General features: G+C 44.4%; 49 protein-coding genes and 1 tRNA gene (1 of these 50 cut by a window edge). 23 read left to right on the plus strand and 27 right to left on the minus strand.

What is annotated here, in order from left to right:
• The first annotated feature begins 4 nt into the window (after positions 1 to 4).
• Positions 5 to 688, plus strand: coding sequence for an SDR family oxidoreductase (locus tag ACMAZD_RS12465; RefSeq protein ID WP_435247463.1), 684 nt, complete (start codon positions 5 to 7; stop codon positions 686 to 688).
• 217 nt (positions 689 to 905) lie between these two features.
• Here the strand turns inward: ACMAZD_RS12465 and adhE are convergent, their stop codons facing one another.
• The gene (gene adhE, locus ACMAZD_RS12470) at positions 906 to 3,611 is read right to left on the minus strand and encodes a bifunctional acetaldehyde-CoA/alcohol dehydrogenase (protein ID WP_435247464.1); all 2,706 of its coding nucleotides are present in this window, start codon (positions 3,609 to 3,611) and stop codon (positions 906 to 908) included.
• A 641-nt stretch (positions 3,612 to 4,252) separates the two neighbouring features.
• Here adhE and ACMAZD_RS12475 point away from each other — a divergent pair.
• Both ACMAZD_RS12475 and ACMAZD_RS12480 read left to right on the plus strand, forming a co-directional pair.
• Positions 4,253 to 4,891 carry a YchE family NAAT transporter gene (locus ACMAZD_RS12475; protein ID WP_017105553.1) on the plus strand — a complete coding sequence of 213 codons (639 nt, stop codon included), beginning with the start codon at positions 4,253 to 4,255 and terminating at the stop codon, positions 4,889 to 4,891.
• A 146-nt stretch (positions 4,892 to 5,037) separates the two neighbouring features.
• Entirely contained in the window at positions 5,038 to 5,880 is an 843-nt protein-coding gene (locus tag ACMAZD_RS12480; RefSeq protein ID WP_435247465.1) for an ion transporter, read from the plus strand.
• A gap of 153 nt (positions 5,881 to 6,033) precedes the next feature.
• Here the strand turns inward: ACMAZD_RS12480 and asd are convergent, their stop codons facing one another.
• Complete coding sequence (gene asd / locus ACMAZD_RS12485; protein ID WP_435247466.1) at positions 6,034 to 7,152, minus strand: aspartate-semialdehyde dehydrogenase; 1,119 nt, start codon at positions 7,150 to 7,152, stop codon at positions 6,034 to 6,036.
• A gap of 508 nt (positions 7,153 to 7,660) precedes the next feature.
• Between asd and nhaC the strand changes: the two genes are divergently transcribed.
• Positions 7,661 to 9,106 (plus strand): Na+/H+ antiporter NhaC, encoded by a 1,446-nt coding sequence (nhaC, locus tag ACMAZD_RS12490; RefSeq protein ID WP_435247467.1) that lies wholly within the window; start codon positions 7,661 to 7,663, stop codon positions 9,104 to 9,106.
• Between the two features lie 74 nt (positions 9,107 to 9,180).
• On the opposite strand, the gene ACMAZD_RS12495 is transcribed toward nhaC, so the two are convergent.
• The 3 genes from ACMAZD_RS12495 to yejK form a co-directional block, all read right to left on the minus strand.
• Complete coding sequence (locus ACMAZD_RS12495; protein ID WP_435247468.1) at positions 9,181 to 10,359, minus strand: chemotaxis protein; 1,179 nt, start codon at positions 10,357 to 10,359, stop codon at positions 9,181 to 9,183.
• 75 nt (positions 10,360 to 10,434) lie between these two features.
• On the minus strand, positions 10,435 to 11,835 hold the full coding sequence (locus ACMAZD_RS12500; RefSeq protein ID WP_435247469.1) for an Hpt domain-containing protein: 1,401 nt from the start codon (positions 11,833 to 11,835) through the stop codon (positions 10,435 to 10,437).
• A gap of 105 nt (positions 11,836 to 11,940) precedes the next feature.
• Positions 11,941 to 12,945, minus strand: coding sequence for a nucleoid-associated protein YejK (yejK, locus tag ACMAZD_RS12505; RefSeq protein ID WP_435247470.1), 1,005 nt, complete (start codon positions 12,943 to 12,945; stop codon positions 11,941 to 11,943).
• A gap of 84 nt (positions 12,946 to 13,029) precedes the next feature.
• Here yejK and ACMAZD_RS12510 point away from each other — a divergent pair, with 84 nt between their 5' ends.
• From ACMAZD_RS12510 to ACMAZD_RS12520, 3 genes are all read left to right on the plus strand, one after another.
• Positions 13,030 to 13,248, plus strand: coding sequence for a YejL family protein (locus ACMAZD_RS12510; protein WP_435247471.1), 219 nt, complete (start codon positions 13,030 to 13,032; stop codon positions 13,246 to 13,248).
• A 37-nt stretch (positions 13,249 to 13,285) separates the two neighbouring features.
• The gene (locus ACMAZD_RS12515) at positions 13,286 to 15,094 is read left to right on the plus strand and encodes a DUF3413 domain-containing protein (RefSeq protein ID WP_435247472.1); all 1,809 of its coding nucleotides are present in this window, start codon (positions 13,286 to 13,288) and stop codon (positions 15,092 to 15,094) included.
• Between the two features lie 137 nt (positions 15,095 to 15,231).
• Positions 15,232 to 15,322, plus strand: a tRNA-Ser gene (locus ACMAZD_RS12520).
• A gap of 65 nt (positions 15,323 to 15,387) precedes the next feature.
• Here ACMAZD_RS12520 and ACMAZD_RS12525 read toward each other — a convergent pair.
• Positions 15,388 to 16,308: a histone deacetylase family protein gene (locus ACMAZD_RS12525; RefSeq protein WP_435247473.1), complete on the minus strand. Its 921-nt coding sequence runs from the start codon at positions 16,306 to 16,308 to the stop codon at positions 15,388 to 15,390.
• 110 nt (positions 16,309 to 16,418) lie between these two features.
• Here ACMAZD_RS12525 and ACMAZD_RS12530 point away from each other — a divergent pair, with 110 nt between their 5' ends.
• Genes ACMAZD_RS12530 through ACMAZD_RS12540 form a run of 3 tightly spaced genes read left to right on the plus strand, consistent with a single transcriptional unit; the run spans position 16,419 to position 18,265 of the window.
• Positions 16,419 to 16,544 (plus strand): hypothetical protein, encoded by a 126-nt coding sequence (locus ACMAZD_RS12530; protein ID WP_435247474.1) that lies wholly within the window; start codon positions 16,419 to 16,421, stop codon positions 16,542 to 16,544.
• 25 nt (positions 16,545 to 16,569) lie between these two features.
• Positions 16,570 to 17,256 (plus strand): SDR family oxidoreductase, encoded by a 687-nt coding sequence (locus ACMAZD_RS12535; protein ID WP_435247475.1) that lies wholly within the window; start codon positions 16,570 to 16,572, stop codon positions 17,254 to 17,256.
• Positions 17,257 to 17,263: 7 nt separating this feature from the next.
• Complete coding sequence (locus tag ACMAZD_RS12540) at positions 17,264 to 18,265, plus strand: DUF3080 domain-containing protein (protein WP_435247476.1); 1,002 nt, start codon at positions 17,264 to 17,266, stop codon at positions 18,263 to 18,265.
• 39 nt (positions 18,266 to 18,304) lie between these two features.
• On the opposite strand, the gene ACMAZD_RS12545 is transcribed toward ACMAZD_RS12540, so the two are convergent.
• The 3 genes from ACMAZD_RS12545 to ACMAZD_RS12555 form a co-directional block, all read right to left on the minus strand.
• Entirely contained in the window at positions 18,305 to 20,278 is a 1,974-nt protein-coding gene (locus tag ACMAZD_RS12545; protein ID WP_435247477.1) for a DNA topoisomerase III, read from the minus strand.
• Positions 20,279 to 20,405: 127 nt separating this feature from the next.
• Positions 20,406 to 20,954, minus strand: coding sequence for an NAD(P)H nitroreductase (locus tag ACMAZD_RS12550; protein ID WP_435247478.1), 549 nt, complete (start codon positions 20,952 to 20,954; stop codon positions 20,406 to 20,408).
• A 220-nt stretch (positions 20,955 to 21,174) separates the two neighbouring features.
• The gene (locus ACMAZD_RS12555; RefSeq protein ID WP_435247479.1) at positions 21,175 to 23,184 is read right to left on the minus strand and encodes an FAD-dependent oxidoreductase; all 2,010 of its coding nucleotides are present in this window, start codon (positions 23,182 to 23,184) and stop codon (positions 21,175 to 21,177) included.
• Positions 23,185 to 23,463: 279 nt separating this feature from the next.
• On the opposite strand from ACMAZD_RS12555, the gene sppA reads away from it, so the two are divergent.
• A complete protein-coding gene (sppA, locus tag ACMAZD_RS12560; protein ID WP_435247480.1) occupies positions 23,464 to 25,314 on the plus strand; it encodes a signal peptide peptidase SppA in 1,851 nt (616 codons plus the stop codon).
• 118 nt (positions 25,315 to 25,432) lie between these two features.
• Positions 25,433 to 26,449: an asparaginase gene (ansA, locus tag ACMAZD_RS12565; RefSeq protein ID WP_435247481.1), complete on the plus strand. Its 1,017-nt coding sequence runs from the start codon at positions 25,433 to 25,435 to the stop codon at positions 26,447 to 26,449.
• 106 nt (positions 26,450 to 26,555) lie between these two features.
• Here the strand turns inward: ansA and ACMAZD_RS12570 are convergent, their stop codons facing one another.
• Complete coding sequence (locus tag ACMAZD_RS12570; RefSeq protein ID WP_435247482.1) at positions 26,556 to 26,837, minus strand: YeaC family protein; 282 nt, start codon at positions 26,835 to 26,837, stop codon at positions 26,556 to 26,558.
• A gap of 113 nt (positions 26,838 to 26,950) precedes the next feature.
• Here ACMAZD_RS12570 and ACMAZD_RS12575 point away from each other — a divergent pair, with 113 nt between their 5' ends.
• Positions 26,951 to 27,757 carry a DUF2989 domain-containing protein gene (locus tag ACMAZD_RS12575; RefSeq protein WP_435249371.1) on the plus strand — a complete coding sequence of 269 codons (807 nt, stop codon included), beginning with the start codon at positions 26,951 to 26,953 and terminating at the stop codon, positions 27,755 to 27,757.
• A gap of 142 nt (positions 27,758 to 27,899) precedes the next feature.
• Here the strand turns inward: ACMAZD_RS12575 and msrB are convergent, their stop codons facing one another.
• On the minus strand, positions 27,900 to 28,298 hold the full coding sequence (gene msrB / locus ACMAZD_RS12580) for a peptide-methionine (R)-S-oxide reductase MsrB (protein ID WP_435247483.1): 399 nt from the start codon (positions 28,296 to 28,298) through the stop codon (positions 27,900 to 27,902).
• A gap of 358 nt (positions 28,299 to 28,656) precedes the next feature.
• Here msrB and gap point away from each other — a divergent pair, with 358 nt between their 5' ends.
• Both gap and ACMAZD_RS12590 read left to right on the plus strand, forming a co-directional pair.
• Positions 28,657 to 29,652, plus strand: a complete 996-nt coding sequence (gap, locus tag ACMAZD_RS12585) for a type I glyceraldehyde-3-phosphate dehydrogenase (RefSeq protein ID WP_435247484.1) — start codon at positions 28,657 to 28,659, stop codon at positions 29,650 to 29,652.
• Positions 29,653 to 29,887: 235 nt separating this feature from the next.
• The gene (locus ACMAZD_RS12590; RefSeq protein WP_435247485.1) at positions 29,888 to 30,772 is read left to right on the plus strand and encodes a D-hexose-6-phosphate mutarotase; all 885 of its coding nucleotides are present in this window, start codon (positions 29,888 to 29,890) and stop codon (positions 30,770 to 30,772) included.
• 93 nt (positions 30,773 to 30,865) lie between these two features.
• Here the strand turns inward: ACMAZD_RS12590 and ACMAZD_RS12595 are convergent, their stop codons facing one another.
• On the minus strand, positions 30,866 to 31,840 hold the full coding sequence (locus ACMAZD_RS12595) for a nucleoside hydrolase (protein WP_435247486.1): 975 nt from the start codon (positions 31,838 to 31,840) through the stop codon (positions 30,866 to 30,868).
• Between the two features lie 204 nt (positions 31,841 to 32,044).
• On the opposite strand from ACMAZD_RS12595, the gene rlmA reads away from it, so the two are divergent.
• From rlmA to ACMAZD_RS12620, 5 genes are all read left to right on the plus strand, one after another.
• A complete protein-coding gene (gene rlmA, locus ACMAZD_RS12600; protein ID WP_435247487.1) occupies positions 32,045 to 32,860 on the plus strand; it encodes a 23S rRNA (guanine(745)-N(1))-methyltransferase in 816 nt (271 codons plus the stop codon).
• A gap of 75 nt (positions 32,861 to 32,935) precedes the next feature.
• Entirely contained in the window at positions 32,936 to 33,895 is a 960-nt protein-coding gene (locus ACMAZD_RS12605) for a ChaN family lipoprotein (RefSeq protein ID WP_435247488.1), read from the plus strand.
• Positions 33,896 to 34,137: 242 nt separating this feature from the next.
• Positions 34,138 to 34,491, plus strand: coding sequence for a hypothetical protein (locus ACMAZD_RS12610; protein ID WP_435247489.1), 354 nt, complete (start codon positions 34,138 to 34,140; stop codon positions 34,489 to 34,491).
• A 169-nt stretch (positions 34,492 to 34,660) separates the two neighbouring features.
• Positions 34,661 to 36,547, plus strand: coding sequence for a BCCT family transporter (locus ACMAZD_RS12615; RefSeq protein WP_435247490.1), 1,887 nt, complete (start codon positions 34,661 to 34,663; stop codon positions 36,545 to 36,547).
• A 193-nt stretch (positions 36,548 to 36,740) separates the two neighbouring features.
• Positions 36,741 to 38,318, plus strand: a complete 1,578-nt coding sequence (locus tag ACMAZD_RS12620; RefSeq protein WP_435247491.1) for an alkaline phosphatase — start codon at positions 36,741 to 36,743, stop codon at positions 38,316 to 38,318.
• Positions 38,319 to 38,487: 169 nt separating this feature from the next.
• Here the strand turns inward: ACMAZD_RS12620 and ACMAZD_RS12625 are convergent, their stop codons facing one another.
• Positions 38,488 to 38,925, minus strand: a complete 438-nt coding sequence (locus ACMAZD_RS12625) for a YcgN family cysteine cluster protein (RefSeq protein WP_435247492.1) — start codon at positions 38,923 to 38,925, stop codon at positions 38,488 to 38,490.
• A gap of 159 nt (positions 38,926 to 39,084) precedes the next feature.
• Between ACMAZD_RS12625 and ACMAZD_RS12630 the strand changes: the two genes are divergently transcribed.
• Both ACMAZD_RS12630 and aqpZ read left to right on the plus strand, forming a co-directional pair.
• Complete coding sequence (locus tag ACMAZD_RS12630) at positions 39,085 to 39,333, plus strand: YkgJ family cysteine cluster protein (RefSeq protein WP_435247493.1); 249 nt, start codon at positions 39,085 to 39,087, stop codon at positions 39,331 to 39,333.
• 87 nt (positions 39,334 to 39,420) lie between these two features.
• A complete protein-coding gene (gene aqpZ, locus ACMAZD_RS12635; protein ID WP_435247494.1) occupies positions 39,421 to 40,116 on the plus strand; it encodes an aquaporin Z in 696 nt (231 codons plus the stop codon).
• Between the two features lie 95 nt (positions 40,117 to 40,211).
• On the opposite strand, the gene recR is transcribed toward aqpZ, so the two are convergent.
• The 7 genes from recR to ACMAZD_RS12670 form a co-directional block, all read right to left on the minus strand.
• Positions 40,212 to 40,811: a recombination mediator RecR gene (gene recR, locus ACMAZD_RS12640; RefSeq protein ID WP_017111149.1), complete on the minus strand. Its 600-nt coding sequence runs from the start codon at positions 40,809 to 40,811 to the stop codon at positions 40,212 to 40,214.
• Between the two features lie 81 nt (positions 40,812 to 40,892).
• Entirely contained in the window at positions 40,893 to 41,222 is a 330-nt protein-coding gene (locus ACMAZD_RS12645) for a YbaB/EbfC family nucleoid-associated protein (RefSeq protein WP_009848672.1), read from the minus strand.
• A 184-nt stretch (positions 41,223 to 41,406) separates the two neighbouring features.
• Complete coding sequence (gene dnaX / locus ACMAZD_RS12650) at positions 41,407 to 43,689, minus strand: DNA polymerase III subunit gamma/tau (protein WP_435247495.1); 2,283 nt, start codon at positions 43,687 to 43,689, stop codon at positions 41,407 to 41,409.
• A gap of 17 nt (positions 43,690 to 43,706) precedes the next feature.
• Positions 43,707 to 44,252 carry an adenine phosphoribosyltransferase gene (apt, locus tag ACMAZD_RS12655; protein ID WP_102438837.1) on the minus strand — a complete coding sequence of 182 codons (546 nt, stop codon included), beginning with the start codon at positions 44,250 to 44,252 and terminating at the stop codon, positions 43,707 to 43,709.
• A gap of 163 nt (positions 44,253 to 44,415) precedes the next feature.
• Positions 44,416 to 44,787 (minus strand): YbaN family protein, encoded by a 372-nt coding sequence (locus ACMAZD_RS12660; protein ID WP_435249372.1) that lies wholly within the window; start codon positions 44,785 to 44,787, stop codon positions 44,416 to 44,418.
• Positions 44,788 to 44,861: 74 nt separating this feature from the next.
• Complete coding sequence (locus ACMAZD_RS12665; RefSeq protein WP_017106167.1) at positions 44,862 to 44,999, minus strand: hypothetical protein; 138 nt, start codon at positions 44,997 to 44,999, stop codon at positions 44,862 to 44,864.
• Between the two features lie 148 nt (positions 45,000 to 45,147).
• On the minus strand, positions 45,148 to 46,251 hold the full coding sequence (locus ACMAZD_RS12670) for a response regulator (protein WP_435247496.1): 1,104 nt from the start codon (positions 46,249 to 46,251) through the stop codon (positions 45,148 to 45,150).
• Positions 46,252 to 46,479: 228 nt separating this feature from the next.
• Here ACMAZD_RS12670 and ACMAZD_RS12675 point away from each other — a divergent pair, with 228 nt between their 5' ends.
• On the plus strand, positions 46,480 to 47,355 hold the full coding sequence (locus ACMAZD_RS12675; RefSeq protein WP_435247497.1) for a LysR family transcriptional regulator: 876 nt from the start codon (positions 46,480 to 46,482) through the stop codon (positions 47,353 to 47,355).
• A 78-nt stretch (positions 47,356 to 47,433) separates the two neighbouring features.
• Here ACMAZD_RS12675 and purF read toward each other — a convergent pair whose 3' ends face one another.
• The 7 genes from purF to ACMAZD_RS12710 all read right to left on the minus strand — a co-directional run.
• The gene (gene purF / locus ACMAZD_RS12680; RefSeq protein ID WP_435247498.1) at positions 47,434 to 48,948 is read right to left on the minus strand and encodes an amidophosphoribosyltransferase; all 1,515 of its coding nucleotides are present in this window, start codon (positions 48,946 to 48,948) and stop codon (positions 47,434 to 47,436) included.
• A 33-nt stretch (positions 48,949 to 48,981) separates the two neighbouring features.
• Positions 48,982 to 49,473 carry a CvpA family protein gene (locus ACMAZD_RS12685; protein WP_004734165.1) on the minus strand — a complete coding sequence of 164 codons (492 nt, stop codon included), beginning with the start codon at positions 49,471 to 49,473 and terminating at the stop codon, positions 48,982 to 48,984.
• A gap of 61 nt (positions 49,474 to 49,534) precedes the next feature.
• Positions 49,535 to 50,101, minus strand: a complete 567-nt coding sequence (locus tag ACMAZD_RS12690; protein ID WP_435247499.1) for an SPOR domain-containing protein — start codon at positions 50,099 to 50,101, stop codon at positions 49,535 to 49,537.
• Positions 50,102 to 51,364, minus strand: coding sequence for a bifunctional tetrahydrofolate synthase/dihydrofolate synthase (gene folC / locus ACMAZD_RS12695; RefSeq protein ID WP_435247500.1), 1,263 nt, complete (start codon positions 51,362 to 51,364; stop codon positions 50,102 to 50,104). It lies immediately after the preceding gene.
• 42 nt (positions 51,365 to 51,406) lie between these two features.
• Positions 51,407 to 52,333 (minus strand): acetyl-CoA carboxylase, carboxyltransferase subunit beta, encoded by a 927-nt coding sequence (accD, locus tag ACMAZD_RS12700; protein ID WP_435247501.1) that lies wholly within the window; start codon positions 52,331 to 52,333, stop codon positions 51,407 to 51,409.
• A 176-nt stretch (positions 52,334 to 52,509) separates the two neighbouring features.
• On the minus strand, positions 52,510 to 53,304 hold the full coding sequence (gene truA, locus ACMAZD_RS12705; protein WP_004734161.1) for a tRNA pseudouridine(38-40) synthase TruA: 795 nt from the start codon (positions 53,302 to 53,304) through the stop codon (positions 52,510 to 52,512).
• A gap of 146 nt (positions 53,305 to 53,450) precedes the next feature.
• Positions 53,451 to 57,671, minus strand: the 3' portion of a protein-coding gene (locus ACMAZD_RS12710; RefSeq protein ID WP_435247502.1) for a FimV/HubP family polar landmark protein. Its footprint extends 636 nt past the window's final position; the window shows 4,221 of its 4,857 coding nt (coding positions 637–4,857); the start codon falls outside the window, past its right edge — the gene reads right to left on this strand; the stop codon is at positions 53,451 to 53,453.

The raw sequence follows: 57,671 nt of genomic DNA on the forward strand, positions 1-57,671 counted from the left end.
TGGGATGGAAATAAAAAGCTCAATCATATTGGTGACATCTGCCGGCTCGCGACTGGGAGGGACGATTGCGAATCACTTTGTTAACCTTGGAGCGACCGTTATTCTTTGTGATAACGACCCAGATGCCCTTCAGGCAAACTATGAACAATGTGCTCGTTTTTCCGAATCTGTATACAGCTACACACTCAAAGGTAACGACAATCAAGATATCTTGAGCATGTTTGATTTCATTCAAACCACCTTCAACACCACACCCGATGTATTGGTCAATAACTGGATCAGTTCACCAATGCCGAGTTTAATTGGTGCTCAACCTGTCAGCAGTTTTATCAACGACTTATCATCGATGGCATCAACCCTTTTTGCATTTGGGCAAATCAGTGCTGAAAGGTTACGAGAAGAAGATAAAGAAGGCGTCATCGTAAATGTGATATCCCATGATGATTTTAATGATGTATCCGGTCTAGAGAGCGCAAACTCGATGATCACCGGCTTTACCCACAGTTGGGCTAAGGAACTGACTCCATTTGGTATTCGAGTTGGTGGTGTTGTCCCTGCGATTCACAATTCAGATGGCAAACTTAACCGATGCCACTGGGCGCAGCTACAAGACGAGTTGACCAGAACAACCGAATACATCGTTTCTAATGATTACTTTAGTGGGCGTGTAGTTGCCGCAGAAGTTTAGAGAATCCCTTTGACAACAATTGACCATGGCGAGTTTTGGCACTCTGGTTCCTCCTCATCAAGAAAACGTTGAACAGTAACATTTACCTTCGACACCTCGCGATATCCGTCCAACTGCAAACATAAAAAAAGCCCCGGTCTCGACTGGGGCTTTGTACTTTTGTCGATTAGATAAGGTTCGTGCTAGCGAAAACTTATCTCAAACTGATACTTACTTATTATGCGTTAGCTTTTTCTTTTTTAGCTTTCGGTGCTTTCGCATCAGCTGGCTTTTGGTCAGCTTTCTTAAGGATAACTGTAGTACCTTCGAAAGTTTCACCTTCAACGTAAGGAGTACCGAAGTACGACGTTGTTAGAACTTCTTTTAGCTCAGTGATTAGAGGGTAACGTGGGTTAGCACCTGTGCACTGGTCATCGAACGCTTCAACCGCTAGCTCGTCTAGTTTCGCAACGAAATCAGACTCGTTAACACCCGCAGCTTGGATAGATAGTGGGATGTCTAGGTCAACTTTAAGCTCTTCTAACCAAGTAAGTAGACGTTCAATCTTCTGAGCAGTACGGTCACCAACTTGGCTTAGGCCTAGGTGGTCAGCAACTTCAGCGTAACGACGACGTGCTTGTGGACGGTCGTACTGAGAGAATGCAGTTTGCTTAGTTGGGTTATCGTTCGCGTTGTAACGTACAACGTTTGAGATAAGCAGTGCGTTAGCAAGGCCGTGTGGTAGGTGGAACTCTGCACCAATTTTGTGAGCCATTGAGTGACACACACCTAGGAATGCGTTCGCAAATGCTACACCAGCGATAGTTGCTGCGTTGTGTACTTTCTCACGAGCGATTGGGTCTGCTGCACCGTTTTTGTAGCTTGATGGTAGGTACTCTTTGAGCATCTTAAGAGCTTGTAGAGCTTGGCCATCTGAGTATTCGTTCGCTAGAACAGATACGTAAGCTTCAAGAGCGTGAGTTACGGCATCGTAACCACCGAACGCTGTTAGAGACTTAGGCATGTTCATTACTAGGTTCGCATCAACGATAGCCATGTTTGGCGTGATTTCGTAGTCAGCTAGTGGGTACTTAGCACCAGTCTTGTCGTCTGTAACAACAGCGAATGGAGTAACCTCTGAACCTGTACCTGACGTTGTAGTAATACATACAAGCTCAGCTTTTTGACCCATTTTAGGGAACTTGTAGATACGTTTACGGATATCCATAAAGCGCATTGCTAGTTCTTCGAAATGAGTATCTGGGTGCTCGTACATAACCCACATGATCTTAGCAGCATCCATTGGAGAACCGCCACCTAGAGCAAGGATTACATCAGGTTGGAAGCTCTTCATTGCTTCAGCGCCTTTCTCAACAACAGATAGTGTTGGATCCGCTTCTACATCGAAGAATGTTTGAACTTCAATACCTTGTGCTTTAAGCAGGCTAACTACGTCATCAGCGTAACCGTTGTTGAATAGGAAACGGTCAGTTACTAGGAATGCGCGTTTCTTACCTTCTAGGTCGCCAAGAGCGATTGGAAGGCTACCACGACGGAAGTAGATAGACTTAGGTAGTTTGTGCCACAACATATTTTCAGCTCGCTTCGCTACAGTTTTCTTGTTGATAAGGTGCTTAGGACCTACGTTCTCAGAGATAGAGTTACCACCCCAAGAGCCACAACCAAGAGTTAGAGACGGTGCAACGTTGAAGTTGTACAGGTCACCAATACCACCGTGAGTAGTAGGGATGTTGATTAGGATACGAGCCGTTTTCATCTTGTCACCGAAGTAAAGGATGCGGTCTGCGTTGATATCTTGGTTAGTGTAAAGACCAGACGTGTGACCGATACCACCAATTTCAACCATTGTTACTGCTTGAGCTACTGCGTTCTCGAAAGAAGAAGCACGGAACATACCGAGAGTTGGAGACAGTTTCTCATGAGCGAATTCGTCGTCGTAAGATACTCCGCCAAGGCCTTCACCAACAAGAATCTTAGTATCAGCTGGAACTTGAACACCCGCCATTTCAGCGATTGCAGTTGCAGGTTGACCAACGATTTTTGCGTTTAGGTTGCCGTCGATAAGTAGAACTTTACGAACTTTATCAGCATCAGCTTTGCTTAGTACGTGACCTTTGTGAGATGCGAAACGCTCTTTCACTTCGTCGTATACTTCGTCCATTACGATTACAGCTTGCTCAGAAGCACATACTACGCCGTTATCGAATGTTTTAGACATAAGAATAGATGCTACAGCACGTTTAACGTCTGCTGTGTCATCGATAACTACAGGAACGTTACCAGCACCAACACCGATAGCAGGCTTACCTGAAGAGTATGCTGCTTTAACCATACCTGGACCACCAGTCGCTAGGATAAGCGCGATACCGTCATGCTTCATAAGCGCGTTAGAAAGCTCTACAGATGGTTGGTCGATCCAACCGATGATGTCTTTTGGTGCGCCCGCTTTAACAGCCGCGTCTAAAACAAGTTTAGCAGCGTCGTTAGTTGAGTTCTTTGCACGTGGGTGTGGCGAGAAGATGATGCCGTTACGTGTCTTAAGAGATATTAGAGATTTAAAGATTGCTGTAGAAGTTGGGTTCGTTGTTGGAACGATACCACAAATGATACCGACAGGCTCAGCGATAGTCATCGTGCCTAGGTTGTCATCTTCTTCTAAGATGCCACATGTTTTTTCGTCTTTGTATTTGTTGTAGATAAATTCAGATGCAAAGTGGTTTTTGATAACCTTATCTTCAACAATACCCATTCCAGATTCAGCAACTGCTTGTTGTGCTAGTGGGATACGAGCATGGTTAGCCGCAAGAGATGCTGCACGGAAGATTGCATCAACTTTCTCTTGAGAGAATGTTGAGAACTCTTCTTGTGCTGCTTTAACGCGTGCTACCAGAGCATCTAGTTCAGCTAAGTTAGTTACAGGCATGGTGGATCTCCTAAAATAATAAATATTAAAAACTTTTTATTAAATTCGCTGCTTGCCTTTAACCTTAAACATCAGCGTTCTTAGTAAATTGCTTTCAGAACTGAGTATATTATTTCACAGTGTGAAAGAAATTGACCCAGATCAGTTACCCAAAAAGAATTAACCAGAAAGTAGTAAGGCAATCGCAAAAATAAATTTAAGGTCATGATTTATATAGATTAAAATCGCAAATTTCGCTCATGCAAAGAAATAGAAAAACAGACAGCTTTTTTACACATAGCGCTACAAAATGTAAAAAATTTTCATTTTCAGTCCGTTAAATTACATGTATACAGCTATATTCGTGCTACTGAGAGTATATCCATACCGTTGCGGCGGGCTAGATTTAGAAATCATTTTTATTGAAAGCGTGCGTAGGTTAACATTTGGTCAAAAGATAATTACAACATGAAACACGAACCGTCGGCTCGTAACATGACGAAAATCAGCATTTGGATTCGATTATTTTTTCTATAAAAAAGACCTTATTTCAGGTTAGTTTTTTTCATTCGTGAAATTTAAATTTGTCACTTACATTACGCGCTCTGATTATAGACAGATCACCCCCTCTTCCTTAAGTACGCTATTTGGAGATCACCCACATGCAAGGTTTAGAAATCGCAATTTTTATGCAATTCTTCCTTGGGCTTGTTGCTGCCGTAAACCCTATCGGCATCATGCCTGTTTTTGTTTCTCTTACGGCTCATATGCCGCCAGAAGAGAGGAACAGGACCGCATTACAAGCCAACATTGCTGTGGCCGTTATATTGATTGTATCTTTAGTTGCAGGACAATTGCTTCTCGACATGTTTAGCATTTCGCTAGATTCATTTCGTGTAGCCGGTGGATTGCTATTACTGAGCATCGCGTTTTCGATGATGAGCGGTAAACTCGGTGAAGATAAGCAGAACAAGCAAGAGAAATCTGAGTACGTCAGTAAAGAACAAATCGGTGTGGTTCCTTTGGCGATGCCATTAATGGCAGGCCCGGGTGCCATTAGTTCAACGATTGTCTACGGCTCTCGTTATCCAGCCGCAATCGATACGGTAGGCATCGGCATTAGTATCATCGCTTTCGCTACCTGTTCTTGGCTTTTGTTCCGTTCGGCGCCGGTTATCGTGCGCTTTCTAGGTCAAACCGGTATCAACGTTATCACGCGTATAATGGGTTTGATTCTTGGCGCGCTGGGCATCGAGTTCATCGCCAACGGCTTACGTAACCTATTCCCAGGATTAGCATAGCGCTAAACAGGGTTCTAGCGATTCAAAGCCAGCCTGCATGACATTATCGACGAGGCTAGTAAAGCAATTAGGCTTTCACTCGCCTCGTTATTATGAAGCTTGTATAATGACTGTTAATACATTTAACAGAAGATGAATCTCTCCTTATGTCAGGCAAGCCACTTAAGCATCACTTGTACGTCATTATCTTTGGTACCCATACTCCAGCTGGTCGTGCATTTGATATATCACTGATCGTTGCAATCTTGGCTTCGCTGTTGGTACTGATTCTAGAGTCCATCCCAAATGTCATGACCGAATGGTCACAACAGCTGCGTTATATCGAATACACTTTTACAGCCCTCTTTACTCTTGAGTATTTGTTGAGACTCTATTGCTCTCCAAAACCAAAATCCTACGCCACCAGCTTTTACGGTGTTGTTGATCTATTAGCGATTCTTCCGACCTACCTTGCGATCATCTTCCCTGGCGCTTCATTTATGGGCGTGGTGAGACTGCTGCGTGTCATGCGTATCTTCCGCATCCTAAAATTGGTTCGCTACTTACAAGATTCCAATATTTTGCTGCGTTCGCTATTAATGGCAAGACGTAAGATCCTCATCTTCTTCAGCACTGTCGGTATCTTGGTTGTTATCTTCGGCGCTCTGATCTTTGTTATTGAAGGGCCAGAAAACGGCTTCACTAGTATTCCCCACAGTATTTATTGGGCAATAGTAACTATCACGACAGTTGGCTACGGTGACATGATCCCTCAGACCTCGTTAGGTAAAGCGATCGCTTCGCTTACCATGTTGTTGGGTTACTCCATCTTAGCGGTGCCGACAGGGATTATTACCGCAGAGTTGAGCAATGAGATGAACTCTCACAAAGAGTTGGTTAAGTGCCCTAACTGCAACCGCGCAGGCCATGATTCGGACGCAATGTATTGCAAACATTGTGCAAGTGAATTGGCCGATCCAGATAAACGAGTCGTGACTGAAGAGAAATAAAAGCAGATGCGGGATTCGAGTAGCGAGATGCGAAGAGGTTTAAAGGCAGTTTCGAGAGCCGAATCACCAGATATCAATAAACTAAAAAGGGTTGACGTTTATCGTCAACCCTTTTCGGTTTATCAGCTAATAGAATTTAAGCAATCTTGCCGCCTACGCTTTCTCAGCTAAGATAATGCGTAATGTACGACGTAGTGGCTCTGCAGCACCCCAAAGTAATTGGTCACCAACAGTAAACGCGTTTAGGAAGTCGTTACCCATAGACATCTTACGTAGACGACCTACTGGTACAGACATCGTGCCTGTTACCTTCGCTGGTGTCAGCTCTTGAGCAGTCATGTCACGGTCATTAGGAACCACTTTAACCCAATCATTGTGAGTCGCGATGATCTCTTCGATTTCGTCCATTGGAACGTCTTGCTTAAGCTTAATCGTTAATGCTTGAGCGTGACAACGCATTGCACCGATTCGAACACAAGTACCATCGATAGGAATTGGCTGACCATCTAGGCCGAGAATCTTATTCGCTTCAACGCCCGCTTTCCACTCTTCTTTGCTTTGACCGTTTTCACGCTTCACATCAATCCAAGGAATCAATGAGCCAGCAAGAGGAGCTCCGAATTGGTCTGTTGGGAATGAAGAAGAACGGATCGTGTCAGCAACTTTCTTATCAATATCAAGAATAGAGCTTGCTGGGTTCGCTAGCTCTGAGCTAACGCTGTCGTTGATAACACCCATTTGAGAGATCAGTTCACGCATGTTCTTAGCACCAGCACCAGAGGCTGCTTGATAAGTCATGGCACTCATCCACTCAATCATGCCTTTTTTATATAGGCCACCCAATGCCATTAACATCAAGCTCACCGTACAGTTACCACCAACGAAAGTATTGGTGCCACCGTGGACCCCTTGCTGGATTTGAGCCAAGTTAACCGGATCTAATGTGATGATGGAGTCTGCATCCATTCTTAGCGTAGAAGCTGCATCAATCCAGTAACCTTTCCAACCTGCTTGACGCAGTGCTGGATAAACTTTTGAAGTGTAATCGCCACCTTGACAGGTAATAACGGCATCAAGTTGTTTTAGGCTATCAATATCAAAGGCATCTTGAAGCAGACCCGCCTCTTTGCCACCTAAAACAGGGGCAGGGATACCAATTTGAGATGTGCTGTAATAAACAGGCTCAATCAGGTCGAAGTCTTTTTCTTCAACCATACGTTGCAATAGTACAGAACCCACCATACCGCGCCAACCAACTAGACCTACTCTCATCTCTCACTCTCCATGTATAAATTAAAAATTGCTCTCCCCCATCTATAAGTTTTTCAGAAACAGAACTCAAGTGCTTTTTAGCAAAAAGTGTAACTTTTTCGTTTCTTTTAAGTGAACGCGATGAATAGTGCAGTTATCTATAAATCGCATTCGTCGCTTTTTTCACTGACAAAGTACGCAATACGGTTAGAATCAAACGTTTGGCCAATAAAAACGCTCTATTTTACATCCTGATAGAACCAAGCCTTAACAGCAATTACCACTATTTAACAATGGTTAATCAGAATAATATTTTACACAACGAAAACAACGTGTGACAAAAATCAACATGTAATAATCATGAATTTAACAAAAATTCAGACAATGCAACCGTAATACATTGGCTTAATAGTCAAATATCACAACTTAGGTGTATTTTTCGATATAATAACCTAATTGCTGTAGTGTCCACGTCGTATCCCAAACTATAACAAAGCACTATAAATGCTCGAAATAACAAGAGGCTTATATGAAGCAGAGTAAAACTCGCCTACCGAACCTATTGCAGGTAATGATCGCGTTAGGACTATTTCTATCCCTTGCTTTTTCCTTTACAGCAAAGCTTGATCTTCCAATCCAACTTGCCTTGTACATTGGCTGGTTCATTATCATGGTGCTAGGTATTCGCCTTGGCCACGAATACAAAGACTTAGAAAAAGCGGCACTCAAAGGAATATCTAATGGCTTAGGTGCAGTTTTAATACTTTTAGCGGTTGGCGCTCTTGTTGGTACGTGGATCTCAGGCGGTATTGTACCCACTATCATTTACTACGGTCTGAAAGCTATCCACCCTTCTATCTTCCTTTTAGCTACCATGATCATCTGTTCTCTAACCGCTCTGGCAACAGGCACCTCTTGGGGAGCAGCTGGTACTGCCGGTATTGCGATGATGGGAATTGGTCAAGGACTAGGTGTTCCAGCACCAATCACCGCTGGTGCCGTACTTTCGGGCTGTTACTTTGGCGACAAGATGTCTCCACTTTCTGATTCAGTAATTCTGGCTTCTTCAATGTCTGGTGTTGAAGTGGTTGAACACATCAAGGGCATGCTTCCAGTTGCGTTAATCAGCTACGTGATTACTGGCATAATGTTTACTGCGTTTGGTTTCCACTACGCGGGCAACGTTGACATGAGCCAAGTAGATTCTGTGATTAAAGCAATGGAAGTTCAGTTCTACATCACGCCTTACTCATTCGTTCCGGTATTGATCGTGCTTGGCCTATTGGCTTTCCGCATGCCATCATTCCCAGTGATCAGCTTTGGTTCTCTGCTTGGTATTATCTGGGCAGTAATGATCCAAGAGATCGACTTCCTTACTGCATTTAACACAGCATGGGCACCATTCTCTATATCATCTGGCGTGGAGTTCATTGATTCGATTCTTAACCGTGGCGGCATGTCTTCAATGCTTGGTTCGGTTGCAGTTATCGTGTTTGGTTTAGGTTTCGGTGGCTTGCTGGATAAAGTAGGCGTGCTAGAGACGATTGCTAAAGTGTTTGAGCGCCGCGTAAACAGCGCAGGCTCACTAGCAACCAGCACCATTGGTACAGCTTTCATGGGTAATGTGTTTGGTTCAGCAATGTATGTATCGCTCATCCTTACGCCAAAAATCTGTGCAAAGAACTACGACCGCTTAGGCTACAAACGTAAAAACCTTTCTCGTAACGCTGAGTTCGGTGGCACGTTAACGTCAGGTATGGTTCCTTGGAGTGATAACGGTATCTACATGGCGAGTATTTTGGGCGTTGCTACACTGTCTTACGCACCGTTCATGTGGCTAAGCTTCATCTGTATTATCGTGACTATCGTGACTATCGTGACGTCTTACATGGGTTGGTTTGTTGATAAGTGTGAACCGACAGCGCCGACGTTTGAAGCTGAAGAAGCAACAGAGTTAAGCAAGCAAGAAGCGTAAGTCATTCAAACGTTAATCATTTAAATGCAAAAAGAGCGCCCTAGAGCGCTCATTTTTTTAATCTACTTAGTTACTTATTTGTTGGCGGTTCGTTTACCCAACCAGTAACCGATGCCCAACGGTGCAAAGAACACCACCAAGATAAACAGGATAAAGTAGATAATCACACCTTTGATTAACTCCATGAGCTTATCAATCGCAAGCACGACCACTTCTTGAGAAACACGATCTAGATCTTGAGTGAACAACTCTCTTTCTGAAGTCACAATACCTGCAATCTCGATGCGCTCTTTCTCAATCATCTGTACTAGCGCTTCTCTCTCACGTGTCACCATTTTTTCCAATGCCACACGTTCATCGCCGAGCATCGCTAATTTTTGGTCTGTCTTATCGCTCAGGTCGTTTAGCAATGGCTGCATTTCTGTCGACATAATAGAAGCCAGCGTTTGCATGTACTTAGGATTGTTTTCGATGAAGTCCTGCATGCTTGCTGATGTTTGACGAAGGCTTTCCAACGTCATCGACAAGTCTTCCCCCGTTAATGAGCTGTTCAGAGCAACCAACTCGGCCTTCCACGTCATCAGTTTCGGTGTTTGATCAGCCATTACGCTTAAACGGTCTGATGCATCACTCATAGCCTCCGGCATGGTTCCTAAGTTTTGTACGATTTGTGATTCATCTTTACCTAAATAAGTTAACCAATCGCGGTAAGCTGGCGTACTTCTGAATGTGAGATTTTTAAATGGGTGGCTGGCAGCAAACTGCGCGACAAACTCTTGGCTCTTTTTAAAGTCACCAGAATTCAATACGCCTTTTGCCAACTTTTCGACTTCTTGAGTAAGGTCATGAGCGGTTTCTACTACATGATCAGTTTCGAATAGGTCAGCACCGTCGCCTTGTGTATAAAACTGGTCCATTTGAGCGGTAAACACCCACGAATCAATTAACGCTGACATTGGAGAAGTTTGATAAGCCGCTTGTTGAAGTCCCTGCTCTGCGTGGATCTTCCAAAGCAGTACATAAGATTGATGCAGAGTATCGTCGGCAGGATAAGATTGCGCGATGAAATCAGCCGAATCTTCTACACGAGTAAAGAAAATTTTAGCGTATTCACGCGTCATAATCCGAGCATTGAGCTCTTGTTGAGTCAGTGGTGTTGTTTGGCTATCTAACTTAACTTCTAAGAGAGAACAACCACTTAGAACAATGCTAAGTACCCACACCATCAAACACTTACTAGAAACACGCAACATATACACCTCTGGCAAAGACTAATGGCGCGGATTGTATGAGAACTTCGTCAAAGTATTGTCAAAACTCTCGCAAAATTAATGTGATTGATCTAAATACGCCATGGCAGAGTCGACTGAAGCCTGAATCGCCTGCTCTAACTCTTCAAGATCGTACTCACTGACCGCTCGAGATTGCTTCATGGTCATCTCAATACTCGCAGCAATAATCGCCAATCTCGATGCTTTGATACTTCCGGCAACGCCTTTTAAACTATGTACGATTCGAGCTGCAGACGTATCATCTTTTGTCAGCAAGGATTTTAATTTTGTACAGTCATCGGCATGGTCTTGCACAAATACGCCCAACAACAAGCTCACAGATTCAGCGTCATCGTCCAGAGTCTCTAACATCTCTTCGATATCAATAGCAGGCTTTGAATCCGTCACACTTGCGACGTGTTTCTCTGCTAAATGAACCCCTGACTCTTGATGACTTCTTGGTACCGCAGTCGATTCATTCACTGAGTGCTGAATCGACTGCGCCCTTTCTGGTGCTGCGGCAACATGATTAGCCTGTTTTACATCAGAGAACGTGTCCTTTGAATCAGTCGTTTCTACTTGGTTCGCCGTGGCGTTCGAACTGCTCGCTGGTTTTCCTAAATTGGTCTCAAGTTCACGGCCCGAATCACTTTCAGCTTGTGATACGCTCTTTTTGAAACCAACTCCCCATAAAACCAGCGCGATCATCGCGAGTAAACTTAAACCCAAGGCTGCGAGCAGTAGGTTGAACTGACTCTTATGGAATTGAGCTTCGAGCTTGATAATCTGCTCATTGACTGAGTTTTTCTTAATCTTATCAACCAAATAATTAAGCTGAGCGTAATCACCCAATAACGCAGAAGCATCAGCAAGTAACTGCTGCATGGCTTCTTGCTCTTTGGTTTTTAACGAATAAGAACGCTTAAGAATCGAGTCGAAAGAGCGATACGTCGCCGATGAGCTTTCGTTATCGGAGTACATGGCTTCAAATACCACAACGCCAAATTCGTTTAACAGGGGCTTTAACTTAGAAGAAGTCTTACTGTCTGTGCGCAATGCCTTGATGTTATCGACAATCGCTTGTACTTGGCTTTCTATCGGGATGAACTCATCAAACTTTTCTAAAAATTGGTCTGCGACATACAGCAATTGATTAACGTCAGGGCGGAAAAACGCATGCTCAAAATCCGATTCAATCTGTAATCGAATTGAATACACCAACTGTGCATCAAGGGCTAAGTCATTAATACGAGAGACTCGGAGCGGTTCAGAGAAGTAAAGCGACTGCCTTAACTCGGTAACACGAATACCAAGTTCTTCAATGTGAGCAAGGGAGTTATTGTAAGAACGGCTGAGCTGAAGAATGGCCAACGAAGGAAGTAACCATAGAGCCAGAAGTACAACTAAAAAAGTTGCAGGCTTTTTAAAGCGATGGGGCGTTGCTAATGGTTGTTCCATCAATATTCCTTGTGCGTATAAGCCTCACACCATTGCAGTTATCGAGAGTGTAAAGCAGAAATAAGCGACAACATCCTGCTGCCGCTATTTATCCATGAACTGGTGCTATGACTGGTTACGAGTCAGTTGATCACGTAAGTTCGGTGGTGTGCCTTTAATCGTTAGCGTGTCTGTCTCCGGATCGTAAAGGATACGTTCGCCTAGAAGCAGACTATCAAAACTAACATTCAAACCGCCACCAGCACCAACAAATTTTGTTAGTTTACGCATAGTTGAGCGATCGGCTGGGAAGCTATCTTCTAACTCATAACCTTGTTCACTAGTATAGTCAAAGAAGCTAGTACCATCTGTGCTTGCTGGTAATTCACCAGACAGTTCACGAACTTGAACTTCATCGCCCGCTTTTAGCTGTTCGTTACAGTAATCTGCAACCTGCTTTTTATAGCTGATTGCTTCTTCTTTCTCTAACTTAGAGTCTGAAACGAAATCCTCTACCGCTTGCATCAGTACTTGGTTTTGCTGCTTAGCATCCAAGCCTACTTCTGCTTGAAGGAAATCTAAGAAGAAATCTGCAACTTTACGGCCAACACGTCCCTTAATGTAAGTAAGGTAACGGTTTGACTCTTTGTCTGTGTCGTAGGTTGAAAGATCAAGGCGCGCAACAATATCCATCTTAGAGATATCAAGGTAATCAGTCGCACTGATGTCTAGCCCTTCAGTCACTTTCAAACTTTGGTTCGAAGGCAGTAAACTGATGAAAAGGTAGTCTGTCGCCAGTGATTGGTATTCAGCAAGTACCAAAGTGCCTTCATCAGCAAAAGGATACTTTGAAAGCTCATCTTTTAGACGTAGCGCACTTTTTTGAGAGAAATCATAAAAACTTTGCTCTCCCGAGCGAAATTCATGCAACGACTGCTGGAATTCGCTGTCGGATTTGAAAGAACCAAACCCTTTACCTGCTTTAGAGTTGAACACTCGGTGAAGCTCAGCGACAAGGCTTTCAGACGAAGCATCGATTTCTAGAGATTCAGCACGGTAGTTAACAATCAGTTCTTCCTGATCGTTCTTGCTTAATTGGTGTAAAATTACGTTGGAAAGGTGAAGGCTCATAGTGAAAATATTACCGTTCAGGTTTCAGTTGTCGTGCATAGTAGGTTATCATAAGCCGCTTTTACTATCATTATTAGAGTCCTTATGCCGATTATATCTAAATACACAGATGAACAAGTTGAAAAAATCCTAACTGAAGTAGGTGCTGTACTAACAAAGCACAAAGCCTCACCAGAACTTTCACTGATGATCGCTGGAAATATCGCAACCAATGTCTTAAATCAGAACGTTGCTGCTTCACAACGCAAAGGAATTGCTGAAAAATTTGCCGAGGCTTTGGTTTCTTCAATTGAAGACAAATAGTCTCACTAAATTTGATTGACGGATAAAAGAATTATAAATGGTAGACAGCGCAAACTCTTATAGCGATCGTGTATCTCGACTGGTTGGTTGGGGACACTGGTTTGCATTTTTCAACATCATTGCGGCGATGTTGATAGGTACTCGTTATATTACTCAATCTGCTTGGCCTGACACCTTGCTGGGTCAATTCTATTTGGCTGCATCATGGGTCGGTCATTTCGGCTTTTTAATATTCGCTCTCTACCTATTAGTGCTGTTCCCACTCACTTTTATTCTTCCATCGAGGAAGTTATTACGCTTGGTTGCCGTTTGTTTCGCAACCGTAGGTTTAACTGTCCTTCTTATTGATACTCAAACGTATCAAAGTCTAAACCTCCACCTGACGCCTGTTGTGTGGGAGGTTTTGTTCAGTGGAGAGGAATCTGCATTTACTTCTGATTTGCAGCACCTCTTTATTGTTATGCCGCTTATCTTCTTATTACAGCTCGGCCTATCTGAATGGGTTTGGCGTAAGCAGCGTAAACTGTCTCATAAACACGTTGGCCGTCCGATCACCGCCGTCTTCTTCTTGTGTTTCATCAGCAGCCATTTGACCTACATGTGGGCTGATGCGTATTTCTATAACCCAATTACCAGCCAAAAAGCGAACTTCCCACTGTCTTACCCAATGACAGCGAAAAGCTTTATGGAAAAACATGGTTTGCTAGACCGTGAAGAGTATCTACAACGTTTAGAAGCAAACAAAGACAACGTAAATTTAGTTAGCTACCCACTAGAAAAAATTCAATACAACCGCCGCAGCGATGATCTTAATATCCTGATGGTGAGTGTAAATAACCTTCGCTCTGATGCGCTTAATGCCACAGCGATGCCATACAGCTACGCATACTCACAACAATCGATCAACTTCACCAATCACTACAGTTCAAGTAACGATATGTTTGGTATCTTCGGTTTGTTCTATGGCCTTCCTAGCAGCTACGCAAGCAGCATAGAAGCTCAGGGGTCAAGTGCAGTACTATTAGACGTTTTAAATAATCACAATTATAAGTTTGCAGCTTTCAGTGGCGACAACTTTGACGATGCACTTTACTCGGAGATCATCTTCCGAGGCCGTGATGTTATGCCAGAGCAAGCAACTTATGATGACAAAAGCGCGATACAAGCTTGGTCTAACTGGATTCAATCACCGCAGGCTAAACGTCCTTGGTTTAACTTCATTGAGCTGACCACGCTAGATAACTTCTCTAGCTACGATTCAAGCTCAGAGTCAGACTCTACGTTAACCACGGCAGAACGCTTTGCTGCGGACTACCAAAAGTCAGCTCAAGCGGCTGATGCTCAACTCACGACTATTTACGCAGAATTAGAACGTCTCGACCTTAAAGACAATACTGTGGTTATCATCACGTCGAACCATGGTACTGAATTTAACGAAACCAAGACCAACAGCTGGGGTGCAAATTCCAACTACAGCCACTACCAACTGCAGGTGCCTTTGTTCATCAGCTGGCCTGGTAAGTCTGCTTCTGAATACACGCATCGCTCGAGTCATTTGGATGTGTCCGTAACACTGATGCAAGAGCTACTTGGTGTTTCTTCAAATCCAACGGATTTCAGTAGTGGTCGCAGCCTGTTTGATGAACGTAAGAGAAAGTGGATCCTAGCGGGTGACTCTCGTGAACTGGCTCTTGTTACTGACCGACAAACAACGGTGTTAGATAAGTTTGGTAACTACAAATTGTATGACCAAAACTACAAACGTCTAAAAGACGTAAGCCCTCGCTTACCAATATTAATGCAAGGCCTAACAGAGCTACAGCGTTTCTACACAAAAAATGACTAACTAGTCACCCTATAAAGAAGGGAAGCATGCAGCTTCCCTTTTCATTGCCGCTAATGACTAGAAAGTGAGCAAGAAAGCAAGATTATGATAATTAAGGGTTTACAAGGCACTCTCCCCCTTATATTATTCACGCCTCTGGAGGGATGGCTGAGTGGTCGAAAGCACCGGTCTTGAAAACCGGCAACCGTTAATAGCGGTTCTAGGGTTCAAATCCCTATCCCTCCACCACATTAAAGAAAGCCGCTGAGAAATCAGCGGCTTTTTTGTCTCTGAAAATCACGCAGCTCAACGGTTCAGCTATTCACAACCAATGCAGCGTTTAGTAACTGCATGTGGATCGGCACCAGATCTTTATGTTCCGACCGATAACCACCGCCCACTACACACGCAATTGGAATCGCTTTACTCTTAGCTAAATTGAGCATCAAACAATCGCGCTTAAATATCCCTTGCGTAGAAATATTCAAATACCCCAATTCATCATCTTGATGAATGTCGACACCCGCATCATAGATAATCAGATCCGGTTGATGATGAGCAATGGCCATGTTGGTGACTTGTTCAAAGCAACGCAGAAACTCCTCATCTTCTGTTTCACGGCTTAGTGGCACATCTAAATCAGATAGAGGTTTTCGTGCGGGGAAATTTTTATCGCAGTGGAATGACAGAGTAATAATGTCGTCATTCTCTTGGCAAAGAGTCGCTGTACCATCACCATGGTGAACATCGCTGTCGACGATCAGCACTTTATCGATATGCTCAAACGTTAGCGCATGTTTTGCCGCCAAAACCAGATCATTAAACAAACAGAAGCCACTGCCAAAATCTCGGTGCGCATGGTGATAGCCACCGCTTAGATGAATCGCTAAACCACTCTCGATAGCCATTTCTGCAGCCAAGCAGGTTCCACCACTTGAATAGAGTGTCCTTTCTATAAGCTGTTCACTCCACGGAAAGCCGATACGTCTCATTTTTGCTGCGGGCAAATTTCCAGAAACCAGCAAATCGACATATTCACCATCGTGTACCTGCTTTACTTGTTCAACCGAAACAGGCATTGGCTGGGACATTTCGAATGCATTACCCCATTTTGGATCGCTGTCCATGTGGTGCTTCACCGCACTGTGCAACAGTTGGTATTTATGGATTGGATAACGATGCCCTTCAGGTAAAGGCAACTGAGAATAAATTGGATGGTAAATTAAAGGAGTCATAGTCAGGCGTATTACGTATCAGTCTCAAAATCATAACAGTCTCAGACTTGGCGACAACCATAATTAGTGATAATAGTTATCATTACCTTTAGTTAATTTCAGAGACAATAATGAAAAACGTAATACTCATCTGTGGTGTGATCTGCGGCTCTGTCGCAGCAGTAATGATTTTCGTGAGCATGCTGATGGTCAGTTGGTGGAGCGTTGATTTTCTCGCGTTAGCCCATCACACTTAACTGATTGAACTAACAAGGAATCATTATGAGCGTTATTTTTATCACTGGTGCGAACCGAGGTATTGGCTTAAGCCTTGCCCGACACTACGTCAATGATCGCCACACCGTGTATGCTACCTATCGCGATGCTTCCACTGCACAAGAGTTACTTACTATCGCAAACGAAAACAGCAACCTTGCATGCATACAGCTCGACATCACGGACTACCAATCGGTCAATGAACTTCCTTCAAAGCTAGAATCTATCGATGTTCTCATCAACAACGCTGGCTACTATGGCCCTAAAGGTTACGGATTAGGTAGTATCGATGTAGAAGAGTGGCGTCGTGTTTTCGAAACCAACACCATCGCTCCTCTCAAGCTCGTTGAATCCTTACTGCCTCTGCTAGCAAAGAGCCCAATAAAAAAGATCGCGTGCCTTTCATCAAGAGTGGGCAGTATGTCTGAAAACACATCTGGCGGAGGCTACATCTATCGTTCCTCTAAAGCTGCACTAAACTCGGTGGTGAAGAGTTTAAGCAACGACTTAACCGATAATGGCTTTACAGTGCTGGCATTACATCCTGGTTGGGTACAGACCGAAATGGGCGGACCTAATGCTCTCATTGATACAGAGACTTCGGCTAAAGGCTTGATAGCGGTAATAGAGTCATCGAATACTGAAGTGAGTGGTCACTTCTTTAATTTCGATGGTAGCGGAATAGACTGGTAGCCGTCATATGGGTCGTCGCGTTATCTCAAGCTTACTCGTACGTTCAACACTGTTGTGTCTAACAATGGTGCTCACTGGATGTTTCGATGACAGCCCACAGAACTATTTCGACGACTATCAGACCAAAATAGCCAACGTGCAAGATGCTGACGAGATACAGGAAGACTGGGAGCTCGAAAGCTTACCGAGAAAGCGAGAACTGTTTATTGAAGTTCCTTCGCTCTCTATCGGGCTTATCGACAGCTATCAACTTCGACAATGTGGATTATTCAACCTGATTGCAGAAAGAAACTCCGTACTTGGAAAAGTCGCCGACGAGTTCCGAAATTACGATTATCAAGTCGCTCTACTGGAGGGTGTTGGTCAATGTTTATCTAATAACGAATTAGATCCAGAGATCGTAGAGTTACTCAGAGAAATCGAACAACTGAAGCTCGCACAATTTCCACTGCACCAATGGAATCTCATCTATGCCAGTGAAGCCATGCAGTCGCAAATGCGTGGAAGTCAGTGGTTGCGTGCTGATATTGGTGAACAAGTCCGACAGACAAGTAACGCCCTAGAGCATATTAACCGAGCATTAAACACACCGATTGTTTCCGGCAAGACTACTGAAGTTCAAGAAGGGTTAGAGAAGAGTTCGACGCTTGGGGATTTGTACTACTCACTATCTCGTGCGTCTGTTGAGCTCGATATCATTACCAAACAGTTGACAACTTTTGACGCCAACATAATTTGTGGTGAGCAGCGAGACACGACTAAGTTTCGTTACCTTAACAATGTGTTCGAGCAACAATACATCGGTAAGGTTCAGCCTTACATGGCGCAGCTGGATGGCTACTATCAGCAGCTAGATCCTCAGCTTGCTATGTTTGATGCCAAGCCCAAACTGCACAGTTATTACTTTCCCATCAAGGATGCGCATCAAGCCTTTCGTGCATCAACTCGCCGCCATGTTGATTATTGGCAACAGCTGTTTAAGCGCTGCGGACGCAAGGTCGGACGTTAATTCCAGTATCGCCAATAAACAGCGGTTTGCTCTCAGTGACTAGCTTTTAGTGCCTTTCTTAGTATACGTCCCTTTCTTGGCATAAGACTTCGCACCGCCAGCTTTGCGGCGTTTAAAGGCAGGTCTTTCGACTTTAGGAAGATGGCGCAAGGATTCAGGGACTTCGCCGGTTTTTACCTTGCCCATCAAGACGTCGATCTTGCTTTCTAATTCTTGCATGAAGGGTTGATACGCTTGGTTCCGTTCAGCCATGCCTTGCAACTGATGTTCCCAGTGAGCGGTCATGTCAGGAAAGGTCGAGTCCTCAGGTAAGGCATTAATCAAACCTCTTCCCGCCGGACTACTGTGAATGCTTTTACCTTGTCGAGTTAGGAGCTGTCTTTTGAACAAAGTATCTAAAATGCCCGCACGAGTTGCTTCTGTTCCGAGGCCATCGGTCTCTTTCAAGATAGCTTTCAGATCTTTATTTGCCACAAAGCGTGCGATACCTGTCATCGCTTGTAATAACGTCGCTTCGGTAAAGTGTTTTGGTGGCTCGGTTTTCTTATCGCCAATCACGCCTTCACGACACGTCAGCACCGTTCCTTTGTCCAATGGAGGAACCGTATCTGTGCCGTCACCTTTCTCATCTGTGTCCGTTTTGCCCATTAACACCTTCCAACCCGGGTTAATCAGTTGTCGCCCTTTTGCGATGAACACGCCACCAGCAATATCAAAGACTAACTTTGCATCGGCAAAAATGGCCGGCGGATAAAACTGCATCAGATACTGGCGAGCGATTTGCTGATAGATTTTCATCTCATTAGCAGACAAGCCATTCACCGATGATTTCTTCGGAGTTGGGATTATCGCGTGATGAGCATCGACCTTGCTGTCGTTCCATGCTTTTGATTTAAGAGAAAGATCCGCACCTTGGGCACCGCCTTGCAGCTCTTTCGCATTATTAGCGATAGCATCGACGACCGACTCTCGTTGCGAGTAGTGATCTTTAGGCAGGTATCGGCTGTCAGAACGTGGGTAAGTGATGAGTTTGTGTTTCTCATACAATGACTGACAAGTGTCGAGTACTTGTTGAGCACTCATTCCAAAACGCTTGGACGCATCAATCTGCAGAGCTGACAGCGAATAAGGGAGAGGTGCCGCTTGTTTGCTTTGCTTTTGCTGTGATTCCGTCACTGTCGCAGGTTGATTAGCAATTCGGTTAGCGGCATTCTCAACCAACTTTCGATTGAGCACGCGGCCTTCTTCATCTTGCCAAGGTTTACATGCTTCGCTTGGTTTCCAACGCGCTCGAATGTCAAAGCTCTGACCATTGTTTTGATAAGGGATCAGCGCATGCAGAGTGAAGTAGTCTTTCGGAATGAAGTTTTCGATCTCTTCATCACGTCTCACCACCAAACCAAGTACCGGAGTTTGTACCCGCCCGACTGACAAGACGCCTTGGTAGCCCGCCTTTTGCCCTAACATGGTATAGGCGCGAGTCATGTTCATGCCATACAGCCAATCGGCTCTAGAGCGCGCCAATGCAGAAATAGAAAGTGGAATAAAATCGCGGTTACTGCGCATTTGAGAGAGCGCACGCTTTACCGCTGGCAAGTTCAAGTCACTAATAAGTAGTCTATCCATCGACTCTTTCTTAGCCTTAGACACCTTGCAGTATTCAATCACTTCATCAACCAGCAACTGCCCTTCTCTATCCGGGTCGCCCGCATGGACAATTTGTGTGGCGTCCTTCAATAGCTTTCGGATCACCGTAAGCTGTTTGCTTGACGTCTTACGCGGTCTTAGCTGCCACTGCTCTGGCACAATAGGTAGATCGGCTAGATTCCATTTTTTGTAGCGGTCGTCATAAGCGTCTGGCTCAACTTGCTCCAATAAGTGTCCAATACACCAAGTCACCACATCTCCATTGCCACATTTGATAAACCCTTGGTCTTTCTTTTGTGGATTAGGGAGTGCGGCGGCGATCGCGCGGCCTAGGCTTGGTTTTTCAGCAATAATAAGGCGAGACATGTTTTTCCAGATGCTACAAACAATTAGGGCCACATTATCTAATGTGGCCCCTAGAAATCAAGGAAAACTGGTTGTTTATACAGTTAGCATTCAACAATTCGTTGTATAGCTACTTTCCTGACGAGATCTATAGGAACTCGACGAACTTTGAGAAGTCACGCTCTGGCACTTTCATTGGCGTACAGCCCGGAGTACCTAGATATAAGAAGCCAACAATTTCATCATCGCCTTCTAGGCCGAAAGCTTGGTGCACTTCAGAGTGAAACATCCATTTACCTGAGCGCCAAAAACCTTGGAAGCCTTGTGCGACTGCGGCCATTTGCATGGCTTGTGCTGCGCAACCTGCAGACAGGTGTTGTTCGATAGCAGGCACTTTCTCATGCTCGGTCACTTTAGCAATCACGGTGATGACCATTGGAGCTCGGAACGGCGCTTTCTTTACTTTCTCAATGACCGCCTCTTCGCTTTCATCCGCTTCAGCAGCACGCACCAAAATATCAGAGAGCTTTTGTAGTCCTGAACCTTGTGCGATAACAAAGCGCCATGGTGTCAATGCGCCGTGGTCTGGAGCACGTAAACCTGCTTTGATAATATTTTCTAACGCGACACCTTCAGGTGCTGGATCAGAGAGTTTTGCGATAGAGCGTCTGTTGAGCAATAGATCCAAAGCATCCATTTGAAGTCCTTACTAATTTTTATTGTTTGTATAGTTGAACTGTAGCACAGAATACAAACGATAATAAATCTCAACATCTGTCCAATTGAAACAATCGTTCAAACAGTATTGGAAACAATAAAGGCTCCTAAATCTATAATTTAGGAGCCTTGTTCGAAAAACTATCTTAGCAAATTAAATAAGCATACCTACCGATAAGATTAAAGCTTGATAGCTGATTCTATAACTTAATAGCTAACTCAACACCTTGGCGAATAGCACGTACCGCATCAAGTTCACCCGCGTAATCAGCACCACCGATCACGTGAAGCTTGCCACCGAACTCTTGCCACATATCTTCAAACGGACGAACTGAAACTTGACCCGCACACACGATAACGGAATCGGCATCCAGTACCTGCTCCTTCTTATTAACGGTAATGTGCAGACCTTCTTCATCAATTTTGTTGTAGCTGACGCAACCTAATAGGTTAACGCCACGCTTCTCTAGCGTGCGCTTATGAATCCAGCCAGTGGTTTTGCCTGGGCCTTTACCGACACGACCCGCTTTACGCTGCATCACCCAAACTGTTTTATCACTGAATGAATCTGGATAAGGGTAAAGCCCTCCTGGGTGCTCCATGTTTTTATCAATGCCCCATTCGTGAAGCCAATCATCCAAGCCATGAGAAGTTGGCTCAGTGAGCATAGTTGCCACATCGATACCGATACCACCAGCACCAACAATAGCGACCTTTTCACCTACCGGTGTCTTTTCACGAATTAAGGTTTGATAATCGACTACCTTTTCTTGGTCAATCCCTTCAAGATTAAGCTTTCTAGGTTCAACACCCGCTGCCATCACGACTTCATCGTACTTCAGCAGCATCTCAAACGTCGCTTCGGTATCGAGTTTAAGATTGACACCGGCTGCATCAATCTGGTTCGCGAAGTAGCGAATGGTTTCTCTGAATTCTTCTTTCCCCGGAATCTGCATCGCCAGTCTAAATTGGCCACCGATTCGGTCATTTTTCTCAATCAAGTCAACCTTGTGCCCACGCTGCGCTAATGTGGTCGCACAAGCTAAACCTGCGGGCCCAGCTCCGACTACAGCAATGGTTTTGGTTGCTTGCGCTGATTGCACAACAATTTCTGTTTCGTAACACGCTCGTGGGTTAACTAGGCAGCTTGCTCTTTTTCCCTTGAATACATTATCAAGACAAGCTTGGTTACAACCGATACAGGTATTAATAAATTGAGCTTGGTCTTGCGCGGCTTTATTTACAAAATCAGGGTCCGCCAAGAAAGGACGGGCCATAGAGACCATATCCGCCTGACCAGAGCTGAGAATGCGTTCTGCTTCTTCTGGTGTGTTGATTCGGTTACAAGTCACGACCGGGATAGACACATAAGGCTTAACCTTTTCCGTCACCCAAGAGAAAGCACCACGTGGTACTTGAGTCGCAATCGTAGGAATACGAGCTTCGTGCCAACCGATACCCGTGTTGATAATGGTCACGCCCGCTTCTTCAAGCTTTTGAGCAAGTAATACAACATCTTCAAACGTGCTGCCTTGTTCTACTAGATCAAGCATCGACAGTCTAAAAATGATAATAAAATCGTCGCCAGCGGCTTCACGAATCGACTTAACGACCTCTAATGGGAAGCGCATGCGTTTTTCATATGAGCCACCCCACTCATCGTAACGCATGTTAGTACGCTTACAGATGAATTGGTTAATCAAGTAACCTTCAGAACCCATGATCTCTACACCGTCATAACCGGCAACTTGAGCAAGCTCTGCACTATTTGCAAAGGCATCAATGGTTTTCTTAATCTGACGCGGGCTCATTTCGCTCGGTGCGAATTTGGCGATTGGCGCTTTTATGCCTGAAGCACTTTGAGCAAAAGGGTGCATCGCGTAGCGGCCAGCATGCAATAGTTGAAGTGCAATTTTACCGCCATGCTTGTGCACGGCCTCTGTGACAACTTGGTGAGCTTTCGCGTGTTTAACCTTGCTGAACTCAGCACTGAACGGAGTTAATCTGCCACGTAGATTTGGAGAAAAACCACCGGTTACAATAAGGCCAACGCCTCCTCTAGCTCGCTCTTCGTAAAATGCGGCGAGCTTGTGTAGGCCTTCTTTATTTTCTTCTAAACCCGTGTGCATTGATCCCATCAATACACGGTTACGTAACTGAGTAAATCCAAGATCGAGTGGTTCAAGTAAATGTGGGTACATGGCAGACATCACTTCTGTTATTTTATCCTTGTGGTCTGACCACAGTATAGCTCAATCACCAAAAGTTCAAACAACCGTTTACATTTTTGTAACACCGATCATAATGCAGGACAAATTAATCGTTAAAAATGCCTCAATATGATTACATTTAATGAGAATATATATCGATTCATACTTCTTGGTGTAGTTTGAGCTAAGGAATTATCGTAGGATATTAAGCAGTTAATATTATTGAGATTAATGGTACTACGACTTGTTAAGGCAACGTAATTTCACTGTGGAGACAGAATGAAAAAAATATTCAAATTTATCGGTATGATCTTCAAAGGGACTTGGAAGCTCATCACGTTTGTGCGTCTTGCACTTGTTAACCTGTTCTTTTTGCTCAGTATCGCCATTATTTACTTTGTATACTTTCACTCAGATACGACTCAACCAACTGTTCCGCAACAATCGGCATTAGTACTCAACCTTTCAGGGCCGATTGTCGAGCAAACTCGCTACATTAACCCTATGGACTCCTTAACAGGTTCACTGCTTAGCAAAGACCTCCCGAAAGAGAACGTCTTATTTGATATCGTTGAAACGATTCGCTATGCCAAAGACGACGAAAACGTCACTGGCCTTGTTTTAGCGCTCAAAGAGCTGCCAGAGACCAACCTGACTAAGCTTCGTTACATTGCTAAGGCTCTTAACGAATTCAAAGCGACAGGTAAGCCGATTTTTGCGGTGGGTGACTTTTACAACCAAAGCCAATACTACCTAGCCAGCTATGCTAATAAAGTCTTCTTATCACCAGATGGCGGCGTGCTGCTTAAAGGCTACAGTGCTTACTCGCTGTTCTACAAAACTCTATTAGAAAAGCTTGACGTAAATACACATGTATTCCGCGTCGGTACTTATAAGTCTGCAATCGAACCTTTCATTCGCGACGACATGTCAGACGCTGCGAAAGAGTCCGCTTCTCGTTGGTTAGGCCAGCTGTGGGGCGCATACGTTGATGATGTTTCTAACAACCGTCAAATCGATGCGAAAACACTGAACCCAAGCATGGACACGTTCTTAAAAGAGCTTGAATCTGTTGACGGCGATATTGCCAAACTGGCCGAGAAACTTGGCTTAGTTGATGAATTGGCAACACGCCAACAAGTTCGATTAGAACTAGCAGATGTGTTCGGTAGTGATGGCCAAGATAGCTACAACGCATTTGGTTACTACGAATACCGTTCAACCATGATTCCAGACGTGTCAAGCGAATCACATGATGTGGCCGTTATTATTGCTAGCGGCGCCATTATGGATGGCAAACAACCTCGTGGCACCGTTGGCGGTGATACCACTGCTGCCCTACTTCGCCAAGCGCGTAATGACGACAAAGTAAAAGCGGTTGTACTGCGTGTCGATAGCCCAGGTGGTAGTGCCTTTGCTTCAGAAGTAATTCGCAACGAAGTCGAAGCACTTAAAGAAGTAGGCAAACCAGTAGTGGTTTCAATGTCGAGTCTTGCCGCTTCTGGTGGTTACTGGATCTCAATGGGCGCAGACAAAATCCTGGCTCAGCCAACCACGCTAACGGGTTCTATCGGTATCTTTAGTGTCATCACGACCTTTGAAAAAGGCTTGAACGACCTTGGTGTTTATACGGATGGTGTCGGCACGTCACCTTTCTCTGGTCTTGGTATTACAACCGGGCTCAGCGATGGTGCGAAAGACGCGTTCCAAATGGGCATTGAAAATGGCTATCGCCGATTCATTAGCTTAGTGGGAGAAAACCGTGGCATGGAAGTCGATGCTGTCGACAAGATTGCTCAAGGCCGAGTTTGGACAGGTCAAGATGCTATGCAGAAAGGTTTAGTGGATGAGATTGGTGACTTTGATGACGCAATCGAAGCGGCCGCTTCACTCGCTGAACTAGAAAGCTACAATATCTACTGGGTAGAAGAGCCACTTACCGCGACTGAACAGTTTATTCAGCAGTTTATGAACCAAGTTCAGATGTCGATCGGCCTTGATATTCAGTCGATGATACCAAGCAGTTTACAACCTGTTACTCAGCAGTTAGCTCAAGATAGCCAACTATTAGGCAACTTTAACGACCCACAAGGGCGTTATGCATTTTGTCTAAATTGCCAGGTTAAATAAGTTAAATCTGACGCTTTGTTATCAAGAGGCGCCTCTGTGTGAGGCGCCTCTTTTTATTGCACGATAATTCGCTATAATCGCTCCCCTGTTCCCTACATCACACTAAGTATTTATCGCCATGGAAAGAAAACACATCTACATCGCGTACACCGGCGGCACAATTGGCATGCAAAAATCTGTTGGTCACGGCTACGTTCCTGTCGCTGGTTTTATGGATAAGCAGCTAGCTGGCATGCCTGAGTTCCATCGCCCAGAGATGCCTGAATACACCATCCACGAATACGAACCACTCATGGATTCTTCTGATATGACGCCACTTGACTGGCAGACTATCGCTGACGATATTCGCGCGAACTACGATAAGTATGATGGTTTCGTTATCTTACATGGCACAGACACCATGGCGTATACCGCTTCTGCTCTGTCTTTCATGTTGGAAAACCTTGGTAAACCTGTGATTGTGACAGGATCTCAGATCCCACTTGCTGAACTGCGTTCAGATGGACAAGCAAATCTGCTCAATGCACTTCATATTGCGGCTAACTACCCAATCAATGAAGTAACGCTGTTTTTCAACAACAAGTTGATGCGCGGTAACCGCAGTACTAAATCACACGCGGATGGTTTCAATGCATTTACCTCTCCAAACCTGACCCCATTGCTAGAAGCGGGTATCAACATCCAGGTGAGCAGCAACGTTTCGGTCAACGAACAGCCTGAAGGCGCTTTTAAAGTCCATAAAATTACACCGCAGCCCATAGGTGTTATCACTATGTACCCTGGCATATCACACGAAGTGATTCGCAACACGCTACTGCAGCCTGTGAATGCAATGATCCTGCTTACTTTTGGTGTTGGTAATGCGCCACAGAACCCAGAACTGCTTCAGCACCTAAAGGACGCTTCTGAGCGTGGTGTGATTGTGGTTAACCTAACTCAATGTTTGGCGGGTAAGGTCAACATGGGTGGTTACGCTACGGGTTGTGCGTTAGCGGAAGCTGGCGTGGTGAGTGGTTACGATATGACGCCAGAAGCAGCGCTTGCGAAACTGCATTACTTGCTTAGCCAAAACCTAGGCTATGAAGAAGTAAAAAATAAGATGCAACAAGTGTTACGTGGTGAGATGAGCTTATAAGTAAGCAGGTATTTAAAAGCAAGTTCTTTAGATTTATTGCTTACAAATAAAAAGCTTAACATTAAAAAGGGGTGGCATAGTGCCTCCCCTTTGTTGTAATTTAACCCTAGTGATTCGGGTTAACCCTAACAATATCTTCTTGGTCTGATTTAAACTGTTTCTTGAGTTCAGCCTTTGATTTAAAGCTAATGCCACCACCAGCCGCAATTGTCATATGCTGAGCTTCATCATTATGTTTAGATTGGTATAACATGACAGTTTGCATACACGAATCACGTTGTTCTTTGGAAAGTGCCGTACCTTCTGGCCATTTGCCCGTTTCAACGGCATAAGTTAAACGCTCGTAGACCTCAGGAGTCATTGCGCTAAGAAGTTGTTCTGCATCCATGATAGAGCCCTAGTTTTAACAATTTTCACCAGAAAATAACCTGTAACAGAATTGAGTCAAGAACCTCACCGAAAATAAGTGTAATTGATCACAAGTGAAGGAATATGAAGATTATGAAATGGTTGGCTATTGGCATATTGCCTCTTGCGCTTGCTGGCTGCCTTGAGGGGAACAAGAACACGGATCAGCTATGCCAAAGCAATTCGGCGTTACAATGTGAACAGCTCAATATGAACGACGGACAATGCCGCGTTGCACGTACTGATCTCATCTGGCATCGCTTCGAAGTTCTAAAACAGCCAACCGAAATCAACAAAATCAAAGAATTTAAGTTGGTCGCCTCTTATAAGAAGTGTCTAGAGCTGGCGGCGCAAATTGAAACCATTGATCAGTCTAAACTTCAAGAACGTCGCTTCACCGCTCTAATGCATAGTATTGAAGAGTCTGAACGAATCGTTAAAGAGCTGTCTCAATCGGATACACCAGAAACGCTCTACTTCTTGTGGTCACAAACCGGTGGCACCAATGCCAGACGCAGTTTCTTACAGTTAGAAGGAAAAGAAGCGTTAAACACGGCAGAAATGCAATATGCGTTAGCCACCTTCTACACTACTCGTGATCATGAAAAAACCTTAACGCTGCTAAACAATGCTTTAACGCTTTCTAACGGTTCTGCCGTCAATACTGAGATTTTCAAATCCATGGCCAGTATTAACCACAGCCTAGGTCATTTAAAGAAAGCGTATTTGTGGGCCATGGTCGCCAAAGATTTTGATGTACCCATCGCTTCAGAAGCAGAACTTAATGTGTTGTATCGTTTCGACAAACCTCAATACAAGCAATTCAATGATGATGCCGAAAAGATTGTCGAAGCCATTGAAGACGGCGTTTACACCGCATCCATAGTGCCGAACTATTAGCTTTCAATTTCTAAATGCACAAAAAAACAGCTACCTTCATGGTAGCTTTTTTTATTTGTATTAGAGTTAACTCTACTCACTTGGCTATTCATCCGTTTAAGTGCCTGAAAGCAATTTGTAAGGATTAGACAATAGTTACAAGTTATTTCGTAGTTTTGTCATTTTTGTTGAAAATTAACGACACTGAGTTAACACAAAACCGCTCGCCTGTTGTCTTGGGCCCATCAGGGAAAACGTGACCTAAATGACTATCACAAACTGCACAACGGACCTCTACACGCTTCATTCCGTGACTTAGATCTTCTATATAGCGTACTGCTTCATCATTCACAGGGGCATCAAAGCTAGGCCAACCGCACCCTGAATCATATTTGTTATCCGATATAAACAAAGGGGTTTCACAGCAGGTACAGCTATAGATACCCGTATCATGGTTATGTAACAACTTGCCGCTATAAGGGGCCTCAGTACCACGTAGTCGACATACCTCATATTCATCATCAGTTAGGCGTTCACGCCAGTATTCATCAGGCTTTGTCATATTTTCTTCCTCGTGAATCACGTTAATATCCGTCCACATTCTCTTTTATTATATTTACTTTTTTCTATAAAGGCTTGCATATAAGTCGTTTTGTAGCACATACTTTCTCACCAGGAAACATTGTACATATACACTCATAAGTGAATCATCATTTAGGGGTATTTTACCCAACTGGAAGGGTTCAGAGCCAGTCGCAATGGTCAAATTTCAACCACTTACACCCAATTGTTAAGAAAAGCGTCGCTTTTTTTTGACATTAAACAAGTTAAGTCGGATTATCTATTGCAGATGTATACTGGATTCTGTAATTTTACTACCAGTTATCTTTAATCAGAAATTAAGTTGTGGAGCAACTACAATGACTATCAAAGTAGGTATTAATGGTTTTGGCCGTATCGGTCGTTTCGTATTCCGTGCAGCGCAAGAGCGCAATGACATCGAAGTTGTTGGTATCAACGACCTTATCGACGTTGAATACATGGCATACATGCTTAAGTACGACTCAACTCACGGCCGTTTCAACGGTACTGTTGAAGTTGAAGGCGGTAACCTAATCGTTAACGGTAAAACTGTACGTGTTACAGCTGAGCGTAACCCAGAAGATCTTAAGTGGGATGCTATCGAAGTAGACATAGTTGCTGAAGCAACTGGTCTTTTCCTAACTGACGAGACTGCACGTAAGCACATCACTGCTGGCGCTAAGAAAGTAGTTCTTACTGGTCCTTCTAAAGATGCAACTCCAATGTTCGTAATGGGCGTTAACCAAGCATCTTACGCTGGTCAAGACATCGTTTCTAACGCATCTTGTACTACTAACTGTCTTGCACCTATCGCTAAAGTACTTAACGACAAGTGGGGCATTGAGTCTGGTCTTATGACTACAGTTCACGCTACTACAGCAACTCAAAAAACTGTAGATGGCCCTTCTGCTAAAGACTGGCGCGGTGGCCGTGGTGCTTCTCAAAACATCATCCCATCTTCAACTGGTGCTGCTAAAGCTGTAGGCGTTGTTCTTCCAGAACTAAACGGCCTTCTAACTGGTATGGCTTTCCGTGTACCAACTGCTAACGTATCTGTAGTTGACCTAACTGTTAACCTAAAAGAAGCTGCATCTTACGAAGAAATTTGTGCTGCAATGAAAGAAGCTTCTGAAGGTGAAATGGCTGGCGTTCTTGGTTACACTGAAGACCAAGTAGTATCACAAGATTTCATCGGTGAAGTTCAAACTTCAGTATTCGATGCTAAAGCTGGTGTTGCTCTAACTGACAAATTCGTTAAAGTTGTATCTTGGTACGACAACGAAATCGGTTACTCAAACAAAGTTCTAGACCTAATCGCTCACATCTCTAAGTAATTTCTTTTTAGAAATAGCTTTAGATAAGCATTAGCGAAGACTGTTTTGAGCAGACTTTGAAAAAGGCGACCTTAGTGTCGTCTTTTTAATACCTACTATCTTTTAAACGACTTCCAACTTCAATCCCGATCGCCAAAATTTAATTCTAATACTGACTCTGCTTGTCACTCATAAAATCACATGCACCCTAGTTCTAGTCAGCATTTGAATTCAATTTCCTTAGAAGGATCATGTAATGGATTTATCTACTCTACCTGCACTGACTGTACTTTCTGACAACGTCACTATCGTTGAACATGAGGGTGTCAAATTGGTTCGCGTTATCCACAATAAAGCAAACGCTGCGATTTCGTTGTTTGGCGGTCATGTCGTGTCATTCCAACCACAAGGTCAAGAAGACCTAATTTGGATGAGCCAACAAGCTAAATTCGACGGAAAAACAGCCCTACGTGGTGGTATTCCAGTATGTTGGCCTTGGTTTGGTCGCATTGCAGCACCCGCACATGGCTTTGCTCGTTCAAGCGAATGGCAATTGGTTGAGCACCGTGAAAGCCAAGCTGGCGTGATTGTGAGCTTAGGTCTGAAGCCTAACGAAGCGACTCTGGCAGTATGGCCTCATCAATTCGATGCTCGATTGAACGTTGAGATTGGCGACCAACTAAAAGTAACTTTGGATGTAAAGAACACAGATTCGCACCCATGGACTTTCTCTGGCGCACTGCACACTTACCTAAATGTTGGCGATATCCACAACACAACCACAACAGGTATGGGGGCTGAGTACATAGATAGCCTACAAGGTAGAAAGATCTGCCAAGGTGGCACTGAGCTGATACTGACTGACACTATTGACCGTGTTTACACACAGCCAGAAGCACAAATCTTTGTAGCTGACCAAAAACTGGATCGCACACTAACGGTTGAAAACCACGGCCATAACTCTGCAGTATTGTGGAACCCGTGGGCGGAAGGTGCTGCCAGTATGGGCGACATGCAAGACGACGGTTACCTAACTATGATGTGCGTAGAATCAACACTGCACGCACCAAGCCTAGAAGCCGGAAAAACGCTACAGCCTGGCGAAAGTCACCAGCTGATTACGGTAATTTCAGCTCAGTAAGCGACTCAGTAACTTACTCAATTAAACTCTTCAAAGGCCGGTTTATCCGGCCTTTTTTACAGCTATTTTTTACAACACTGCGATGGCTATCAATTAGCTTTGCTGCTGTGAATAGTGAACTAAAGTTTCTCTATAAAGTGACAATAGAGCATTGTTGTCCACTTGAAAGCCAACCTTTTGTGCAGGGAACGAACTCCACTCATCATTCATATAACTACGTTGATCAGTTTTCTGAATCGTCATCCCTTCAGCGGGGCCATCAGTCACAACTCTGACTGCGCCACTGCGACAGGTAAACAGAGATGGTTGGATAACATAAGCAATGGCTGAAGGATCATGAACATGACACCCCTGCATTCCTACCTTTTCAGAATAGAACTTTAAGTAGTAACGGCTAACATCCCAGATAAAATGCCCTACCTCTCCAGCATCATCTCGCAAATCATCAAGGTATTGACCAGTAAAGAAGCTCTCCTCAGTAACGTCTAGCCCGATAATCACCACTGACCATGATGCTGTAAACACCTTATCCGCAGCGTGTGGATCATCATGGATATTCGCTTCAGCAAATGGCGTCACATTTCCCCTGTGGTCGTTTTCGCCGAACGCCCCACCCATAACGACCACTTCTTTTACTAAGTCGACAATTTCAGGGGCCGCCTCCAGAGCGAGCGCAAGGTTAGTCAGAGGGCCAACCGCCACAAGGGTAATCTCTCCAGGTTCCGCTAGAACACTATCGATAATGAACTGATAAGCCGGCTTATCAATCGCAGTGACATCTAACGAACTTGGTGCTTCCACATCACCAAAACCAGCCTCGCCATGAACCACAACCGTAGCGCCAACAGGATCTCTAACCAAGGGCTTATCAGTCCCCTTAGCCACAAGCGCCTTCATTCCAAACTTCTGTTTCAGATAAAGGGCGTTTTGAGTCCCGTTGTCTATCGTCGCATTACCATAAACAGTGGTAATGCCCATCAGCTCAATATCCGGATGCGCTTCTGCAAATAGTATGGCCATTGCATCATCGATGCCCGGATCTGTATCTAGGATGATTTTCTTTGTCATATCAGCTTCTAATTAAACAGTAGAAAGACCCAGACGATACCCAGAAAAAACGCAAATAAACGTGACCTAAACCTAAGCTCTGATTTTTATTGTAATAAGCCATAAGCTCACTATTCTAGAGGCGGATATTCTCACCTTTTTATTTAGCCTGATGCAGACCTTTTTGATAGAATCTGCGCCCAACTCTATGCCTCTGAGATCGTCATGACTTACCAATGCCCTTTGTGTCACCAACCTTTATCTCGACACGATCGTACGTTTAAGTGTGAAAAGAACCATCAGTTCGACCTAGCGAAAGAAGGCTATGTCAATTTGATGCCAGCGCACCACAAACGCTCAAAAGATCCAGGTGACAACAAAGAGATGATGCAGGCTCGTCGCCGCTTCCTTGAAGGCAACCACTACGATCCAATGCGCCAAGCCGTTGTTGGACTGTGTTCTCGCTATCTGCCAGAAGAGGCACCTAGCCTATTAGATATTGGTTGTGGCGAAGGATATTACACCAACGAAATTGCGGTAAACCTTCAAGAAAAGAATGGCGCTACTTTTGGCCTAGACATTTCTAAGATTGCTATCAAATACGCGGCTAAACGCTACCCTGCGGTCGATTTCTCTGTTGCTTCGAGTCATCGCCTACCCTTTGCTGAAAATAGCTTAGACGGAATTCTGCGCATTTATGCGCCATGTAAGGCGGAAGAGTTACAGCGTACCATCAAAGACAATGGCGTCGTGATCACCGTGACACCTGCTAGCCGACATCTGTATCAGCTGCGTGATGCGATTTATGATGGTGTTCGCTTGCACGATGAAGATCCAGAAGTGATCGAAGGTTTTACACTTGAGCACCAAGAGCAACTAAACTATATGATGGAACTATCGGGGTCAGACGCATTTGACCTACTACAGATGACGCCGTTTGCTTGGAAAGCGAGTGAAGAGTTTAAACAACAACTCACTGATGCTGAGCAATTCAACTGTGAAGCTGACTTTATGCTGCGAGTGTACCGCAAACAAATTTAATTGATATTGATTATCGTTTGCATTGAAATCTCATCTTGCCTCCTTTAGTATGCGTGTTCTTCAAGGAGGCATTTCATGCAACGTACTATTCTTATCGGATTGGCTACCCTGCTCACGGCTTGTGCTAATCAACCTTCAAACAACACTTCTCAAAAAGTGGCTAACACGCAAACGGAAACCGTTTCCACATTCTATGATTACCAGTTTGCTTCTCCACAAGGCGAAACGCTGTCTCTCGAGGCATTACCTCAACAGTTGATTGACTCTGATGTGGTCCTTATCGGTGAATGGCACACTCATTCGGCAATCCATCGCTTTCAAACCGACTTCTTAAAAGCGCGCCGCAACGCCACATCAAACATTGCGCTTTCAATGGAACAGTTCACTCGAGAGCATCAAGACACATTGAACCAATATCTAAATGATGAGATTGGTGAGCAAGTTCTTATGTCTCAGGCGGCAGCTTGGCCAAATTACGAAAGTGATTACCGCGCGTTAGTGGAGTTCGCTAAAACCAACGACGTCGATATCATTGCGGCAAACGCGCCAAAACCGTTTGTACAATGTATTGGCCGTAAAGGGTTAACTTATCTAGATCTGCTATCTTCAGAGCAACGAAACTGGGTTGCATCCGAAGTCGATACTGGCGATAGCCCTTACAAAGAAAAATTCATGGCTTCCATGCATCACGGCACACCAGAGCAAACAGAAAAGCAGTTTGCCGCTCAGGTAACGTGGGACGAAACCATGGCTGAATCGATTGTCGATTACCTCGCATCGAACCCCAATCAGCAAGTGATTCATGTAGCGGGCAAATTCCACACAGAAGGAAGTTTAGGCACTGCGGCTTCTATTTTGCGTCGTAACCCTGATTTGAAAGTGGCCGTTATCAGCCCGGTTGACGAGTTCTCATCAGATACTAATGACTACCAGCTCAAAGTACTTTCTCCGCCCGCTCGCTTTGTTCAAAAAGAGAACCGAATGAAAGCATACAAGCATCTGTCTAAGCGCGGTTCAGATCTCAAGTGCGACTAAATAAATTCACTATCCAGACTTAAGCTTTATTTAAGTTCAAGTCTGGTACGCTAAAAGCTTGTTCAATCGCGCCCTAAGATAAATATTGATATCGGCATAGGAATTGCTTAATTACCAAGCAGTTTTAATTAAGCAGAAGAAAATGTAATGTGCGAATAAAAAGCATCACTATCGATGATTAATTGCACAAGTTTTTCACACCTCTGCCGATACTATATTTAAGGATAGGTAAGGAGAGCGATATGACGCCAGTAGGAATGAGTAACACTCAGCTGTATGCACCTTCGAAAATGAACGCACAAGCTAAAAGCACTGAAGCTGAAAAGCCTGCACCTCTTAAGGTTGAACAAAATACCGTTAAGCTTTCTGATGAAGGCAAAGCCCTATTATCTGCCCTTAAAGAAATCGATAAAGAAGCGAAGAGAGTTGCGTCAGAGAATGAAACCGTAACTGATAAGGTTGAATCATTTGCTCATGGCGCGCTTGGTATGGATCACCCAGATAAGATTGAAGAAGAGGAAGATAACTCTTATTCAGCAGGGCAATACTTGTCCGCAGCGGCAACGGTTGGTGGCATTCTTCTCGCTCTGATTTAATATGACTTTCCTTTACTGCATTCCTGTTACTGCACTACGTGCATTGTCCCTATTGCACTGAGCCTCTTTCACTGCAAAAAACGATTTGTCGTCACGACAACAGACTCGATTTGTCCTAAAATACGAGTTCACGACATAATGCCGCTCTCATTTTAATGGAGTAATACTCGTGAAAAACTCTTTTGCGCTTATTGATAAACCAACCTTTTTTGGTGCGATAGCACTCCTACTCACGATCGTCTTCCCGCTGATTATGTTTCCGACGCAAGGAGCAGGCTGGATTGCGGTAGCTAAAATATTTATGACAGACCAACTTGGTTTCTTGTACCTAGCGCTTGGACTCGCAGCTTGTGCCTTTATGGTTTACGTTGTGTTCAGTGACATGGGACAAATTAAACTGGGTGAAGCTGATGAAGAACCTGAGTTCAAAACTGCATCGTGGGCAGCAATGCTTTTCTGTGGTGGTATCGGGGCAAGTATCTTGTACTGGGGTTGTATTGAGTGGGCTTACTACTATCAATCACCACCTTTCCAACTAGAACCTGGCAGTGAAGAAGCCGTTCGTTGGGCTGCGACCTATGGTTTATTCCACTGGGGTCCAATTGCTTGGTCTATTTACCTAATCCCTGCGATTCCAATTGCCTACTTTTTCTATGTCCGTAAACAACCTGTACTAAAAATTTCTAGCGCATTGATACCAGTATTGGGTGAGCACCATAGCCGTGGTGTTGCGGGTAAAGTTGTAGATATCCTATTCATCTTTGGTCTATTAGGTGGCGCTGCGACAACGTTAGGTTTAGCTGCCCCTCTTATTACTGAAGGTCTTAACCACCTATTCGGCTTGCCAAAAAATAACGTAACTCAAGTTATGGTGCTTTTGGTTTGTACTGCGATATTCGCGTACTCATCGTATGCGGGTTTAGAAAAAGGCATCAAGATCCTCAGTAACATCAACTTCTGGGGTGCGATGGGATTATTGGTATTCGTATTAATCACTGGTCCAACGATTTTCATACTCGAAACGGGCTTAGACTCGATTGGTCGCCTATTGTCTAACTTCTTCGTAATGGCAACGTGGGCTGAACCATTCGGCGGCTACGGCACTTTCGAAAACACACATTTCCCACAAGATTGGACCATTTTCTACTGGGCGTGGTGGCTAGTTTTCGCACCAAGTATGGGCCTGTTTGTTGCGCGTATCTCTCGCGGCAGAACCATTAAACAAATGGTGTCAGGCTCAATCTTCTTTGGTTCATTAGGCTGTTTCTTATTCTTCATGATCTTAGGTAACTACGGTTTATCCCTGCAGTTATCTGGTGAACTAGATGTCGTCGCAATCCTAAACGAAGAAGGCGCAACCAAAGCAATTTTCTCAATGCTGGCACAACTGCCAATGAGCACTTTAGTGATCGCCGTATTTACACTGTTGTGTATTATTTTCACTGCGACAACCTTTGACTCGATCTCTTACATTCTGGCTTCTGTGGTTCAGAATAACGTGACCGAAGAGCCAATGCGTTGGAACCGTATGTTTTGGGCATTTACCCTATCATTCCTACCGACGATCCTAATGTTCCTTGGTGGTTTAAGTACGCTTCAAACAGCTGCGATTGTTGGTGGTTTACCGCTACTGGCTATCTCTGTGATGTTGATGATCTCAGCCGTTCGTGCAACGAGCCTCGATTTACGTCACCAAGAGAGTTACATCGAGCCAACGATTAACATAGAAGAGCTGCCAGACATGGACCCATGGTCAGCAGAAGGTATGGCACTGACACAGTTCGAGAAAGAGAAAGACGCAGCACAAGATGCCGCAGAACTTGAACGTGAAGCTTACAAAGCCCTTGCCGACGTGAAGAAAGAAATCCGCGCTTATGTTCTTGAACAAGGTGCGCAAATGGAAACACATGAACTTCCTGAAAACCTACAACAAGCACTTGAGCAGGCTGAAAACAGCCTAAGTACAGCTCAAGCGAAAAAAGTTGAGTTATCAGAGCAAGCTCAGAAAGCTCGAGTCGCGTTCAATCAGGTGGTTGCTGAACTGCCACTTACTTGACATTAGCCATGACACAGTCCATTTATTTGGACTCTCCTAAATACGACAAAGGCTCACAGAAATGTGAGCCTTTTTTTATGCTTTTCTAAAAACTTGAGTTATTGCTCAATTTCATATGGATGAAATAAATATGAAACGACTTTGAAACAAATCGGTGTTCTAATCATCCCGCTTATATAAAAAGGGATAACCAATGAAGCAACTTATAAAACCAATCGTTACCGCTGTGGTAGCCTCTACACTCTCATTCAACGTACTCTCAGCAGAAATCAAAAATGTCATTCTGATGATTGGCGATGGTATGGGACCTCAGCAAGTTGGTTTATTAGAAACCTACGCAAACCAAGCGCCAAATTCCATCTATAAAGGGAAAAAAACGGCCCTTTATCAACTGGCTCAAGAAGGAGTTATTGGTTCATCCCTTACACATCCGGAAGACGCAATCGTAGTGGATTCAGCTTGCTCTGCAACCATGCTTGCAACGGGTATTTACAGCGGTTCAGAAGTAATCGGCATCGATTCCCAGGGTAACCATGTTGAGACAGTACTTGAGAAAGCGAAAAAAGCAGGCAAAGCGACCGGCTTAGTTTCCGACACCCGCTTAACTCACGCGACTCCTGCGTCTTTTGCCGCTCACCAACCTCACCGTTCTTTAGAAAATCAAATTGCATCCGATATGCTAGCAACGGGCGCTGATGTGATGCTATCTGGAGGGCTACGTCATTGGATTCCTAAATCGACCAACGACAAAGGTGAAACTTATAAGCAACTTGAGCAACTGACTCAAGGTGACGTTTACCTAAAGTCAAAGCGTAAAGACAACCGCAACCTGCTAACTGAAGCAGAGCAAGACGGCTACCAATTGGCGTTTAACCGCAATATGCTAGACGACGCTAAAGGCGATAAACTACTTGGCCTATTCGCCTACTCAGGCATGGATGATGGCATCGCTTATAGCAATAAGAAAAAGAGTGGCGAACGAACTCAGCCAAGCCTGAAAGAGATGACACAAAAAGCGCTCAATATCCTATCCAAAGATGAAGACGGCTTTTTCCTCATGGTCGAAGGCGGCCAAATAGACTGGGCAGGCCACAGTAACGATGCAGGTACCATGCTGCATGAATTGCTTAAGTTCGATGAAGCAATCCAAACTGTGTATGAATGGGCGAGAGATCGTGAAGACACGCTCGTGATTGTGACCGCAGACCACGAAACAGGTTCTTTTGGCTTCAGCTACTCTTCTAATAAGCTTCCAAAACCACAGAAACGTTCTGGCGAAGCTTTCACTGATCGCGACTATGCACCCAACTTTAACTTTGGCGCATTCGATATTCTTGATGGTTTGTATAATCAGACGCAAAGCTACTACGGCATGATCAGTGAATTTCAGAAACTGGATAAAGCGCAGCAAACACCTGAAAAGTTCGCTGAAATCGTCAACAAAAGCAGTGAGTTCCCTGTCACTACTGAACAAGCGAAAAACGTATTAGCGAGTAAGCCGAACCCATACCGATTGGCTCAGCATAAATACTTATCGGCAGAAGAAGTGCCAGCGATCAACGATTTCGATGCATTCTTCCCTTATAACGACCGTGGTAACTTGCTTGCTCGCGAACAAGCAACAGGTCAAAACATCGTTTGGGGTACAGGTACTCACACACATACACCAGTAAACGTGTTTGCTTGGGGCCCTGCTGAAAAGATACTGCCAGTTTCGAAAATCATGCACCACTCAGAACTTGGTGAATACATTAAACAACAAGTAAACTAGCCTGAATCTTTTTTGCTCGTTTCACTTAGCGCCCTTCGGGGCGTTTTTTTGTTTTAATTTTTTAAACCTTTAAGCCTTTAAGCCTTTAAGCCTTTAAGCTAAGTAAGTTTAAATTTAGGCGACGCCAAATAGCAAAACAGCCGCTAAAGAGCGGCTGTTTTTATAATACTTAGTGATTCGGATGGTTCAGAATGTGGTCTTCCCAATCGACAACATCGATTTCGTATACCACTTTGTTACGAACGCTTTCACCAGCAGCATGCATCTCAGATTTAGAACCCGTAATCAGTGGGTGCCATTCAGGGATCGGCTTAGATTCAGATAGAAGACGGTAAGCGCAAGTATCGGGTAACCAGTGGAATTCATGAATCTTGTCACGAGTCAGCTTCAAGCATTCTTCACCTGAAGTGAAACGGTTCGGGTAGTCTTTACACGAACATGTTTTGTCGTTTAACCAGCTACACGCCACGTTGGTGTAGTACACTTCATCGCTATCTTCATCCATTAGTTTGTGTAGGCAACACTTACCACAACCGTCACAAAGTGATTCCCACTCATTCTCGGTCATTTGCTCTAGTGTCTTTTCTTGCCAAAATGGATTCGTCATAGGATTACTCCTTACTCTTTTACTGGGGTGCGTGTTATACCGTTAGCCCATAAAAAGTTCAAGGATAAAAATTGTGCATTCTGTGATCCAATCAATAGCTGTCACTCCCATTATTTTTTGCTACTATCGCGCCCCCTGTTATTTAGTGAGTTTAATTTGATGGAATGTCGTTTAGGTTGTGGAGCTTGTTGTATCGCTCCGAGTATTACATCTGCTATTCCTGGAATGCCTGATGGCAAGCCCGCAGGTGTGCGTTGCATTCAATTAAATGAGCAAGATCTATGCAAATTATTTGGTCAACCTTCACGCCCTAAAGTCTGCCACCAGTTCAAAGCCTGCCCTATTATTTGTGGAAAGACGGACCAAGAAGCTCTCGATAACCTTATCGAACTAGAAGCTATTACCTAAGATTTCTTTTCTAAATGCCCAAGATTTCACAACTTTGATAAATCTAAACTATCTTATTGATACTGGTAAAGATTAATAAGGATAGTTATGAATAAGTATATCGCAGAAATGTTCGGTACGTTTTGGTTGGTGTTAGGCGGTTGTGGTAGTGCCGTCTTAGCCGCGGCTTTCCCTGATGTGGGAATTGGTCTACTCGGAGTTTCCCTTGCCTTTGGTTTAACCGTACTCACCATGGCCTTTGCTATTGGGCATATATCAGGTTGTCACCTCAACCCAGCTGTCACCATCGGTCTATGGAGTGGTGGTCGCTTTGATGGCAAAGATGTTGCGCCTTATATTATCGCTCAGGTGATTGGCGTTGGCGGTATTATCGCGGGCGGCGTGCTATTTGTGATTGCTTCTGGTCAAGCAGGTTTTGACGTTGTCTCATCAGGCTTTGCTTCGAATGGTTACGGTGAGCACTCACCGGGTGGCTATTCGCTAACAGCAGCACTCGTGTGTGAAATGGTCATGACTATGATGTTCCTATTTGTGATCATGGGGGCAACCGATGCGAAAGCACCGGCTGGATTTACACCTATCGCGATTGGTCTTTGTTTAACCTTGATCCACCTTATCAGTATCCCCGTCACTAATACCTCTGTGAACCCTGCTCGAAGTACTGGTGTAGCCGTATTTGTTGGGGACTGGGCTGTTTCACAATTATGGCTATTCTGGATTGCACCGATTATTGGTGCCGTGATTGGCGCTGCGATTTATAAAGCCGTGCGTGGCTCTGATTAATCGTTTGAAAAAATTTTAGAGTAGGCACGTTTCAGAATAGAGCTTTATAACAAAAAAGAAAAAGCTGCTTAGTGATTATTCACCAAGCGGCTTTTTTAGATCTTATGACGGCCGAGTAAGGAGTGCGAAAGCGTGGTGCCGTCCACCAGCTCTAGCTCACCACCAACGGGAACACCATGTGCGATACGACTTGCGTTCACTTCATGGGCATTGCATAGCTCAGCAATGTAATGCGCTGTTGCTTCCCCTTCAACTGTCGGGTTGGTCGCTAGAATTACTTCAGTGATATCACCACGACGTAAACGGTAATCCAAAACATCGAGACCGATATCACTTGGACCGATACCATCCAGTGGTGAAAGGTGCCCCATAAGCACAAAGTAACGACCTGAATATTGGCCAGTTGCTTCAATGGCTGCAATGTCTGCAGGGCTCTCAACTACACAGATTTGACCGTTATCCTGACGTTTAGGGTTGGTACAAATGTGGCAAGTATCTTCTTCAGTAAAAGTACGGCACTCATTACAATGACCAATTTCAGTCATTGCTTGGCTAAGAGCTTCAGCCAACTGTAGGCCGCCTTTTCTATCGCGCTGTAACAAATGAAAGGCCATACGCTGCGCCGACTTGGGGCCAACCCCAGGTAGACAACGTAAGGCCTCCATCAAATGTTCCAGCATATGACTGGTACGCATATTTAACCGTTCTAACTTTTAAAGTAACGGCCTATTCAAAATAGGCCGTTGATAGAGACAAGTCTCTTATAAATAAGCCGCTTAGAAAGGCATTTTCATACCTGGTGGAAGTTGCATCCCACCAGTTACGCCAGCCATTTTCTCTTTTTGAGTCTCTTCAACACGACGAGCTGCATCGTTGAAAGCGGCTGCGATAAGATCTTCAAGCATCTCTTTATCGTCTTCCATTAGGCTTTCATCGATATCAACGCGACGAACACTGTGACTACCAGTAATCGTAACTTTTACAAGGCCAGCACCTGACTCACCTGTAACTTCCATATTTGCGATTTCTTCTTGAAGCTTTTGCATGCGCTCTTGCATTTGCTGGGCTTGCTTCATCATGTTGCCCATACCGCCTTTACCAAACATGTTATTACTCTCTGGTCTAATTGGTTTATTAAAATCATTTAAGCTACTAAGGGCTTAAATGGGGGTTAAAGCTCTGTGATTCAACCCCACGAATTCAGTTCTCTGATTTGCTTTCCAAGGATGATATGCCCATCACTAAATGAAAGAGGTATCTATCCTGATAGAACGTTGCATTGGAGGAACGTTATATTGGACGAACGCTATCTCTATCAAGCTCGGCAGCAAAACGTCTTTCGATAAACTGTACGTTGGCATCGTTCTCCAAACTAGAAAACGCGTCTTTCAACTTGCTTTGATACAGCCTTTCTCTTAATTCTAGTGGCGTTTCCCCACCATCGCCGATTTCCACACTCAAATGACACTCTTCTCCGAGCACAGCATTGAGCGACTTTAATAGCTCGCTTTGTGCACGGTCGGTATTTAAGTGAGCTTGGCTCGCTCTCAACGTTAAGGCAATCGAAGTGCCATTTTTATCAAACACTGAGTTCAACGCTAACTGCTCAACAAGCTTCGCGGTCTCTAGCTTTTGAATCGTGGCGGACCAGTCATCTTGAGCAATAGATTCTTTGAGCAATTTCTCGACCATTTCTGGAGTCTTAATATGCTCAAGCGCGCGCTTGATCTGAGTTGGTGTAAGCTCTTTGCTGACTTCTTTTACTATAGGTTTAGACGGTTTCCAACGATAAGGTTCATTATCATTGGTAACATTTTCTGTCGAAGAGGTCTTTAAAGAAGCTGGCGACACCCGCTCAGAACCACCGTGTTGCTGAGCAACTCGGTCAAGAACTGAAGTTTTGGCTGGTGTCGCTTTAGCCTTTTTTGGCGTTGAACCTTTACTTTCTGGAGCTGCACTGCCTCTGCGTTGAGAACGCAGTTGGTGGCGTAAACCACTTACTGGCGATGAAGAGCGTGCTGGTTGCTCTTGTTGCGTCGGTTCAGTGCTTGCCTGTTGAGGCTGGCTCTGATTCGTCGCTTGGTTCTGCTGTGGTGGCATTTGCGGAGTCGCAGGACTCATCGCTTGCTCCGCACCGTAGCTAGGACTTTCGTCATAAGCCGGTGATGCGTCATACTGACTGTGCGGGTAATCCTGTTCTGGATAACCTTGGTTGCCTGAATGATCAGCGTAACCTTGCGAATCTGAATATTGTGCCGGGTTCTGTTGTTGATGTTGCTGTTGCACTGGCTGCTGAACAGGAGTTTGTTGAGGCGCTGGTTGCTGCACTTGAGGCTGTGAAACCGCAGGAGCCTGAGCGGGCTGTCTAGGAGCGGCCATTGGTGCAGGTTGACTCACAGGCTGAGCAACGCTTTGAGCTGGAACTTGTCCTTGAACTGCTAGCGCTGGGCTAGTCGACTCCGTCGAGATAGCCGTTGCACTAATTTGTTCTGCAGGTCTGAATGCCAACATACGCAGAACCACCATCTCAATGCCAACACGAGCGGTTGGTGATAATGGTAGGTCTTGACGCCCTTTCAACACAATCTGATAGTACAGTTGGATATCTTGTGGGCTCAGCGCTTTGCTAAGCAACTCTAGACGTTCAGCATCAGGCTGCGCTTTATCTAAGGTGGATGGCAGCGCTTGGTACATGGCCAGACGATGCAATTGGGTCGCAAGTTGACTCAACAACCCATCCCATTCCACGCCATTCTCGGCAAGACCTTGGATGCAAGCCATCGCCACTTTTGGCTGCTTACTGCTGATCGCTTCAAGTAGATGAATCGCTTGGTCAGTGTCCAGCGTACCAAGCATATGAGCAACAGTGTCCGTTTCGACATTACCGTTACCCAACGCAATAGCTTGATCCGTAAGACTCAGTGCATCACGCATACTGCCGTCAGCAGCATGAGCAATCATGCCAAGTGCACGAGACTCTGAGGTCACACTTTCTTGTGCAAGAATATGATCGAGCTGCTCATGGATATTATCGACGCTAATAGGCTTGAGATGAAACTGAAGACAACGCGAAAGAATCGTAACCGGAAGCTTTTGTGGATCGGTCGTTGCGAGCAAGAACTTCACATACTCAGGCGGCTCTTCTAAGGTTTTTAGAAGCGCGTTGAAACTGTGCCTAGACAGCATGTGTACTTCATCGATCAGGTAAACCTTGAAGCGACCACGTGCAGGCTTATACTGGACGTTGTCCAAAAGCTCGCGGGTATCTTCTACCTTAGTTCGAGATGCAGCATCGATTTCAAGAAGATCAACAAAACGACCTTCATCAATCTCTTTACAGGTTGCACACTCACCACAAGGTGTTGAGGTAATGCCTGTTTCACAGTTTAGACCCTTAGCAAATAATCGGCCGATGGTCGTTTTACCGACACCTCGAGTCCCGCTGAACAGGTAAGCATGGTGCAATCTGTTCTGGCTAAGTGCATTCTCTAATGCTGTTAAAACATGGGCTTGACCAACCACTTCTTTGAATTTGGTTGGTCGCCATTTTCGCGCTAACGCAAGATAGCTCATGAATAATTCCGAAAGGATTAGTGACCGTCGAACTCGCAGATGCTAAACACTTCAAGATCTAAACCTTGTAAGCGTTTTTCACCACCGATTTCTGGAAGGTTAATAACGAATGCAGCGTGCTCTACCACACCGCCAAGTTGACGGATCAACTTAGTTGTTGCTTCAATCGTGCCGCCAGTTGCTAGCAAGTCATCAACCATAAGTACTTTGTCGCCTTCTACGATAGCGTCCGTATGGATTTCTAACGTATCCGTGCCGTACTCAAGCTCATAAGATTGCGCCACAACTTCACGAGGCAGCTTGCCTGGCTTACGAACAGGAACAAAGCCAACACCTAGCTCTAGAGCTAAAGGCGCACCAAACAAGAAACCACGAGCTTCAGTACCCACGATCTTAGTAAAGCCCATGTCCTTATATGTTTCCGCTAACAGTGCGATCGTCGCTTTGTACGCGGCTGGATCTTCCATCAAGCTTGTCACGTCACGGAATAAAATACCCGCTTTTGGGTAATCAGGAATGGTTTTGATGCTTGCTTTGATCAGAGCGATTTTTTCTGTGTTCATAATCTTATGCACTTCATTAGGCCGCTTTCCAAACTCTCACTAACGAGTCAAACACGTTAATGCACTGGATTAAGGAAAGGTACGATTGGTATTCATTGCAATGAGAGTCATAACTCTGATTGCTGAAATAATAAACGCCCGCTATTAAAGCAGGCACACTGCCTTAATGGTAGTGATTTTCTTTGCTGTCAGCAACTAACTCATGGGTTGGAAGTCGCATAAACCATGTGAGAAGAATAACAAGTACACAAATTAGGAAGGCCTTGACCCAAATGATCGGGGCAAAGTAGATCGATAACGCAAAACTCAACAAGATAAAGAATACGCCACGCGTTTTAACTTGCTTGGTCACAGCACCATGTTGACACCAATTATTCAGTAACGGGCCGAGCGTTTTGTGCTCATGCATCCATTTGTGAACTTTAGGGTTACTTCGCATGAAGCATGCGCTTGCAAGAAGAAGGAAAGGTGTTGTGGGCAGAACAGGTAAAATAATACCTAAAACCGCGAGGAATATACAAAGGCCACCAGCAATATTCAGACTTAGAACTCGAACGCTAATTGTGGCCTCCTTGAGTTGGCTATCATAGGTTGACTAAAATAACTTAACTAGAATGTTGCGTAACCATTGAATACACGAATCAACGTTAGTGTTGCTGGTAGCAATGGAATCATTAAAAATGCGGCTAAAAAACCGAGAAAATAGAATACATTAAACGGGTCTTTAAAGTCTTTGTTATCTGCCATGATTGCTTCTTATTTTTGTTAGTAAAGGTAAGTATCTGGCGAACCAAACCCGCTTTGCTAAATCGACATTTAACAAAAAAGGCATAGCCACACCATTTGTGCAACTATACCTTAATCAATTATTCACAAAAACCGAGGAAAAATAGGGTTAATCGGTTGACCCTTGGTGGATGTCTAAGCTGAAGCTCGCCGAACCCAGTAGGCTCAATGTCAACTGACACCCCTGCTGAATGGGCAGGTCTCGAGTAATGAAATTTTTCTTACAGTTTTCTCCCAAACGCTCCCCCGCGGCAATATGTTGATTCAATTCACCATTTGACCACTGTCCGTCTAAACCCGCAGGCAGAATAGAAATGGTTCCCTCAGAAAGATCAGCGACACCGAACAAAGCGTTGATTGGTGTTGAACACTTAGAGCATTGGATTCCTTTTTCTAGAATTTCAGCAATATCTTTAAGGTCGGCATTAAAATCTTTACGGTTTCTCAAGTAATCATGGAACAGAGCTCTCACCAACAATGTTGTTGCAGAGCCTCCATTATCAGCAGACGACGAATCGACGAGGTAAAAAGCAAACTGCCCGTTCATCATCCACGCGTAATCGAAAACAAGCGGCATCATTTCTGTCGACTGCAATAATCTGTAGCTACAACGCCATGCACCTTGCTTGGTGTCTTTTTCAGGTAACAACGCATGCAGCAAGTCTTTTGCAGCACTTGGATTGTCTTGCAAGTAATTTAAGTGCCAATGCAGCTCTTGGTCTTCAGGAATCTCTCCACCATCATCGACACAAAACCATTGGCTTGAGAAATCTCGATGATCTGAAATATTGTCGAACGAATCTTTTAATGTATTCGCTATCGCGCTTCCTAAGTGGCCAAGATCTTCCAACGGCTTCGCCAGAAAGTCTTTGATACCAAAACGCAGTGCTTTTGCGACATCTGACATGTCATCAGTCCCTGATACAACGATCATCGGCAATGACGGATACTCCAAACTGAGCTCTTCTACTAGCTCGATGCCGTCCAAAATCGGCATTGATAAGTCACACACAATTAAATCTGGCGCTGAGTCTCTAAGTTTTTGCAGAGCGTCCAGTCCATTTTCAGCCTCAACCACTTTATAACCAATCTTGTCTAAATACGCGCTGGTTATACGGCGAAAAATAGGATCATCATCAACCAACATAACGCATTTCTGGTTGGGAACGTCCTGAGCCGAGGTCACTACTGGCTGACTGTGAGTTTTGTACATAATCTATAACCTCACAAAACTAAGTCGAATTATTATTGTTATCCGTTTTAAGAACTAATATAAAACTTAGTAATAAAATGCTAAATACACAAATATGCACTCTTTACTGGTAATTCGTGACGAGGGTTGGAATACTGGTAAATAGTGCAACGAGTTGACGTAACGCAAACATTGATCTCACTGTTACGTATAAATTAGATGAGATTGTAAACAAATGTGTCTGGATTTATGAAATTAGATGATTTAAACCTCTTTCGACTCGTCGTTGAAAATGGGAGCTACACCGCAACATCGCGCAAGACTATGATTCCGGTTGCGACCATTACACGACGCATCCAAGCCCTAGAAGATTCTTTGAACCTAAGGCTTCTCAATAGACACGCGCGTAAACTTTCTTTAACAGAGGCTGGCGAACGTTTTTTCAATGAATGCTCTCCGTTACTGCAACGTCTGTCTTCTACTGCAGAAGAGCTCACTGACGTATGTAAAGGTGCTTCAGGAAAGATTCGTATTACCGCCCCCTCCAACCTGACTAAGCGCATGATGATGCCGATGTTCAGCGAATTCATGACTCAATACCCTGATATCAATATTGAGTTAATGATGAATAACCAAGCTGATCAGCTCGACCCAACCGAGTGGGATGTCATTTTCAGAGTCGGGCCGCAGCGTGACTCAAGCTTAATCGCCAGAAAGATCAGTGAAGTCAAAGACATTCTGATCGCAAGCCCTGACTATTTAGCGAAAAACCCAGCTCCAAGCCACGCAGAAGAACTGGCGAATCATTCTCTACTCAAAGGTTACCCGCTGATTAAGTGGCAACTGAGTAACTCGAATGAAGAGACCGTGATCAACAGCGAGAAAGGTCGTTTCAATGCGAATGCGCTTAATGTTGTGAGACAAGCCTGTTCTGAAGGCCTAGGTATCACCCTAATGCCTGATGTAATGATCCGTGAATACATTGAAGATGGCAGCTTAGTGCAAGTCTTAGAAGACTGGAGTGCTAACCCTCGTGATATTTACATGCTTTATAACCACAAAGACCACCTGCCAGAAAAGGTTAGATTGTTTATCGATTTTGTGATCGCATACCACATTCACTAAGATTCAATCCCCTTCCCCGTAAACAAAAAAACCAGAGCCGATGCTCTGGTTTTTTATTACCCATTTTTTATGAGTACGCTAAGCACCTTCGTTATGTAACTCTAGGTTAGCGAGATCTTGTTGAATCTCACGCTCAACCTTTGAATCGTCATTACGTAAAGAATCTAGGAAATCTAGGTACGCTTGGTCGATATCGCCCGTTACATACTCGCCGTTGAATACTGACGTATCAAAACGAGAGATGTCTTGATTACCCATACCTACAGCAGAGATCAAGTCTGGTAGCGTTTGGAAAATCAAAGCGTCTGCGCCAATCTGTTTACAAATCGTTTCGTTGTCACGGCCATGAGCAATAAGCTCAGTCGCGCTTGGCATATCAATACCATAAACGTTCGGGAAACGAACCTCAGGAGCAGCAGAAACCATGAAGACTTTGCTTGCGCCAGAATCACGAGCCATCTCAATGATCTGTTCTGATGTTGTACCGCGAACAATCGAGTCATCAACCAATAAAACGTTCTTGCCTTTAAACTCAGAACGAATCGCGTTGAGTTTACGGCGAACTGACTTCTTACGCTGTTGCTGACCAGGCATGATAAACGTGCGACCAACGTAGCGGTTTTTCACGAAACCTTGACGATATGGCTTATCAATCGCTTGAGCAATTCGTAGCGCGATATCGTTTGATGTTTCAGGAATTGGAATAACCACGTCAATGTCTAAGTTTGCGTACTCTTCTTTAATGCGCTTACCTAACATCTCCCCCATCTCAACGCGTGCGCTGTAAACCGAAATTTTATCGATGAATGAATCAGGACGAGCAAAGTAAACAAACTCAAAGATACATGGGTTTAGTTGTGGGTTGTCTGCGCATTGTTTAGTGAAAAGCTCACCATCGAATGTTGCGTAGATAGCTTCACCAGGAGCAACATCGCGCATAAAATCAAAACCAACAGCGTCTAACGCTACTGACTCAGACGCAACCATGTACTCTGTTTTACCATTAGTCTCACGCTTACCAAGACACAGTGGACGAATACCATGTGGGTCACGGAACGCGATCATCCCGTGGCCGATGATCATCGCTGTCACTGCGTAAGCACCACGAATAGTACGGTGCACGTTTGCAACTGCGCGGAACACATCTTCTGAAGTCACATTACCTTTGACAGTATCGATCTCATGAGCCAATACGTTCAGTAGAACTTCAGAATCAGACGTTGTATTGACATGACGACGGTCTTTTTCGAACAACTTCGCACGAACTTCACTTGCATTCGTTAGGTTGCCATTATGCGCCAACGTGATGCCAAAAGGAGAGTTTACGTAGAAAGGTTGCGCTTCAGAAGCACTAGAACTTCCCGCTGTAGGATAACGAACATGACCAATACCAACGTTACCTTGGAGGCGCTGCATGTGTTTTGCTTCAAAAACATCTTTAACTAATCCGTTCGCCTTACGCAGACGGAAACGATTGCTTTCTATGGTACAAATACCAGCGGCATCTTGGCCACGATGCTGCAATACCGTTAAAGCGTCATAAATAGACTGGTTTACAGGTGTTGAACCCACGATTCCAACAATACCACACATGTCCTAATCCTCGATTTTCGACATTAACTGGCGCTAAAGCGCGCCAGATAAGAAACTAGATGTTGCTTGTAAATGCTCAAAGAACGGCGCAATGATTCGGCTAAACTCCGGAACCAACTGCGAATTCTCCCACCACTCAGAACTTGGGAATGCAGTAAACGCATCCATGAAAAACAACACTGCTGAGACAATCAGAACACCACGTAAACCGCCAAAAACGACACCGAGGATTCTGTCTGTACCCGACAGGCCTGTTTTCTGAACTAGTTGACCGATGACATAGTTAACTAAGGCACCAACAACTAACGTTGCAACAAACAATGCTGCTATCGCAGTTCCGTTACGAAACATCTCATCTTCGATATTGGTGAAGTACATTGCTAATTTAGCGTAGTACTGGCTAGCAATAAAAAATGCTCCAAACCAAATAACTAATGACAACGCTTCTTTAGCGAAACCACGAACTAAACTGATCACGGCAGAAAAGCCGATCACGCCTAAAATGACAAAATCTAACCAATTCATGAATTCTTCATCTTAAGTTGGCGCGCATTTTAACAGAAAAAATGCTGACGCAAACGTTTTCTTATGGATTTAACGGTTTAAATTTGAGCAACTGGCCTTTTGAACCCGTGATTTTTTCTAATTCCTTAATTTGTCGCTCGAGTTTGGATTTAGAGACATCGGGACCAATAATTACTCGCGTAAAAGTTTTTTCTTGCTTCGTGTGGGCTTGGTAACCGCGCTTTTGTAAATCCTTAACCATGCTTTTTGCATTGTCAGCATTCTTCAAAGCCATCAATTGAATCAGCCAAGCACTGTCTTGGTATTCATTTTTTTCAGGTACCGGTTTAACCACCACGGCCACTTTATCAGCTTCTTTATTATTTGAAGTTGACGCGGTTTGGGTTTCTGAATTGCCACTTTCAATCACTTGCTCAACCGGAGAGTCCGGTAATGCAATCTGATCTTCAACAGGGTCGAGAACTTCAAAAACCTCAACATTACTATCAAGCTCAGGCTTAATCGGAATGCTTGCAAACTCCTCTTTATAATGGAGCTTCTTACCATCAAGTACGTCTGGCAATACAATAACGCCAATCGCAACTAAAATGATGGTACCGACTAATCGGCTTTGGAATTTACTTGCCATTTAGTTTCCTTTTTTCTGCCAATGCTCCAAGACTTCTCCAACAGTATGGAAAGAACCGACCACCAACACCACATCATCACCTTTAACTGCAGATAAAGCCGCTTCAAACGCTGCGACAGGGTTTGAATGCTGCTCAACACCTTGTGGGAGGCTTTGACATAATTCAGCGGCTGTTGCTGCACGTGGCCCTTGCAGTGAAGCTGGGTACCAATGTGTTGCAACTGGTGCTAATACTTCCAATGTCGCGGGAATATCTTTGTCATGAAGCATGGCGACTACAACATGTAAATTTTTTCCTGCATACTTTTGAGTCACTTGTTGTGCAAAATACTCAGCAGAATGTGGGTTATGAGCCACATCTAACACAATCACGGGTTGGTCGCTAACTTGTTGCATACGTCCAGGAAGCTGTGCGTTGTTCAAACCGTTAACGACATTGACATCACTGATGCTAAGTTCTGAAGTCCCTAGCGCCATTAATGCAGTTGCCGCATTCGGTAGCGGTAAGCTAGGAATAGGCAATGCGTCCAGTCGGAATGCACCGCTGTTCCAATTCCAGCTATCGCCGTTAACTTCGTAGGTATATTGAATACCGACTTGGTAGAACTCAGCCTTAATGTCATCAGCATGCGCAGCAACCGTTGCAGGCGGCTTAGGTTGACCACAAATAGCTGGTTTACCACTACGATAGATACCCGCTTTCTCAAAGCCAATCACATTAATGTCATCACCCAGCCAATCAACGTGGTCGACAGCCAAGCTAGTGATTACAGACACCTCATGATCAACAATGTTCGTCGCGTCTAAACGTCCGCCCAGACCCACTTCTAATAGAACAACATCTACGGCTTCGGTTTGAAACGCACGTAACGCGGCCAAAGTACCGTATTCGAAGAAGCTCAGGCTGATTTCACCACGCTCTTTCTCAATGAAGTCGAAAGATTGAACCATCTTTTCATCAGACAGGTCTTGGCCGTTAATACGAACGCGTTCGTTATAGCGAATTAAGTGAGGAGAACTGTAGACACCAACGGAGTAACCAGCGTCCAATAGAATAGCTTCCATTAAGGCACATGTTGAGCCTTTGCCATTGGTTCCGGCAACGGTAATCACGTGTTTAGCAGGTTTAGTGAGATTTGCCTTCGAGGCGACGGCCTGAACTCGGTCTAACCCAAGCTCAATAGCGCTTGTATGGATGTTTGATAAATAATCAAGCCACATCTCTAATGAGGATGTGGCTTGAGGAATAGGTTGTTGACTCATCTAACTCATAACCATAATTAAGTAGGTTTGTTAGAAGGTACTTTACCCTTTTTCTGGCGCTTCTGGTACTTCATAAGTAGCTTCATTCGGTGAATCGTTCACAGAAACTACTAATGGCGAAGGCTGGTTGGTCATTTTAGCAACAAGGCTTGCAACACGCTGACGCATCTCACGACGGTCAACGATCATGTCGATAGCACCGTGGTCAAGTAGGAACTCACTGCGTTGGAAACCTTCAGGAAGGTCTTCACGTACAGTTTGTTCGATTACACGACGTCCAGCGAAACCGATCAATGCTTTTGGCTCACCGATGTTGATATCGCCAAGCATTGCCAAACTTGCAGAAACACCACCCATTGTTGGATCAGTCATAACTGAAACAAACGGTAGTCCTTTCGCAGATAAACGCTCTAGCGCAGCACTGGTTTTTGCCATTTGCATTAGAGACATAAGCGCCTCTTGCATACGTGCACCACCACTTGCAGAGAAACAAACTAAACCACAGTTGTTTTCAATAGCTGCGTCTACTGCTTTCACAAAGCGAGCACCAACAACAGAACCCATTGAACCGCCCATGAATGAGAATTCAAAAGCACACGCTACGATAGGTAAACCAAGCAGTTCGCCTTTCATTGCAACTAATGCATCTGTCTCACCACTGTTCTTCTGAGCAGCAGAAATACGGTCTTTGTAACGCTTAGAGTCTTTAAACTTCAGTTTGTCTTGTGGCTCAAGATCAGCACCTAGTTCGACACGCTCACCTTTATCTAGGAAGGTATCCAGACGACGGCGAGCTTTCATGCGCATGTGATGGTCACATTTTGGACATACTTCTAGGTTACGCTCAAGTTCAGCATGGTAGAGAACCTGCTCACAAGAAGTACATTTAGTCCAAACACCCTCAGGGATAGACGCTTTACGAGATGTAACAATGTTGCTTTTTTCTAAAATCTTTTCAAGCCAACTCATGGAAGACCTTTTTGTTTCGATTCCTCCGCTTGATTGCGAAAGAAATAAATTTGGGAATTATGCGTGGGAATTAAAGCACATAAAACAGCGACTGTAGATAAAAAACTGGTTGTACCTATTTTCTCTCGCTATTTTACGCACGAAACCGTAATAAATTTTGAACCTAAGTCTCACATTTAGTTCAAATTATCCGGTAAAAATAGAGGGCCAATTGGCTCTCGTGGTAGCTCAAAATGTTCAGGATAATCAACATCAACCAGATACAGACCTTCCGCTTTTGCGGTTGCGCCTGCTACTTTTCGATCTTTAGCCTCTAAAAGCCACTGGATCCACTCTGGTTTCTGCTCACCTTTACCTACCGCAATTAAGCTGCCAGTAATATTCCTCACCATATGGTGAACAAACGCATTCGCTTTAATATCGATCACTATGTAGTGTCCGTGACGAGTCACATTTAAGTGAATCATATTTCGCCATGGGCTACGAGATTGACAATGTGTCGCTCTGAATGAAGTGAAGTCGTTCTCGCCTAACAAGTACTGACCCGCTTCATGCATTTTTTTCTCATCAAGGTGACCATGGTAATGGCTCACTCCTGAATTAAGAATGCCTGGGCGCAGTGCATGATTAAAGATAATATAGCGGTAACGACGAGCGGTAGCAGAGAAACGAGCATGAAAATCTTCATTCACTTCTGTCGCCCAACGTACAGCAATATCTTTCGGCATGTTGGCATTAGCGCCCATTGTCCATGCCACCATCTTGCGATCGACATTAGTTTCAAAGTGAACGACTTGTCCCGTACCGTGAACACCGGCATCTGTTCGGCCTGCGCACATAACTTCTACAGGGTGATTCGCGACAACAGAAAGAGCCTTTTCCAATTCTTCTTGGACACTTTTCACATCTCGTTGGCGCTGCCAACCAAAGTAGTGGGTACCGTTATATTCAATACCTAAAGCAATTTTCATGTTCTTGTTCTCTTTGAAAATGGGCAAGAAGTATATACGGAAATCAGTGCTACCCCAAATCGGATGGGGCTAAATCAGCAATATTAAAAGAAAGGTCTGCAATAAAATAAAGGGTCGCTAATGCTACCCTTTATTTATCGTTTAATTTATCGGCCGTTAATCGTATCGATAAGATTCTTAGCCTCGCGGCGAATATCATCACTGCCGTCGACTATCGCTTCTTCTAAGAGCTTTATCGCTCCTTGTGAGTCGCTCATCTCGATATAGATTTTAGCCAAATCAAGCTTACCAGCAGCCTCTGCATTGCTGTCGACATCATAATTACCAATGTCACCGATTACATCTGGGAACTCGTTAAGCCCAACATCCAGTTTTAACTCTTCGTCATCCGGATTAATCGCGTCTTCACCTTCTTGTTCCACTTGAGCCATCAGTTCATCAATCGTCATGTACTTCTTATCATGACTGTTTCCTGATTCGGTTAAGTTGTCTTGCTGTGCCCAGTTTTCTTGTTTGATCTTAGGCTCTGGTTGTTGCTCCGCCGATGCCCAGATCTCTTGTTGATCATCAGGCACATCATTATGCATGCTCGATTGTTGCTTGGGTGCTAAGTTAAAGCCTTTCCAATCTTCGCCACCCACTTCAAGCATCGCATCAATATCAAGCCCAGCGCTATCAATCGATGTAGCATCCAATGGTTTATTGAACATGTTGTCGACAGAGTCTTGAACATCTTCTGAAAGTAACTCAGCCAGCGCTGTTTCATCAAAGTCATCAAAACCTTCTAGAGATTCGTCTTGTACCGCTATTGGCGCTGAGTTCGATTCTGCAAGCCCTGAATTTAATTCTGAAGACGAACTCGGTAACTCATCTGATTGTCCGAAAGCCGCCAGTTCAGGCTCTTTTGCATCGACGAAAACTTCTGAATTTGGTAAACCGTCTGTATCCGAGGAATCATCAGCATGACTGAAGCTTTGAGGGTTTGAGAACAAGTCATGTAGTGCGTCTTGCTCTTCGCCTTGTGGGCTGAAAGACGTTAATGATGTTGGTTTCTCAGCAAACGCATCAGAAATAGCTTCATCTTCACCGTATTCCGGCAGATCAAGTACATCCAGTTCTACACCTTGATCTTCCGCTACCGGCTCTGTACTGCTTTGTTCTATATCATCTAAAACAGAGTCCGCTTTGGCACTCTCTTCGTCGTATTCAGGCAGATCAAGATCATCAAACTCAAACTTCTCGGTACCATCTGATAGGTCTTGTTCTAACTGAGCTTCATCAGGTTCGCTAACCACTTCTGCTAACGCATCGTCTTCGCCAAACTCTGGAAGCTCAAAATTGTCGAAAGAGAACTCTTCTGATTCAACTGTCGGCTCTTCAGCTTTGAGCTCAGGAGTAACAGCACTTGCTTCAGGGGCCAAAGCATTTACTTCGGGCTCAAGGCTATCTGGAGAGTCCACAGACGTTGTTACAGGCTCTAACGGAGCTTGTACATCTGCATCAGCAAAGGCATCTTCTTCGTTAAACTCAGGCAGCTCGAAGTCATCAAACGAGAATTTTTCTTCGTCTTCTTGTCCTGCAACTTCCACTTGTTCGGCGACGTCAGCTTGTGGTGCAGCTTCAACTTGCGGCTCAACAGCAGGTGCTAGTGGTTCTGGTGTTACTTCGGCATCAGCTTCTGCCAATGTTTCTTGTTGAGCCGTGTCATCTTCAATCAACCAATCATCGTCTTCTGGCACACCGAACTCATTTGGAATGATTTCAGGCATATGTGCTGCACGAACTGGCTCTGGCTCTGGCTCTGGCTCTGGCTCTGGCTCTGGCTCTGGCTCTGGCTCTGGCAAGGATTCAACAACATCGTCGAGTTGATCGCTACCTTGAATTTTAGGTTCGAAGTCAAAATCAGAGTCAATGTCCGCTGGAGACTCTACATCGTCGATAGCTTCCGCTAACCAATCTTCAACCGTCTCTTCATCTTCTCCGGAGATATCATTTAAAGAGGATGGCGAAACTTCATTTGATACACTTGAAGCCGGTTCTAGAGCTCTATCTGATGGTATTTCAACATCAGACACTGAGTTATCAGATAGCAATGAATCAATATCCAGTTCATCGCTTTCATCAGGTGACATTGCTTCAGTTGGTGGAGTTACTTCAGCTGGTCGAATTGCTTCAGCCGATGGAATTACTTCATCAGTAGCTTGAATCGATTCTGAAGGGGAATCGAATTCATCTTCTAAAACAATATCTTCAGAACATGAAGCTGGCTCTTCAACCGATGCTAATGCGTCGCTATCAGAAGACATCAACTCATCAATCAATGCTTCATCTGTTGTTTCTAGTGAATCGTCAAGCAGCGCATCCGTTGCAGGTGCAACACCAAATAGATCATCGATAAAGTCATCGCGATTAAAGTCTTCATCATTTTCTGGTTTAACATCATCACTGTCTTGCGTCAGTTCCGACGCTAACGATTCTTCGTTAGCTTGTTCAAGTTGTGATGTTTCACCGATACCCGTGACTTGCTCAGGATCGACTTCAGAAGGCTCAGGCGTTAACTGAGTAAGCTCAGCGTCTGAATCAAGGTCATCGTTGGCTTTGCCAAAATCTAAAGCAGCGTCTAACTCTTTATCAAACGCTTGTTCTTCTGATTCAAACTCGTCTTCAATGCCGCTTGTCAGTAAGTCATCAAACGGGTCCAAAGATTCCGCTTTTGGTGCGTCAACTTCATCCGTTGAAAGCGCATTGTCTAACAATTCACTATCAAGGAAGTCATCAAGTAAATCGGTACTTTCGGCATCGAGCTCAAAATCATCGTCAGAATCACTGATCAATTCATCCAGAGTTTCAGTGCTGTCTTCGCTGATATTCAAATCATCATCAGTCGACAAGCCTGAAAGCTCTTCTAGCTCAGATAGAGCATCGAAACCAAGCGGCTCATCTTCAGACTCTTTCTCTGATTCACTGTCCAGCATATCGTCGAGCAGGTCGGTAGAGTTGCTTAAATCAACGTCATCCCCTTCAAGTTGCTCATCAAGCAAATCAAGATTAGAGGTATCAAGTGAAGGTTGTTCTGTTGCTGGTGTGCTCTGAGGTTGAGCAGATAGCGCAGATTCATCTTCGTTTTCTAGTGGCTGATCAAACTGAGCCAAAATATTTTCGATGTCATCATCAGATGCTAAGCCGCTATTCAGGCTTGAGCTAATCTCATCATCGTTATCAATGTCAAACGGGTCATTACCTTGTTCACTTTGCGCCGCAACTTGAGCAAAGATATCGTCAATATCATCATTGACTGTCGGTGCCGCTGGCTCAGGATTTTGTTGTTCAGAGATTAAGGCATCGATATCAAAATCACCGGTACTTGAATCAGTTGAAGCGGCGCTGCCCTGCTGCTCAGAGATAAGGGCATCAATGTCGAAGTCATCGGTCGCTGACGTGCCAATAGCTGGAGTCGCATCGTTTTGTTCTTCCGATATCAAGGCATCAATATCAAAGCTGTCATCGTCTTCGTCATCAAGCGCGAACAAATCATCCAATAACGATTGATCTAATTCGTTCGAACCTAAGTCTTCCGTTGCTGATTCTTGAGCCAGTAGAGCTTCAATATCATCGGCAGACATTGGGTTATCATCAGAAAGATCGAAATCACCTTCATCGGAATCCAGCGCACTTTCAGCCGTTTCGTCTAACGCACGCTCCATCTCTTCGAGGCCAAGCGCTTTCTCTTCGCCATTAACGCTGATGCCATTGCTGCTGTCTAAATCAAGATCATCAAAGTTCGTATCTAAGTCGCCGTTTTCTCCGATGCTCGCAAATGGGTCATTGTCTTCACCATCTAAGTTGAAGTCCAAATCAGCGTTATCTAAGCCAGCAAAGATATCGTCTTCTTGGGCAAGCGCTTCATCGTCAAATAGCTTATTGGCATCATCCTCGGTACCAAACAATTCATCATCGAGAGATAATTCGTTATCAAGGTCGTCCATTTCATCACCTAAGGTGATTGGCGCGACACTGCTTGGTTGAGGCTGAATAGGTTGTTCTTGAATCGTTTGTTGCTGATCATCGTTTTTAGAACGACGACCTAACAGCATCACAATGATCAGACCAAGCAACAAGCCAGGAATAATCGCAAGTGCGGCAACGAGCCAACTATTAGACAACAGCTGATCCATGGCACTTGGCGCCATTTTTTCGATTTCAGCGTTCTTTCTCTTCTCTTCAGCGAGTAACTTTTCAACTTCGCTACGTATGCGGTCTTCATCACTGAGTTCGGTCTTCAGACCATCTACTTCAGACTGAACATTCGATAGCATCAAACGAAGTTGGTGGTTTTTCTCTTCCAGAGATAACAGCTCAGTTTCAGA

This window comes from Vibrio sp. nBUS_14 (assembly GCF_051201655.1).
Taxonomy (GTDB): Bacteria; Pseudomonadota; Gammaproteobacteria; order Enterobacterales; family Vibrionaceae; genus Vibrio.

Excerpts from the sequence above, each read along its gene's own strand:
- ACMAZD_RS12465 (WP_435247463.1), top strand. The coding sequence starts at position 5 with ATGGAAATAAAAAGCTCAATCATATTGGTGACATCTGCCGGCTCGCGA.
- adhE (WP_435247464.1), bottom strand. The coding sequence starts at position 3,611 with ATGCCTGTAACTAACTTAGCTGAACTAGATGCTCTGGTAGCACGCGTT.
- ACMAZD_RS12475 (WP_017105553.1), top strand. The coding sequence starts at position 4,253 with ATGCAAGGTTTAGAAATCGCAATTTTTATGCAATTCTTCCTTGGGCTT.
- ACMAZD_RS12480 (WP_435247465.1), top strand. The coding sequence starts at position 5,038 with ATGTCAGGCAAGCCACTTAAGCATCACTTGTACGTCATTATCTTTGGT.
- asd (WP_435247466.1), bottom strand. The coding sequence starts at position 7,152 with ATGAGAGTAGGTCTAGTTGGTTGGCGCGGTATGGTGGGTTCTGTACTA.
- nhaC (WP_435247467.1), top strand. The coding sequence starts at position 7,661 with ATGAAGCAGAGTAAAACTCGCCTACCGAACCTATTGCAGGTAATGATC.
- ACMAZD_RS12495 (WP_435247468.1), bottom strand. The coding sequence starts at position 10,359 with ATGTTGCGTGTTTCTAGTAAGTGTTTGATGGTGTGGGTACTTAGCATT.
- ACMAZD_RS12500 (WP_435247469.1), bottom strand. The coding sequence starts at position 11,835 with ATGGAACAACCATTAGCAACGCCCCATCGCTTTAAAAAGCCTGCAACT.
- yejK (WP_435247470.1), bottom strand. The coding sequence starts at position 12,945 with ATGAGCCTTCACCTTTCCAACGTAATTTTACACCAATTAAGCAAGAAC.
- ACMAZD_RS12510 (WP_435247471.1), top strand. The coding sequence starts at position 13,030 with ATGCCGATTATATCTAAATACACAGATGAACAAGTTGAAAAAATCCTA.
- ACMAZD_RS12515 (WP_435247472.1), top strand. The coding sequence starts at position 13,286 with ATGGTAGACAGCGCAAACTCTTATAGCGATCGTGTATCTCGACTGGTT.
- ACMAZD_RS12525 (WP_435247473.1), bottom strand. The coding sequence starts at position 16,308 with ATGACTCCTTTAATTTACCATCCAATTTATTCTCAGTTGCCTTTACCT.
- ACMAZD_RS12530 (WP_435247474.1), top strand. The coding sequence starts at position 16,419 with ATGAAAAACGTAATACTCATCTGTGGTGTGATCTGCGGCTCTGTCGCA.
- ACMAZD_RS12535 (WP_435247475.1), top strand. The coding sequence starts at position 16,570 with ATGAGCGTTATTTTTATCACTGGTGCGAACCGAGGTATTGGCTTAAGC.
- ACMAZD_RS12540 (WP_435247476.1), top strand. The coding sequence starts at position 17,264 with ATGGGTCGTCGCGTTATCTCAAGCTTACTCGTACGTTCAACACTGTTG.
- ACMAZD_RS12545 (WP_435247477.1), bottom strand. The coding sequence starts at position 20,278 with ATGTCTCGCCTTATTATTGCTGAAAAACCAAGCCTAGGCCGCGCGATC.
- ACMAZD_RS12550 (WP_435247478.1), bottom strand. The coding sequence starts at position 20,954 with ATGGATGCTTTGGATCTATTGCTCAACAGACGCTCTATCGCAAAACTC.
- ACMAZD_RS12555 (WP_435247479.1), bottom strand. The coding sequence starts at position 23,184 with ATGTCTGCCATGTACCCACATTTACTTGAACCACTCGATCTTGGATTT.
- sppA (WP_435247480.1), top strand. The coding sequence starts at position 23,464 with ATGAAAAAAATATTCAAATTTATCGGTATGATCTTCAAAGGGACTTGG.
- ansA (WP_435247481.1), top strand. The coding sequence starts at position 25,433 with ATGGAAAGAAAACACATCTACATCGCGTACACCGGCGGCACAATTGGC.
- ACMAZD_RS12570 (WP_435247482.1), bottom strand. The coding sequence starts at position 26,837 with ATGGATGCAGAACAACTTCTTAGCGCAATGACTCCTGAGGTCTACGAG.
- ACMAZD_RS12575 (WP_435249371.1), top strand. The coding sequence starts at position 26,951 with ATGAAATGGTTGGCTATTGGCATATTGCCTCTTGCGCTTGCTGGCTGC.
- msrB (WP_435247483.1), bottom strand. The coding sequence starts at position 28,298 with ATGACAAAGCCTGATGAATACTGGCGTGAACGCCTAACTGATGATGAA.
- gap (WP_435247484.1), top strand. The coding sequence starts at position 28,657 with ATGACTATCAAAGTAGGTATTAATGGTTTTGGCCGTATCGGTCGTTTC.
- ACMAZD_RS12590 (WP_435247485.1), top strand. The coding sequence starts at position 29,888 with ATGGATTTATCTACTCTACCTGCACTGACTGTACTTTCTGACAACGTC.
- ACMAZD_RS12595 (WP_435247486.1), bottom strand. The coding sequence starts at position 31,840 with ATGACAAAGAAAATCATCCTAGATACAGATCCGGGCATCGATGATGCA.
- rlmA (WP_435247487.1), top strand. The coding sequence starts at position 32,045 with ATGACTTACCAATGCCCTTTGTGTCACCAACCTTTATCTCGACACGAT.
- ACMAZD_RS12605 (WP_435247488.1), top strand. The coding sequence starts at position 32,936 with ATGCAACGTACTATTCTTATCGGATTGGCTACCCTGCTCACGGCTTGT.
- ACMAZD_RS12610 (WP_435247489.1), top strand. The coding sequence starts at position 34,138 with ATGACGCCAGTAGGAATGAGTAACACTCAGCTGTATGCACCTTCGAAA.
- ACMAZD_RS12620 (WP_435247491.1), top strand. The coding sequence starts at position 36,741 with ATGAAGCAACTTATAAAACCAATCGTTACCGCTGTGGTAGCCTCTACA.
- ACMAZD_RS12625 (WP_435247492.1), bottom strand. The coding sequence starts at position 38,925 with ATGACGAATCCATTTTGGCAAGAAAAGACACTAGAGCAAATGACCGAG.
- ACMAZD_RS12630 (WP_435247493.1), top strand. The coding sequence starts at position 39,085 with ATGGAATGTCGTTTAGGTTGTGGAGCTTGTTGTATCGCTCCGAGTATT.
- aqpZ (WP_435247494.1), top strand. The coding sequence starts at position 39,421 with ATGAATAAGTATATCGCAGAAATGTTCGGTACGTTTTGGTTGGTGTTA.
- recR (WP_017111149.1), bottom strand. The coding sequence starts at position 40,811 with ATGCGTACCAGTCATATGCTGGAACATTTGATGGAGGCCTTACGTTGT.
- ACMAZD_RS12645 (WP_009848672.1), bottom strand. The coding sequence starts at position 41,222 with ATGTTTGGTAAAGGCGGTATGGGCAACATGATGAAGCAAGCCCAGCAA.
- dnaX (WP_435247495.1), bottom strand. The coding sequence starts at position 43,689 with ATGAGCTATCTTGCGTTAGCGCGAAAATGGCGACCAACCAAATTCAAA.
- apt (WP_102438837.1), bottom strand. The coding sequence starts at position 44,252 with ATGAACACAGAAAAAATCGCTCTGATCAAAGCAAGCATCAAAACCATT.
- ACMAZD_RS12665 (WP_017106167.1), bottom strand. The coding sequence starts at position 44,999 with ATGGCAGATAACAAAGACTTTAAAGACCCGTTTAATGTATTCTATTTT.
- ACMAZD_RS12670 (WP_435247496.1), bottom strand. The coding sequence starts at position 46,251 with ATGTACAAAACTCACAGTCAGCCAGTAGTGACCTCGGCTCAGGACGTT.
- ACMAZD_RS12675 (WP_435247497.1), top strand. The coding sequence starts at position 46,480 with ATGAAATTAGATGATTTAAACCTCTTTCGACTCGTCGTTGAAAATGGG.
- purF (WP_435247498.1), bottom strand. The coding sequence starts at position 48,948 with ATGTGTGGTATTGTTGGAATCGTGGGTTCAACACCTGTAAACCAGTCT.
- ACMAZD_RS12685 (WP_004734165.1), bottom strand. The coding sequence starts at position 49,473 with ATGAATTGGTTAGATTTTGTCATTTTAGGCGTGATCGGCTTTTCTGCC.
- ACMAZD_RS12690 (WP_435247499.1), bottom strand. The coding sequence starts at position 50,101 with ATGGCAAGTAAATTCCAAAGCCGATTAGTCGGTACCATCATTTTAGTT.
- folC (WP_435247500.1), bottom strand. The coding sequence starts at position 51,364 with ATGAGTCAACAACCTATTCCTCAAGCCACATCCTCATTAGAGATGTGG.
- accD (WP_435247501.1), bottom strand. The coding sequence starts at position 52,333 with ATGAGTTGGCTTGAAAAGATTTTAGAAAAAAGCAACATTGTTACATCT.
- truA (WP_004734161.1), bottom strand. The coding sequence starts at position 53,304 with ATGAAAATTGCTTTAGGTATTGAATATAACGGTACCCACTACTTTGGT.